The sequence below is a fragment of the Pseudoxanthomonas wuyuanensis genome, assembly GCF_900215535.1.
GTDB classification, from domain to species: domain Bacteria; phylum Pseudomonadota; class Gammaproteobacteria; order Xanthomonadales; family Xanthomonadaceae; genus Pseudoxanthomonas_A; species Pseudoxanthomonas_A wuyuanensis.
Map to the genome: position 1 here is coordinate 1 of NZ_OCND01000012.1, position 56957 is coordinate 56957.

At 67.4% G+C, this 56957-nt stretch carries 49 protein-coding genes; 26 read left to right on the forward strand and 23 right to left on the reverse strand.

What is annotated here, in order from left to right:
- Window positions 1-279: hypothetical protein (locus CRO39_RS21020; protein WP_342351737.1), on the forward strand; the 279-nt coding region annotated here is incomplete at its 5' end.
- 124 nt (window positions 280-403) lie between these two features.
- Entirely contained in the window at window positions 404-1351 is a 948-nt protein-coding gene (locus CRO39_RS18255; RefSeq protein WP_097123408.1) for a Na/Pi cotransporter family protein, read from the forward strand.
- A gap of 30 nt (window positions 1352-1381) precedes the next feature.
- Here the strand turns inward: CRO39_RS18255 and CRO39_RS18260 are convergent, their stop codons facing one another.
- On the reverse strand, window positions 1382-1615 hold the full coding sequence (locus CRO39_RS18260; RefSeq protein ID WP_097123409.1) for a hypothetical protein: 234 nt from the start codon (window positions 1613-1615) through the stop codon (window positions 1382-1384).
- Between the two features lie 184 nt (window positions 1616-1799).
- Window positions 1800-2558, reverse strand: a complete 759-nt coding sequence (locus CRO39_RS18265) for an MHYT domain-containing protein (protein ID WP_097123410.1) — start codon at window positions 2556-2558, stop codon at window positions 1800-1802.
- Window positions 2559-3110: 552 nt separating this feature from the next.
- Between CRO39_RS18265 and CRO39_RS18270 the strand changes: the two genes are divergently transcribed.
- The 3 genes from CRO39_RS18270 to CRO39_RS18280 all read left to right on the forward strand — a co-directional run bounded on the left by CRO39_RS18270 (window position 3111) and on the right by CRO39_RS18280 (window position 8931).
- Complete coding sequence (locus CRO39_RS18270) at window positions 3111-3986, forward strand: LysR substrate-binding domain-containing protein (protein ID WP_097123411.1); 876 nt, start codon at window positions 3111-3113, stop codon at window positions 3984-3986.
- 172 nt (window positions 3987-4158) lie between these two features.
- On the forward strand, window positions 4159-5868 hold the full coding sequence (gene aceK, locus CRO39_RS18275; RefSeq protein ID WP_097123412.1) for a bifunctional isocitrate dehydrogenase kinase/phosphatase: 1710 nt from the start codon (window positions 4159-4161) through the stop codon (window positions 5866-5868).
- A 345-nt stretch (window positions 5869-6213) separates the two neighbouring features.
- On the forward strand, window positions 6214-8931 hold the full coding sequence (locus CRO39_RS18280) for a bifunctional acetate--CoA ligase family protein/GNAT family N-acetyltransferase (RefSeq protein ID WP_097123413.1): 2718 nt from the start codon (window positions 6214-6216) through the stop codon (window positions 8929-8931).
- 46 nt (window positions 8932-8977) lie between these two features.
- Here CRO39_RS18280 and CRO39_RS18285 read toward each other — a convergent pair whose 3' ends face one another.
- Window positions 8978-9994, reverse strand: coding sequence for an NADP-dependent oxidoreductase (locus CRO39_RS18285; RefSeq protein ID WP_097123414.1), 1017 nt, complete (start codon window positions 9992-9994; stop codon window positions 8978-8980).
- Window positions 9995-10115: 121 nt separating this feature from the next.
- Here CRO39_RS18285 and CRO39_RS18290 point away from each other — a divergent pair, with 121 nt between their 5' ends.
- Together CRO39_RS18290 and CRO39_RS18295 are read left to right on the forward strand one after the other, a co-directional pair.
- Window positions 10116-10970, forward strand: a complete 855-nt coding sequence (locus tag CRO39_RS18290) for a class I SAM-dependent methyltransferase (RefSeq protein ID WP_097123415.1) — start codon at window positions 10116-10118, stop codon at window positions 10968-10970.
- A gap of 339 nt (window positions 10971-11309) precedes the next feature.
- Window positions 11310-11858: a pseudouridine synthase gene (locus CRO39_RS18295; protein WP_097123416.1), complete on the forward strand. Its 549-nt coding sequence runs from the start codon at window positions 11310-11312 to the stop codon at window positions 11856-11858.
- Between the two features lie 130 nt (window positions 11859-11988).
- Here CRO39_RS18295 and CRO39_RS18300 read toward each other — a convergent pair whose 3' ends face one another.
- Both CRO39_RS18300 and hrpB read right to left on the reverse strand, forming a co-directional pair.
- Entirely contained in the window at window positions 11989-12372 is a 384-nt protein-coding gene (locus tag CRO39_RS18300) for a hypothetical protein (RefSeq protein ID WP_097123417.1), read from the reverse strand.
- Window positions 12373-12488: 116 nt separating this feature from the next.
- Window positions 12489-14999 carry an ATP-dependent helicase HrpB gene (hrpB, locus tag CRO39_RS18305; RefSeq protein WP_162125851.1) on the reverse strand — a complete coding sequence of 837 codons (2511 nt, stop codon included), beginning with the start codon at window positions 14997-14999 and terminating at the stop codon, window positions 12489-12491.
- A 117-nt stretch (window positions 15000-15116) separates the two neighbouring features.
- On the opposite strand from hrpB, the gene CRO39_RS18310 reads away from it, so the two are divergent.
- Both CRO39_RS18310 and CRO39_RS18315 read left to right on the forward strand, forming a co-directional pair.
- The gene (locus tag CRO39_RS18310) at window positions 15117-16871 is read left to right on the forward strand and encodes an endonuclease (protein ID WP_097123419.1); all 1755 of its coding nucleotides are present in this window, start codon (window positions 15117-15119) and stop codon (window positions 16869-16871) included.
- A 73-nt stretch (window positions 16872-16944) separates the two neighbouring features.
- Complete coding sequence (locus CRO39_RS18315; RefSeq protein ID WP_097123420.1) at window positions 16945-17754, forward strand: TatD family hydrolase; 810 nt, start codon at window positions 16945-16947, stop codon at window positions 17752-17754.
- Between the two features lie 210 nt (window positions 17755-17964).
- Here the strand turns inward: CRO39_RS18315 and CRO39_RS18320 are convergent, their stop codons facing one another.
- From CRO39_RS18320 to CRO39_RS18355, 8 genes are all read right to left on the reverse strand, one after another.
- Window positions 17965-19167, reverse strand: coding sequence for a hypothetical protein (locus tag CRO39_RS18320; RefSeq protein ID WP_097123421.1), 1203 nt, complete (start codon window positions 19165-19167; stop codon window positions 17965-17967).
- A 436-nt stretch (window positions 19168-19603) separates the two neighbouring features.
- A complete protein-coding gene (locus CRO39_RS18325; protein WP_097123422.1) occupies window positions 19604-22411 on the reverse strand; it encodes a serine/threonine-protein kinase in 2808 nt (935 codons plus the stop codon).
- Window positions 22412-22579: 168 nt separating this feature from the next.
- Window positions 22580-23128 (reverse strand): ECF-type sigma factor, encoded by a 549-nt coding sequence (locus CRO39_RS18330; protein ID WP_238394650.1) that lies wholly within the window; start codon window positions 23126-23128, stop codon window positions 22580-22582.
- Window positions 23129-23257: 129 nt separating this feature from the next.
- Window positions 23258-23728, reverse strand: coding sequence for a hypothetical protein (locus CRO39_RS18335; RefSeq protein WP_141400860.1), 471 nt, complete (start codon window positions 23726-23728; stop codon window positions 23258-23260).
- A 190-nt stretch (window positions 23729-23918) separates the two neighbouring features.
- On the reverse strand, window positions 23919-25025 hold the full coding sequence (locus CRO39_RS18340) for an OmpA family protein (RefSeq protein ID WP_097123425.1): 1107 nt from the start codon (window positions 25023-25025) through the stop codon (window positions 23919-23921).
- Window positions 25026-25142: 117 nt separating this feature from the next.
- On the reverse strand, window positions 25143-25805 hold the full coding sequence (locus tag CRO39_RS18345; protein ID WP_097123426.1) for a hypothetical protein: 663 nt from the start codon (window positions 25803-25805) through the stop codon (window positions 25143-25145).
- Window positions 25806-26083: 278 nt separating this feature from the next.
- A complete protein-coding gene (locus CRO39_RS18350; RefSeq protein WP_097123427.1) occupies window positions 26084-26878 on the reverse strand; it encodes an ABC transporter permease in 795 nt (264 codons plus the stop codon).
- A gap of 85 nt (window positions 26879-26963) precedes the next feature.
- Entirely contained in the window at window positions 26964-27929 is a 966-nt protein-coding gene (locus CRO39_RS18355; RefSeq protein ID WP_097123428.1) for an ABC transporter ATP-binding protein, read from the reverse strand.
- Between the two features lie 85 nt (window positions 27930-28014).
- On the opposite strand from CRO39_RS18355, the gene CRO39_RS18360 reads away from it, so the two are divergent.
- The 4 genes from CRO39_RS18360 to CRO39_RS18375 all read left to right on the forward strand — a co-directional run bounded on the left by CRO39_RS18360 (window position 28015) and on the right by CRO39_RS18375 (window position 32364).
- Complete coding sequence (locus tag CRO39_RS18360) at window positions 28015-28785, forward strand: ferredoxin--NADP reductase (RefSeq protein ID WP_097123429.1); 771 nt, start codon at window positions 28015-28017, stop codon at window positions 28783-28785.
- A gap of 129 nt (window positions 28786-28914) precedes the next feature.
- Window positions 28915-30411 carry an alpha/beta hydrolase gene (locus CRO39_RS18365; protein ID WP_097123430.1) on the forward strand — a complete coding sequence of 499 codons (1497 nt, stop codon included), beginning with the start codon at window positions 28915-28917 and terminating at the stop codon, window positions 30409-30411.
- A gap of 28 nt (window positions 30412-30439) precedes the next feature.
- On the forward strand, window positions 30440-31186 hold the full coding sequence (locus CRO39_RS18370; protein WP_097123431.1) for an ABC transporter ATP-binding protein: 747 nt from the start codon (window positions 30440-30442) through the stop codon (window positions 31184-31186).
- Window positions 31183-32364, forward strand: coding sequence for an ABC transporter permease (locus tag CRO39_RS18375; protein WP_097123432.1), 1182 nt, complete (start codon window positions 31183-31185; stop codon window positions 32362-32364). Before CRO39_RS18370 ends, CRO39_RS18375 begins: the two co-directional genes overlap by 4 nt.
- 482 nt (window positions 32365-32846) lie before the next feature.
- Here CRO39_RS18375 and CRO39_RS18380 read toward each other — a convergent pair whose 3' ends face one another.
- From CRO39_RS18380 to rpmH, 5 genes are all read right to left on the reverse strand, one after another.
- Window positions 32847-33848 (reverse strand): energy transducer TonB, encoded by a 1002-nt coding sequence (locus tag CRO39_RS18380; protein WP_097123433.1) that lies wholly within the window; start codon window positions 33846-33848, stop codon window positions 32847-32849.
- Window positions 33849-33934: 86 nt separating this feature from the next.
- Complete coding sequence (mnmE, locus tag CRO39_RS18385; RefSeq protein ID WP_097123434.1) at window positions 33935-35281, reverse strand: tRNA uridine-5-carboxymethylaminomethyl(34) synthesis GTPase MnmE; 1347 nt, start codon at window positions 35279-35281, stop codon at window positions 33935-33937.
- Window positions 35282-35448: 167 nt separating this feature from the next.
- Entirely contained in the window at window positions 35449-37182 is a 1734-nt protein-coding gene (gene yidC / locus CRO39_RS18390; protein ID WP_097123435.1) for a membrane protein insertase YidC, read from the reverse strand.
- A 13-nt stretch (window positions 37183-37195) separates the two neighbouring features.
- A complete protein-coding gene (rnpA, locus tag CRO39_RS18395) occupies window positions 37196-37624 on the reverse strand; it encodes a ribonuclease P protein component (protein WP_097123436.1) in 429 nt (142 codons plus the stop codon).
- A gap of 84 nt (window positions 37625-37708) precedes the next feature.
- Window positions 37709-37849: a 50S ribosomal protein L34 gene (rpmH, locus tag CRO39_RS18400; protein WP_097123437.1), complete on the reverse strand. Its 141-nt coding sequence runs from the start codon at window positions 37847-37849 to the stop codon at window positions 37709-37711.
- A 271-nt stretch (window positions 37850-38120) separates the two neighbouring features.
- On the opposite strand from rpmH, the gene dnaA reads away from it, so the two are divergent.
- The 12 genes from dnaA (at window position 38121) to CRO39_RS18460 (ending at window position 51112) form a co-directional block, all read left to right on the forward strand.
- Window positions 38121-39440, forward strand: a complete 1320-nt coding sequence (gene dnaA / locus CRO39_RS18405; RefSeq protein ID WP_097123438.1) for a chromosomal replication initiator protein DnaA — start codon at window positions 38121-38123, stop codon at window positions 39438-39440.
- Window positions 39441-39671: 231 nt separating this feature from the next.
- Entirely contained in the window at window positions 39672-40772 is a 1101-nt protein-coding gene (gene dnaN / locus CRO39_RS18410) for a DNA polymerase III subunit beta (protein WP_097123439.1), read from the forward strand.
- Window positions 40773-41091: 319 nt separating this feature from the next.
- Window positions 41092-42180: a DNA replication/repair protein RecF gene (gene recF, locus CRO39_RS18415; RefSeq protein ID WP_097123440.1), complete on the forward strand. Its 1089-nt coding sequence runs from the start codon at window positions 41092-41094 to the stop codon at window positions 42178-42180.
- Between the two features lie 279 nt (window positions 42181-42459).
- A complete protein-coding gene (gyrB, locus tag CRO39_RS18420) occupies window positions 42460-44913 on the forward strand; it encodes a DNA topoisomerase (ATP-hydrolyzing) subunit B (RefSeq protein ID WP_097123441.1) in 2454 nt (817 codons plus the stop codon).
- A gap of 22 nt (window positions 44914-44935) precedes the next feature.
- Window positions 44936-45745 (forward strand): CPBP family intramembrane glutamic endopeptidase, encoded by an 810-nt coding sequence (locus CRO39_RS18425; RefSeq protein ID WP_238394652.1) that lies wholly within the window; start codon window positions 44936-44938, stop codon window positions 45743-45745.
- Window positions 45746-45852: 107 nt separating this feature from the next.
- Window positions 45853-46662: a M48 family metallopeptidase gene (locus tag CRO39_RS18430; RefSeq protein WP_097123442.1), complete on the forward strand. Its 810-nt coding sequence runs from the start codon at window positions 45853-45855 to the stop codon at window positions 46660-46662.
- Between the two features lie 136 nt (window positions 46663-46798).
- The gene (locus CRO39_RS18435) at window positions 46799-47992 is read left to right on the forward strand and encodes a heme biosynthesis protein HemY (RefSeq protein ID WP_097123443.1); all 1194 of its coding nucleotides are present in this window, start codon (window positions 46799-46801) and stop codon (window positions 47990-47992) included.
- A gap of 160 nt (window positions 47993-48152) precedes the next feature.
- Window positions 48153-48827: an energy transducer TonB gene (locus tag CRO39_RS18440; protein WP_097123444.1), complete on the forward strand. Its 675-nt coding sequence runs from the start codon at window positions 48153-48155 to the stop codon at window positions 48825-48827.
- Between the two features lie 93 nt (window positions 48828-48920).
- Window positions 48921-49676, forward strand: coding sequence for a TonB-system energizer ExbB (exbB, locus tag CRO39_RS18445; RefSeq protein ID WP_097123445.1), 756 nt, complete (start codon window positions 48921-48923; stop codon window positions 49674-49676).
- Between the two features lie 48 nt (window positions 49677-49724).
- Entirely contained in the window at window positions 49725-50156 is a 432-nt protein-coding gene (locus tag CRO39_RS18450) for an ExbD/TolR family protein (RefSeq protein WP_097123446.1), read from the forward strand.
- Between the two features lie 3 nt (window positions 50157-50159).
- Window positions 50160-50570, forward strand: coding sequence for an ExbD/TolR family protein (locus CRO39_RS18455; protein ID WP_097123447.1), 411 nt, complete (start codon window positions 50160-50162; stop codon window positions 50568-50570).
- 131 nt (window positions 50571-50701) lie between these two features.
- Window positions 50702-51112 (forward strand): ExbD/TolR family protein, encoded by a 411-nt coding sequence (locus CRO39_RS18460; RefSeq protein WP_097123448.1) that lies wholly within the window; start codon window positions 50702-50704, stop codon window positions 51110-51112.
- A gap of 233 nt (window positions 51113-51345) precedes the next feature.
- Here CRO39_RS18460 and CRO39_RS18465 read toward each other — a convergent pair whose 3' ends face one another.
- From CRO39_RS18465 to cls, 3 genes are all read right to left on the reverse strand, one after another.
- Window positions 51346-52101: a pyridoxine 5'-phosphate synthase gene (locus CRO39_RS18465; protein WP_097123449.1), complete on the reverse strand. Its 756-nt coding sequence runs from the start codon at window positions 52099-52101 to the stop codon at window positions 51346-51348.
- Window positions 52102-52153: 52 nt separating this feature from the next.
- The gene (locus CRO39_RS18470) at window positions 52154-52429 is read right to left on the reverse strand and encodes a hypothetical protein (protein ID WP_097123450.1); all 276 of its coding nucleotides are present in this window, start codon (window positions 52427-52429) and stop codon (window positions 52154-52156) included.
- A 120-nt stretch (window positions 52430-52549) separates the two neighbouring features.
- Window positions 52550-54004, reverse strand: a complete 1455-nt coding sequence (cls, locus tag CRO39_RS18475) for a cardiolipin synthase (protein WP_097123451.1) — start codon at window positions 54002-54004, stop codon at window positions 52550-52552.
- 60 nt (window positions 54005-54064) lie between these two features.
- Between cls and CRO39_RS18480 the strand changes: the two genes are divergently transcribed.
- On the forward strand, window positions 54065-55141 hold the full coding sequence (locus CRO39_RS18480) for a PA0069 family radical SAM protein (protein ID WP_097123452.1): 1077 nt from the start codon (window positions 54065-54067) through the stop codon (window positions 55139-55141).
- Window positions 55142-55216: 75 nt separating this feature from the next.
- Here CRO39_RS18480 and CRO39_RS18485 read toward each other — a convergent pair whose 3' ends face one another.
- Window positions 55217-55927 carry a 2OG-Fe(II) oxygenase gene (locus CRO39_RS18485; RefSeq protein ID WP_097123453.1) on the reverse strand — a complete coding sequence of 237 codons (711 nt, stop codon included), beginning with the start codon at window positions 55925-55927 and terminating at the stop codon, window positions 55217-55219.
- Window positions 55924-56946: a class 1 fructose-bisphosphatase gene (locus tag CRO39_RS18490; protein WP_097123454.1), complete on the reverse strand. Its 1023-nt coding sequence runs from the start codon at window positions 56944-56946 to the stop codon at window positions 55924-55926. The genes CRO39_RS18485 and CRO39_RS18490 overlap by 4 nt, the downstream gene beginning before the upstream one ends.
- Window positions 56947-56957: the final 11 nt, after the last annotated feature.

Below are 56957 nucleotides of genomic sequence, written 5' to 3' on the forward strand. Positions count from 1 at the left end.
AACCGGCAAAAGGGATTGCCGCAGGCCGACCTGCTGGTGCTGTTGCCTGACCGCGTCAGCGGCACCTACGGTCCGGACAGCACGCTGGTGGCCCAGTACGGCGGCAACGCGGCGGTGCCGCTGCGCAGCGAAACCACCGCCCAGCAGATGCAGCGGCCGGCGGAGGAAACCTACCAGCAGCTGCAGCAAGTGGAGCAGCAACTGGCGCTGGAGCACCGGCAGCGCGAACAGCAGCGCGAACACGCCCAGGTGCACGGTTCGGGTATGACCATGGCGTAGGCGGTCTGGGCTGCCCTGCAGCGCTGACGTGACCGCGCATCCATGTGAGAGCGGCGACTGGCTCCTGATTGGCTCAGTATTCGACTCCCTTCCAGAACGACAGTCGCGCCCCTACCATCGCCCGATGCCCGCCTTCCAGATTGCCATTGCCGCGCTTGCCGCCATCGTGCTGTTCCTGCACGCGCTGCAGGGATTCAACGACGAGCTGCGCCGTGCCGGGGGTGCGTGGCTGCAGGACAGGCTGGGACGCACGGCCGAATACCGGCTGTTCGGCTTCATGCTGGGGGCCGGGGCGACCGCGCTGCTGCAATCGTCCAGCGCCACCAGTTCGCTGACGGTCGCGCTGGTGGATGCCGGCGTGCTCAGCTTCCGCTCCAGCCTGGGCGTGCTGCTGGGCGCGAACGTGGGCACCACCGTCACCGCCTGGCTGGTCAGCTTCAAACTGACCGGCATCGGCCCGCTGTTCATTGTGCTGGGCACGTTGCTGAGCCTGTCGCCGGTAAGGTTGCGCGTGGTCGGCAAGGCGGTGTTCTATTTCGGGCTGATCTTCTTTGCGCTGGATCTGATCTCGCACGCGCTGCAGCCGCTGCAGGCGCAACCGGGCTGGCAGGCGGTGATGCAGTGGGCCGACACGCCCTGGACCGCGGTGCTGATCGGATTGCTGGCCACCGCGCTGATCCAGAGTTCCAGCGTGGTGGTCGGGCTGGCCGTGCTGCTGGCGCAGCAGCAGCAACTGCCGGCCGAATCGGCTATCGCCATGGCGTTGGGCAGCAACCTGGGCACCACCAGCACGGCCTTGATCGCCAGCCTGGGCATGCGCGGCGCCGCACGCTCGTCGGCGTTGGCCAACTTCGCTTTCAACGGCGCCACGCTGGTGATGCTGTTGCCGGCGCTGCCCTGGCTGGCGCGCTATATGGCGCAGTTGATTCCGCGCCCGGACATGGCGGTGGCCGTCACCCATCTGGGCTTCAACCTGTTGATGGCCGCCATATTCCTGCCGTTGCTGGGGCCGCTGGAGCCGTGGCTGCGCTGGCTGGAACGGCGGGCGCATGCGCAAGTCAGGCCTGGCTGACGCCTGCGACGGCGCGCGCCGGCATTGGCGTCAACGGAACAGCGACAACGCGGTCATCTCGCGCACGCGCTTGGCGTAACCGTCCTGCGCCGGCTGGGGGCTGCGCCGCCGCCCACCCGAGCCATCCGCGATGGCGGACGACTCTTGCTGCGGGCGAATCTCCGCTGCCGCCTGCGCGGTGGCGATATGCCCGTCGAGAAACAGCATGCCCTGGCTGATTGCGCCCAGTTGGCGCCACCATGCTTTTTTGCTTTCGCTACCCATCGCACCGCTCCTGCCGCCGGACCTTCCGGCTTGAACGGGAATTAAGGTAGCCGCCGGATGCCCCGGCAAAAAGCGAAAGGTCCGCAAGCCAGGCTTGAGGAATTTCGAAGCCTTGGCGGGTTACGCCGGGTCCGCCCGGCGCTACCGCGGCCACGGCCGGCGCAAGCGGCCGGGGGCGCGCGAGTCAGATCGCGGCCGCGGCGCGGCGGTGGCGGCGCAACGTGGCCATGACCAGGGCCGCGGCGAGCAGCAGGGTGGTGATGCCGAAGATTCCCGCGCCCAGATGCGCGCCACCGATGCCGCCGGCGGTGGCCTGCAGCACGTCCTGGCCGTTGCGCACGAAACTGGCGGCGTACATGCCGGTGTAGTGCATGCCGCACACCGCCACGCCCATCACCAATGCGCTGCCCAGCATCTGCGCCCAGCCGCGCAGGTTGAACGCCAGCCACAGCGCCGCTATCGAGGCCACGATGGCGATCCCTATCGAGGCAGCGACGATACCGGTGTGGTAATGGATCTCCGCCGGCATGCGCATGGCCGCCATACCGGTGTAGTGCATGCCGGCAACGCCCAGCCCCATGAACAGCCCTGCCGCCAGCAACTTGCTCCAGCCGAACCGGCCGGTGCCCGCCACCCCCAGGCCCAATGCGCACGAAGCGATCGCAATGAATGCCGACAGCACGGTCAAGGTGAGGTCATAGGTCACCGCGATGCCCATCTGGCAGGCCAGCATGGCGATGAAATGCATTGCCCAGATGCCGCCCCCGCCCATTGCCGTACCGGCCATCAGCACCGCCCGCAGACGCTGCGCGGCGGTGCGCGCGGCGGGAATGGCGATGGCCAGTTGCAATGCGGTGAACGCGCCCAGCACCGAAACCAGGTAGGACAGGACCAGCAGAAGCGGGTCGTGCAGGCATTGGACGTCATGATGGGCGTGCAGCATGGTTCAAGTCCTCGCGGATGGTTCGATGGTAGCTGCCGCAATCGGGCCCAGACGTGTAGCACGTTGGCGGATCCGGTCGCTGCTGGCGAAGCGCACGCTCCGGCCGGGCCGGACGATCGGAACCGGGCGACCACCCGGCCCAGCGCAGCCCGCAAGCCGTCCGCCGACGGGAAACGATCTTCCATTCCGGCTCGACCAGCAATGCCCCAGCGCCGAATCTGCCTGTTCGCTGGCGCCGGCGCGTGGTTGCCGCAGGCGCCGGACAGCGACAGGCGCGAAGGAATAGCATTACCGGCTGGTGCAGGCTGCGACGTTACGCACACATCCCGCCGCCGGCCGGGCCGATGAAGATCGGCACATGCCGCCAACGGCGCATGGCGATGGACCGCACTGCCTGTCCGGCTGCGCCGCCTGCGTTATTGCGCTTTCGCTTTGGCAGGCGGCGCAGCTTGGCCGCCTGCGGGGCTTTCCGGCTTGAATGGATATGAAGTTGGATTCATGCTGGACACCGGTGAATCGGCAGCTCCACCAGCCGGACTTGAGGAAATTCGAATGGGGCGGTTGCCGCTGGATCAGATTGACGCTTTCGTGACTGCCGCGCGGTTGCGCAATCTGACCCGCGCCGCCGAGGCCATGCATCTGACCGTCAGCGCGCTCAGCCATCGCATGCGCCTGCTCGAAGAACGCGTCGGCCACCGGCTGCTGGCGCGCGGGCCGCGCGGGGTGGAGCTGACGCCGCAGGGCCAGCGCCTGTTCGATGCGGTGGCCACGCCGCTGGATGCGATCGAGCACGCGCTGCAGCGGCTCAGCGTGCGCAACGAGCATGTGGTGACGCTGAGCCTGATTCCGTCGATGGCTACCGCCTGGCTGGTGCCGCGGCTGCCCGAATTCCTGGCCCGGCATCCGGAGCTGGGATTGAACCTGCAATCCAGCACGCATGTGGTGGACTTCGAACGCGAAGCGGTCGATGTGGCGCTGCGGCTGGGCGGCGGCCACTGGCCCGGCGTGCAGTCCGAATTCCTGTTCGAGGAATGGCTGGCGCCGGTGGCCTCGCCGGATTTCGTCAAGCACCATGGCAAGCCGGCGCTGGCGAAACTGGGGAACCTGCCGCTGCTGGGGGATCCGTCCAACCGCTGGAAGGACTGGTTTGCCCGCTTCGGCGGCCAGGCACCGGTGCGCTACGTCACCCAGTTCGACGATACCGAAACGCTGCACCAGGCCGCCGCGCAGGGCGTGGGCGTGGCGCTGGCGCGCGGCACCCTGGCCGAACCGCTGATCCGCGCCGGGCGGCTGGTCGCACTGACCGGCAAGCGCCTCAACGCCGGCTTTGCCCATTACCTGGTCTACCCGGAACGCAGCCTGGACCACCGCGGTTTCCAGCAGGTCCGCAGCTGGTTGCTGGAGCAGGCCAAGGCGACCGGCAAATAGCCGGGCGCATCATGGCGAGGAAATTGTTCACGATCTCCTGGGGCTGTAGGAGCGACGTGAGTCGCGATGGGCTTTCCCATGAAAGCTTCATCGCGACTCACCGGCGCGGGCATGCCCGCGCCACTCCTACAGGATTCTGTTCGTGCGCGGATTCAGGTCCTAAGATGCCGGCATGATCGATCCCCAGTCCCTGGCGCTGCTGATCCAAGATGCGTTTGCCGACTACCACGCGCGTTTTGCCGACATCACCCGGCGCGCGCGGCGGCGCTTCGAGACGATGGACTGGACCGGCGCGCGTGCCGATGCGGTCGAGCGCATCGAGCTGTACGACCAGTGCGTGGCCGAATGCGCGCTGCGGCTGCAGGCCGCGCTGCAGGAACACGCGCACGACCACGCGCTGTGGTCGGCGGTGCGCGACGGCTATGACCGGCGGATCGCCTCGCTGATCGATCGCGAACTCTACAAGACCTTCTTCAACACGCTGACCCGGCGTTTCTTCAAGACCCGCGGCGTGGACCCGGCCATCGAGTTCGTGGCGCTGGACATCGAGCCCACCGACGCCATCACCCATCCGGTGGCACGGCACAGCTACGCTGTATCCGAGCAGCGGCCCACCGACACGTTTGCGCGGGTGCTGGCCGACTACGGTTTCGAGATTCCGTACGCGCACCGCACCCGCTGCGCGGCCGCCATCGCCATCCGCCTGCAGGACGATCTGGCGCACTGGGGCGAACACCCGGTGCGCGCGATCGAACTGCTGGACACGGTGTTCTACCGCGAGCGCCGCGCCTACCTGATCGGACGCGTGCTGGGCGAGCACCGCTTCTCGCCCTGCGTGATCGCGCTGGTCAACGATGCGCGCGGGCTGCGCGCCGAAGCCGTGCTGACCCGGCGCGCGGATGTGGCGCATCTGTTCGGCACCTCGCGCAGCTATTTCCATGCCGATCTGCCCACGGTGGGCGATGCGGTGGTGTTTTTGCGCACGCTGCTGCCGCACAAGCCCATCGACGAGATCTACACGGTGCTGGGCCGCGCCAAGCAGGGCAAGACCGAACGCTTCCGCACCTTCTTCCATCATTTCGCCAGCCACCCGGGCGAACAGCTGGTGCAGGCCGAAGGCACGCCCGGCATGGTGATGGCGGTGTTCACGCTGCCCAGCTACCCGCTGGTGTTCAAGGTCATCCGCGACCGCTTCGCCTATCCCAAGGAGATGACCCGCAAGCAGGTCGAGGACAAGTACGCGCTGGTGTTCCACCTGGACCGCGTGGGCCGGCTGCTGGACACCCAGCCGTACCGGTTCCTGCGCTTTCCGCGCGCGCGCTTTTCGCCGGCGTTGCTGCAGGAACTGCTGGACGGCTGTTCGCGCAGCGTCAGCGAGGACGGCGACGATGTGATCATCGGCCTGTGCTATGTGCAGCGGCGGATGCGCCCGCTCAACCTGTACCTGCGCGAACAGAAGTTCGAGGCCGCGCGCGAGGCCGCGCTGGACTACGGCCAGTCGATCAAGGACATGGCGCGCAACAACATCTTCCCGGGCGACATGCTGCTGAAGAACTTCGGCGTCTCCCGCCACGGCCGCGCGGTGTTCTACGACTACGACGAGCTGTGCCTGGTCACCGACTGCCATTTCCGCAATTACCCCACGCCGACCTGCTACGAGGAAGAGATGTCCGACGGGCCGTGGTTCTATGTGGGGCCCAAGGATGTGTTTCCCGAACGCTTCCCGCAGTTCCTCGGCCTGCCGCCGCCGCTGGCCAGGGCGTTGAAAGCGGTGCACGGGGATCTGTTCGACCCGCAGTGGTGGCGGGATCTGCAGGCGCGGCTGAACGCCGGCGATTACCCGGACACGCCGCCGTATCCGGAAGCGCTGAAGCTGGCCTGACGGCTGGAGCATTTTGTTCGGGGACGGCGGGCACCGGGACTGGAGCATCGCTGTCGTGCGACTTGCCCCCTCTCCCCCGCTCGCGGGGGAGAGGGTTGGGGCGAGGGGGCCGGATTCCATGACCTACCCGTGCCGTCGCACCGCGAACGCGATTCCCGCGCATCCCCGCAACGCTGCCGTCTCCGTTCGCCCCCTCACCTGCCTTCGGCATCCTCTCCCCCACACGTGGGGGAGAGGAGATGGAAGCACCGCAGATTGGACGGGTTGCGGCGACCGGCCGCATGCGCGCATCGCCGCCAACCGGTAACGTAGCGGGGTGAACCCACGCTGCCTGCCCGCATCCCCATGAGTACCTACCGGCTCAAATCGGTGTTCGAACCGGCCTCGGTGGCGGTAGTCGGCAGCCGCTCGCGGCCGCGATCGGTCGGCCGCGCGGTGATCGGCAATCTGCTCGAGGCCGGATTCGCCGGCCCCATCGCCCTGGTCAACCTGCATCCGGCGCAGATGGAAGGCGTGGTCTGCGTGCGCCGCCTGCGCGATCTGCCGTGGACGCCGGATCTGGTGGTGATTGCGACCCCGGCCGAAACCGTTCCGGGCATCGCCGCCGAAGCCGCCGACAAGGGCGCCGCCGCAGTGGCGGTGCTGACCGCGGCCATGGGCCAGGGCCCCGGTTCGCCGGCCGCGCGGCTGCAGACGCTGGCGCGGGAAAAAGGCCTGCGCGTGCTGGGACCGAACTGCCTGGGCGTGATCGCCCCGCATGCGCGCCTCAACGCCAGCCTGGCCGGCCGTTTTCCCAAGGCCGGCGACCTGGCGTTGATTTCCCAGTCCGGCGCCATTTCCGGCGGCCTGGTCGAATGGAGCATGGGCCGTTCGGTCGGCTTTTCGGCGGTGGTGTCGCTGGGCGATGCGCTGGATGTGGACTTTGCCGACCTGCTGGACTACTTCGCCACCGATCACCGCACCCGCGCCATCCTGCTGTACGTGGAAGCCATCCGCGACGCGCGCAAGTTCATGTCGGCCGCGCGCGCGGCCGCACGCACCAAGCCGGTGGTGGTGGTGCGCTCGCGGCATCCGGCCAGCGCCGTTCCGGCAACCGCCGCCGCCATCGGCACCCATACCCAGCAGCTGGCCCGGCCCGATGCGGTCTACGACGCCGCGTTCCGCCGCGCCGGCCTGCTGCGGGTGCGCTCGCTGGACGAGTTGTTCGCCGCCGCCGAAACCCTGGGCCGGCTGCGCGCGTTTCCCGGCCGCCGGCTGGCCATCCTGACCAATGGCGGCGGCGTCGGCGCGTTGTCGGTGGATCGCCTGGAAGCGCTGGGCGGCACGCTGGCCGCGCTGTCCGATGCCACCCGCCAGCAGTTGGACGCGATGCTGCCGGTCGGCTGGTCGCGCACCAATCCGGTGGATCTGCTGACCGATATCGACGCCGACCGCTACGCCGCCACCATCGCCGCGTTGCTGGACGATCCTGAGAACGACGCGCTACTGGCCGTCAACGTGCCCACCGTGCTGTCCTCGTCGCTGGAAACCGCGCAGGCGATGACCGGCATGCTGAAGCAGCGGCCAGCGCACGCCCCGCGCAAGCCGGTCTTCGCGGTCTGGCTGGGCAACGATGCGCAGGCCACCGGGGTGCTCAACGCCGCGCATATTCCCAACTACCCGTCCGAATCCGACGCGGTAGCCGGTTTCATGCACCTGGTCCACCACCGCGAGGCGCAGGCGGCGCTGATGGAAACCCCGCCCAGCCTGCCGGAGGATTTCGTCGTCGACACCGCCGCCGCGCGCGCGATCGTCGATGCCGCACTGAATGCCGGCCAGCGCCGGCTGGATCCGATTGCGGTCGACCGCCTGCTGGCCGCCTATGGCATCCCGACCGCGCCGGTGGCCGCGGCCGCCGATCCGGATGAAGCCGCGCGCCTGGCCGCGCCGCTGCTGGCGGCCGGGCAACCGGTGGCGGTGAAGGTGCTGTCGGCCGATATCGAACACAAGTCCGATGTCGATGGCGTGCGTCTGAACCTGGTCAGCGAGCAGGCGGTGCGCGAGGCCGCCGGCGACATCCTGCAGCGCGCGCGCAGCGCGCGGCCGGATGCGCGCATCGACGGCGTGGTGGTGCAGCCGACGCTGCTGCGGCCGAAGGCGCGCGAACTGATTGCCGGCATCGCCGACGATCCGGTGTTCGGCCCGGTCATCGTATTCGGGCGCGGCGGCACCGCGGTGGAGGTCATCGACGACACCGCGCTGGCGCTGCCGCCGCTGGATCTGCGCCTGGCGCACGAACTGATCGCGCGCACCCGCGTTTCGCGCATCCTCAAGGCCTATCGCGACGTCCCCGCCGCCGACGAGCGCGCGGTCGCGCTGGTGCTGGTCAAGCTGGCGCAGCTGGCCGCCGACATTCCCGAAATCCAGGAGCTGGACATCAATCCGCTGCTGGCCGATCGCGATGGCGTGGTGGCGGTGGACGCGCGCATCGTGGTCGGCGCCGGGCGCCGCCTGCACAAGGGCCGCGGCCATCCGCGCTTTGCGATCTTCCCGTATCCGAAGCAATGGGAACGCAGCATCGAGCTGAGCGATGGCAATACCGCCTTCGTGCGTCCGGTACGGCCGGAAGACGATGCGCTGTTCCGCGAGTTCTTCACCCATGTCACCGACGAGGATCTGCGCCTGCGCTTCTTCCAGTCGGTCAAGCATTTCAGCCACGAGTTCATCGCCCGGCTGACCCAGCTGGATTACGCCCGTTCCATCGCGCTGGTGGCCATCGACCCAGGCAGCGGCGACATGCTGGGCGCGGTGCGCCTGCATGCCGACGCCAACTACGACCGCGGCGAGTACGGCATCCTGGTGCGCTCGGATCTGAAGGGCCACGGCCTGGGCTGGCAGCTGATGCGCATCATGATCGAGTACGCGCAGTGGCTGGGGCTGAACCTGATCGAAGGCCAGGTGCTGCGCGAGAACCGCACGATGCTGGCGATGTGCGAGCAGTTGGGTTTCAGGATTCAACTCGATGCCGACGATGCGATGCTGATGGACGTGTCGCTGCCGGTTGGCCCGCGGCCCGCGGCCTGAAGCCGGCCGCCGTGCGAGCGGCACGCTGCTGCCGGGCCGGGAACGGCTACAACCGCACGATCAGCTTGCCGAAGTTCTTGCCCTGCAGCAGGCCGATCAGCGCGGACGGGGCGTTTTCCAGGCCATCGACGATGTCTTCGCGCCAGCGGATTTTCTTCTCCCGCAGCCAGGCGCCCATTTCGCGCAGGAACTGCGGATACAGGCTGATGAAGTCGTGCTGGATGAAGCCGCGCACGCTCAGGTGGCGGGACAGGATCTGGCCCATCAGCAGCGGCAGCCGGTCCGGGCCGGCCGGCAACTGACGATCGTTGTAGTGGGCGACCAGCCCGCATACCGGGATGCGCGCGAAATCGTTGAGCAGCGGCAGCACCGCATCGAAGACCTTGCCGCCGACATTCTCGAAATAGATGTCGATGCCGTCCGGGCAGGCCGCACGCAACTGCTCGGCAAAATCCGGCGCCCGGTGGTCCAGCGCCGCATCGAAGCCCAGTTCCTCCAGGTAGGCGCGCTTGGCTTGGCCGCCGGCAATGCCGACTGCGCGGGCGCCCTGCAGTCTGGCGATCTGGCCGACCGTGGCGCCGACCGGCCCGCTGGCGGCGGCGACCACCAGCGTCTCGCCAGGCTGCGGCTTGCCGATTTCATGCAGGCCGGCGTAGGCGGTGAATCCGGGCATGCCGTAGACGCCCAGCGCGGTGGTCAGCGGCAGTTGCGCCGGGTCCAGTTTGCGCTTGAGCGTCCGGCCATCGACCAGCGCATGGGTCTGCCAGCCGGCATGCGCCAGCACCAGATCGCCGGGCCTGAAATCCGGATGCCGCGACTGCAGCACCTCCGACACGGTGCCGCCATCCATGACCGCGCCGATTTCCACCGGCGCCGCATAGGAACGGCCGGCATTCATGCGCCCGCGCATGTACGGGTCCAGCGACAGATAGCGATTGCGCAGCAGCACCTGGCCTTCGCCGGGGAGTCCGATGAAATGCTGCTCCAGGCGGAAGTTGTCCGGCACCGGCTCGCCCTGCGGGCGCGAGGCAAGCACGATGCGGGTGTTCATGGTCTCGCTCATAACGGTCCTGGAATGAGGCGAAGGCGCCGGCCGGCATCATCGGCCCGCCGCCGCTAAGCGCCGGTGAATGCCTTCGCGGCCCGCATGCTAGGCTCTGCGCACTTTTCCCGGGAGTGCAACGATGAAACGTCTATCGCTTGGTCTGGCCCTGGTTGCGGCCCTGTCCGCGACGGCCGCAATGGCGGCCACGCCGGCGCAATCCTCTTCCGCGGCGGCAGCCGACAGCGCCGCGACGGCGGCGCTGGACGCCGTGCTGCAAGGCCAATGGCGCGAGCCGGACAACGTCGCCCGCGATGGCTTCCGCCACCCGAAGGAAACCCTGACCTTCTTCGGCATCGCACCTGATAGGACCGTCATCGAAATCACTCCCGGCGGCGGCTGGTATGCCGAGATCCTGGCGCCCTACCTGCGCGACCACGGCCAGTACATCGCCGCTGTCGTCGATCCCGGCGCGGTGGCCGAAGGGCGCGGGCGCGACTACCAGCAGCGTGCCCGCAGCGGCCTGGAGAGCAAGTTCGCCGGCGCTCCCGCGCAGTACGGCAAGGCGGAAATCGTCGCCTACGATCCCGCCGCGCCGGTCTTCGGTCCGGACGGTTCGGCCGACGCGGTGCTGACGTTCCGCAACGTGCACAACTGGCGGATGTCCGGCCAGGCCGAGGGGATGTTCAAGGGCTTCTTTGCGGTGCTCAAGCCAGGCGGCGTGCTGGGCGTGGTGGAACACCGCGCCGCGGCCGATGTGCCCGCGGACGACAAGTCCGGCTACGTCGGCGAGCAGCAGGTCATCGCGATGGCCGAAGCGGCCGGCTTCCGGCTCGATGCCAAGAGCGAGGTCAACGCCAATCCGCGCGACAGCAAGGATCATCCCAACGGCGTCTGGATGCTGCCGCCCAGCAACCGCCACGAAGAAGCCGACCGCGCCAAATACCAGGCCATCGGCGAAAGCGACCGGATGACGCTGCGGTTTGTGAAGGACTGAGGGGCGGGCGGGGACTCGGGACTCGGGACTCGGGACTCGGGACCGGGGACCGGGGACCGGGGACCGGGGACCGGGGACCGGGGACCGGGGACCGGGGACCGGGGACCGGGGACCGGGGAAATGCTCCGGCGCCACTTCGTCCTTGTAAAGCCCGATTGACGTCGAATCCCAGCCAAGGCCCAACTTCCAGGGATAGCTGGAAGTTGGGCCATAGAAGTGCTCAGCCCTGGTCCCTAGTTTCTAGCTTCTAGTTTCTGGCCTCCGAGCCCTGGTCCCCGATCCCCCGCCCCCCGAGTCCCGAGTCCCGAGTCCCCATCCCCGAGTCCCGGCTCCAGCCCCATGCTGATCGCCCTCAACAAACCCTTCCACGTGCTGACCCAGTTCACCGATCGCAGCGAACCGGCGCGGCGTACGCTGGCCGAGTTCGGTCTGCCGGCGCAGGTCTATCCGGCTGGGCGTCTGGACTACGACAGCGAAGGTCTGTTGCTGCTGACCGATGACGGTGCGCTGGCGCACCGGCTGACCGATCCGCGCCACAAGCAGTCCAAGACCTATTGGGTGCAGGTGGAGGGCCAGCCGACGCAATCGCAGCTGGCGGCGCTGCGCGAAGGCGTGGTGCTGAACGATGGCCCGACCCGTCCGGCGCAGGCGCGCCTGCTCGATGCGCCGCCCGCGCTGTGGCCGCGCGTGCCGCCGGTGCGCTACCGCAAGACGGTGGCCGACGCGTGGCTGGAACTGATCATCAGCGAAGGCCGCAACCGCCAGGTCAGGCGCATGACCGCGGCCGTGGGATTGCCGACCTTGCGCCTGGTGCGGGTGGCCATTGGCGAGGTCGGGCTGGACGATCTGAAACCCGGGCAATGGAAGCAAATCGCCACGCCGATCTGAATGCACTGCCAGCGCGCTGCGCAGCCATCAACGCCGTTGCCGGATCGTCAATCGCGCCGATGCGGGCTGCCAGCCTGCGGGGGCGGCAAAGCGCCCGGCCATCGCCCGGGCGAACGCAAACTCCGGATCTTCAGTGGTTGGCGGGGGCGGAAGGCGCGCTCTTGCGCGGTTTGCGTGCGGCCGCGCGCTTGCTGGCAGCGGTCTTGCCGCTACCGTTGACCTTGCGCGCTTCGATGCGCTTGGATTTTCCTTCGATCGGCGCGTTGGCCGCTTCCTGCCTGCGCTTGTGGTAAGCGGCAAAGGCCAGCAAACCGACCCCCGCCGCCGCCGCGATGGCGACCACTGGATTGCGCCGGACGAAGCCCCGCGCCACTTTGGCCCCGGTCTTGACCGCGCCCAATGCCGCCCCGGTCTGCAACAGCTTGTCGGCGCTTGGCACCGCCTGCTTCAGGCTGCTGCCCGCTTGGCTGGCCAGCTCCAGCGCACGCTCGGTGATGATGGTGAGTCTGCTCATGGCTTGCCCCGATTCCTGTGGACCGTCAGTGTCCGACGGGTGATGTTTACAGCATGTTAGTGCGCCGGGCCTTGACCGGCTCCCGGCTGAACCGCGCCGGTGCGCGAGCGCCTGGTTTATGTGCCGCGCGGCTTGGCGCGATGGGTGGCCTGCGCGGTCCAGGGATCGTCGGGCCACGGATGTTTCGGATAGCGCCCCTTCATCTCCTTCTTCACTTCCGGATAGGTGCGTTCCCAGAAGCCGCGCAGATCCTGGGTGACCTGCAACGGGCGCCCGCCAGGCGACAGCAGGTGCAGGGTAAGCGGCACGCGCCCGTCGGCGATCCTCGGCGTATCGGCCAGACCGAACAATTCCTGCAGCTTGACCGCCAGCACCGGCGACTGGCCGTGCGCGTATTCGATGCGCCGTTCCATGCCCGAGGGCACGGTGATGCGCGTCGGCGCCAGCTGGTCGATCCGCTGGCGCAGCGACCACTCCAGCGAAGATTTCACCGCATGCGACAGCGTGTCCTCGTCCAGGGCATCCAGGCGCGTCTTGCCTGAAAAGGCCGGCAGCAACCAGTCGTCCAGGGTGGCCAGCAAGGCGTCCTCGGACAGGTCAGGCAGTTCCAGCTCCGGCATCCATTCGCGCAGGCTGCGCACGCGTTCCAGCCATTGCTGCAACGGCTCGCTCCATGACAGCGCGGACAAGCCCAGCTCGCGCACGGCATCAGTCAGCGCGACGGCGGCGCGCTCCGGATCCACCCGGCCGGCCGGTTTGGATTCCAGCACGATCTGGTCGAAACGCGATTCGCGTTGCGCCACCAGCGCGCGCTTGCCGGCATCCCAGCGCACCGCATCCTCGCTGACGAAGCGGTCGCCGAACTGGCGGCGCAACGCGGCTTCATCCACCGGCGCCGCGCGCTGGATCAGCGCATCCTTGGCCTCATGGCGCAGCTCGCTGGCGACCAGCCAGGGCTCGCCGAACACCGCGCTGTCGTCGAACAGCCGCGCCATGCGGCCGTTGGCCAGCTGGTAGCGGCGCGGATCGGCAGGATGCTGGTGGGCGATGCGGTCGGGAAATGCGTGCATCAGCAGATCGCCGAGCCGGTGCGCTTCGATGTCGGCCGGCGGCGTGGCATCGGTGCGCAGGCGGCGGCGCCATTGCCTGGCCGCGGTATCGATGGCCGCCAGTCCGGAGCGGTTGGCATCGCCCGGCGCGCGGCCGCTGCGGAACGCGGCCAGTGCGCGCCAGCGCGCGGTCAACGCATCGCCGCCAGAGCGCAGCGGGTCGCGCGCTTCGATCAGGGCGGCCAGATCGCAGGCCAGGGCGCGATCCTCACCGTTCGGCGCCGACAGCAGCATCGCCGCCAAGCGCGGATGCGTGCCCAGCGCCAGCATGCGCTTGCCCAATGGGGTGATGGCGCCGGACAGGCCCAGGCCGCCCAGCCGTTGCAGGAGATCGCGCGCCGCGGCCAGCGCGCCTGCCGGCGGCGGATCGACAAAGCGCAATGCGTCGCTGCCCCAGGCGGCCAGTTCCAGCGCCAGCGACGCGAGTTCGACCTGCGCCATCTCCGGACGGCGCTGCGGCTCCAGACGCTGCGACTGCGGCCACAGGCGGTACGCCCAGCCTTCCGCAACCCGGCCGGCGCGGCCGGCGCGCTGATCGGCCGAAGCGCGGGAGATGCTGACAACCTCCAGGCGGGAAAAGCCGCTGTTGGGGTCGTAGCGCGGCTCGCGCGCCAGGCCGGCGTCGATCACCACGCGCACTCCCGGCAACGTCACCGAGGATTCGGCAACGTTGGTGGCCAGCACCACGCGGCGGTGGCCGTGCGGATCCGGCTGCAGGACTTCGGCCTGTTTTTCGACCGGCAGTTCGCCGTGCAGGGGAAGCACGACGATCTGCCCCTCCCAAACTCTCCCCTGCCTTGGCGGGGGAGGGGGCTGCAGCGCTGCCTGCACGCGTGCGATTTCGCGTTGGCCAGGCAGGAATACCAGCACGTCGCCGGGGTGCTGCTGCAAGGCGTGCTCGATGGCGCGGCGCGTCTGCAGTTCCAGCGGCTCGTCGCGGCGCGCGGGAAAGTGCGCTATCTCCACCGGATAGCTGCGGCCTTCGCTGCTCAGCCGCGGCGCATCGAGGAAGCGCGCCAGCTTTTCGCCGTCCAGCGTGGCCGACATCGCCACGATGCGCAGGTCCTCGCGCAGCTGGCTTTGCACATCCAGCGCCAACGCCAGGCCCAGATCCGCGGAAAGATGACGCTCGTGGAATTCGTCGAACAGGATCGCGCCAACGCCTTCCAGCATCGGATCGTCCTGGATCATCCGGGTCAGGATGCCTTCGGTCACCACTTCGATGCGGGTGCGCGCCGTGACCTTGTTGTCGAAACGGATGCGGTAGCCGACGGTTTCGCCCACCGCCTGGTTCAACTGCCCGGCCATGAAACCCGCCGCCGCGCGCGCGGCCACCCGGCGCGGTTCCAGCATGACGATCCTGCGCCCATCCAGCCAGGCTTCGTCCAGCAACGCCAACGGCACCTGGGTGGTCTTGCCGGCGCCGGGCGGGGCTTCCAGCACCAGGCGCGGGTGCGCGGCGAGCGAGGAGCGAATCTGCGGGAGCAGGACTTGAATGGGGAAGGACGGCAGGATCATCGGCAAAGGCTAACGGGAACGCGCGCATATTGCAGTGCGGAACTGCGACGGCATGCGGTGGCGGCTGTCATCGGCATGGGCTAGATTCGGCCGGACCCCTTTCGAAAGGATTCGCCGATGTCGTGCGCGCGCGCTGTGTCCCGCCTGCTCGCCCTGGTCCTGCTGCCGCTGTGCGGCCATGCCCAGGCCGAAGTCTTCATCAACGAACTGCACTACGACGATGCCACCTCCAGCGGCGATGTCGGCGAACGCATCGAAGTGGTCGCCACCGCCGGCGAAAGCCTGGGCACCTATCGCATCTATCTGTACAACGGCGCCTCGCCGAATGCGGCCACCACCTACGACAACGATCCGCTGCCGGCCGGCAGCGTGGTCAGCTGCGGCGGCAGCGTGCGCATCGCCACGCTCGGCTATCCCACCAACGGCATCCAGAACGGCCCCAACGACGGCATGGCGCTGGTGGATGGCAGCGGCAACGTGGTCCAGTTCCTGAGCTACGAAGGCACCATCACCGCCAGCAACGGCCCGGCCGCCGGCCTCACCAGCACCAACTTGCCGGTGTCGGAAACCGGCAGCACGCCCGCCGGCACCTCGCTGCAACTGGGCGGCAGCGGCAGCCTGGCCAACTTCAGCTGGCGCAGTTCGGCCGCGCAGACCTTCGGCGGCTGCAACCACAACCAGAGTTTCTCCGCGCCCAATCCGCCGCCTGCGGTGACCGCCACCACGCCGCTCCACGGCGCGAGCGATTTCCCCGCCGCCGGCGATCTTTCGGTCGGCTTCAGCGAATCGGTGAACCTGGCCAGCGGCGCCTTCACCCTGGTCTGCGCCACCTCGGGCAACGTGCCGCTGACCCATGCCAGCGCCGGCAGCGGTTTCCTGATTTCCACCAACACCGCGCTGCATGCCGGCGAAAGCTGCACCTTCCGCGTCGTGGCCAGCCAGGTCGCCGATGCCGGCGGCGCGCATCCGGCGCAGGACACGGCGATCGATTTCAGCGTCGCCAGCGGCAGCAGCTCCGACTACTATTCGCGCGTCAACGCCAGCAGCGCGTCGCAATTGCGCTGCTCGCTGCACGCCACCATCAAAGGCCACACCGCCTATCCGTACAGCGGCGGCACCACCAACACCTGGACCATCCTGGAGATTGCCGACGAAGACCCCAACAACGCCGGCCGCGTCCTGGACGTCTACCGCAACCGCAGCTACGCCAAGGGCAGCGAGCGCGCGGGCACCGGCAGCGGCATCACCTACAACCGCGAGCACAGTTGGCCCAATTCGCTCGGCTTCGGCAGCGCCACCGGCAACCTGGGCCTGCCGTACGCGCCATATACCGACACCCACATGCTGTACCTGAGCGACACCGGCTACAACGCCGACCGCGGCAACAAGCCCTATGCGGCGTGCCCGCAGTCCTCCGGCTGCAGCGAACGCGCCAGCGAAGCCAACAACGGCTTCGGCGGCGGCAGCGGAAGCTATCCGGGCAACGGCAACTGGTTCAGGGGCCCGGACGGCAACAGCGGCTCGTTCGAGGTCTGGGGCCATCGCCGCGGCGACATCGCCCGCGCGGTGCTGTACATGGCCATCCGCTACGAAGGCGGCACCCATCCGGGCACCGGCCAGTCCGAACCGGACCTGGAACTCACCGACAACCGCAGCCTGATCGTCGCCACCTCCGCCTCGCCGGCGTACATGGGCCTGCTTTCCACGTTGCTGGCCTGGCACCAGGCCGACCCGCCGGATGCGGCCGAGCGCGAGCGCAACGAAGTGATCTACAGCTTCCAGGGCAACCGCAATCCCTTCATCGATCACCCCGAGTGGGCGACCAACGCGCTGTTCACCTCGTCCAAACCGGCGAGCTGCCAGTTGAACTGAGCGGCCGCATTGCGCGGCGCCGGCAATGACCGGCGTCGCGGGTCCTGGGTAGCTGCATTGCTACAATTGCGCCATGCAACTGATCGACATCGGCGCCAACCTCACCCACGACTCCTTCGATCACGACCGCGACGCGGTGCTGCAACGCGCGCGCGATGCCGGCGTGGTGCAGATGGTGATCACCGGCGCCAGCCGCGAGCATTCGCCGCAGGCGCTGGCCCTGGCGCAGGCGCACCCGGGCGAGCTGTTCGCCACCGCCGGCGTGCACCCGCACCATGCCAGCGAATACACCGACGAGTGCGACGCGGAAATGCGCGCGCTGCATGCGCATCCGCAAGTGGTGGCGGTGGGCGAATGCGGGCTGGACTACTTCCGCGATTTCTCGCCGCGCCCGGCCCAGCGCAAGGCGTTCGAGCGGCAGCTGCAAATCGCGGCGGACATGTCGGTCGAAGGCATCGGCAAGCCGCTGTTCCTGCACCAGCGCGATGCGCATGCCGATTTCATGGCGATGATGAAGAACTTCGCCGGCCGGCTGGGCCCGGCGGTGGTGCACTGCTTCACCGGCAGCCGCGAGGAACTGTTCGACTACCTGGACCAGGACTGGCACATCGGCATCACCGGCTGGCTGTGCGACGAGCGCCGCGGCCTGCACCTGCGCGAGCTGGTGAAGAACATCCCGGCCAACCGGCTGATGATCGAAACCGACGCGCCCTACCTGCTGCCGCGCACGGTCAGGCCGCAACCCTCGCACCGCCGCAACGAACCGATGTACCTGGCGCATATCGTCGAGGAACTGGCGCGGGATCGCGGCGAGGACGCGGAAGCGACCGCCCGGATCACGACCGGGACGGCGCGCGAATTCTTCCGCTTGCCCGGGCTTTAGTGCCATTCCTGCCCGCAGGGGCGCACTGCGTCCCCGGGCGGCGTTTCCTTGCACGTTGTCTCCACGCCGCCTGTCGGTTGCCGTCTGCGCGTGCGCAGCAGGCGATCCGGATGACCGGGGTGCCGGTCCGGGTTTGCGCCGCCATCCGCCGCGCAAACCCGGCCGTGTCCCCATCCGTCGGCGCGCCCTGCCTGCGCCGCCCGTGGACTTTCAGCGCGGCGGCGGCAAGCTGATCTTGCTGGCGTCCAGTTTGAGCGGCGCTTTCAACCGCAGGAACCTGCCCGGCACATCGAACGACGCCGTGTAGCTATGCACCTGGCCGGTGAAGCGCACGAGCGGCGCGCCTCGCTGTTCGTAGATCTTGTAGGTGTTGTCGCCGGTGACGGCGTAGACGATCACGCAGTCCACGTTCCAGTTGTCGCCGCCAATGCCGCCGCCGAAGTGCGTCAACAAGTCCAGGCTGCGCAGATCCGACAGCCGCGTATTGCGAACCGGTAGCGACAGCGTCTGCGAGTAGTTGCCCAGCCAGCGCCGGCCGCCGTTGGCATTGCGCCACGATTGCCGGCCGCTGCGCGTGTTGAGCACCAGATCGACGTTGTCGTTGCCGCCGCGCAGGTCGTCGCCGCCGGTCTCGATGGTGACCAGCAGTTCGCGCACCAGGCTCGCATCGGCGGGAGCGACCACGACGGTGGCCGGAATGCTCGGCCGCTGCGCGCGGTACTTGGCATCGACGAAGTAGGTCAGCCACAGCTTGTCTTCTTCGAGGTAGCGGTAGCCGCCGCGGCTCAGGTCCGGCACCAGGGTCAAGGTCCGGCCCGGGTAGTTGGGATCGTAGACGAAGATCCGCAGATCCTCCTGGTGCGCGCCGAGGTCGCCGCGGTACCGTCCCAGGTCGTAGCCGATGGCCAGGACCTGGTGGTCGCCGCCGCGCGCACCGTCGTAGTGCCAGAGGCCAAGCGGCGCCGGCTGGCCGCGATCGATCCGCGCGCGCAGCTCCTGCAGGCGTCCGCCACTGAAGCCCTGCAGACCCCAGCGGAAGAACTCGCCGTTGCGCGCGCCCAGCGGGTTGAAACCAAGCTCGGCCCATTTGTCCATGTTCTCCGTGAGCGAGGCGACCTGGCGCTTGTAGATGTAATCGTGCAGCGGCGTGTTCACCGCGGGTCTGTAGGCCTGCTGTGGAATCGGCATCGATGCATTGAAGTAGTCCATCGCGCTGTACACCATGCCGCCGCACAGGCCGCTGGTGCGGAAATCGACCTCACGGATGACGTCGTTGTTGAAGGTGTTGACGAACCTGAAGCCGTGCGTGGCCGGATCGAACCGCGTCATGCGCGGTGTTGCCCAGGCGGTTTGCAGGCTGGCGACCGTCAGTGCAATCAGGCTGACCAGGCGAAGCAGATAGCGACTTTCCATGGTGATGTCTCCGGACGGTGGCTGCCGTCGTCAGTGCGGACCGGGGATGGGGCGCGAGACCGCCGGAAATCCTTGCCGTTGCGGCTGGCCGCAACGTGCACGCGGACATCGCCGGCCTACGCTTCCCATCGCTGATCCGAAACCCGTGATGGCCGATGGCAGCCGGCCAATCGCTGGAGGTGCCGCGATGGGCAACAATCCCTCGCCTGTACCTCCGGATTTGAAGGGAGCGGACTGCCACCTGGTGCAAGCTCGGTTCCGCTTGCGCTGGCATGTCCATCTTCCGTTCCGCGTCAGGACAGCGGAATCCCCAAAAACGGGATGAACAGGCTCTGTTCTACGTCTTCGTCTGCATCCTGCAGGAGCGTCGGCCCGGCGCGAGCTCATGGGCAATCGCGCAACCGGATGCGAACCGTCCTTTGCGGCGGTCAGGCGCTTACAGAACCGCTTCTTCCAGCTTCCTGCGTGCGCCGCCTGGGAGGTCCTGCCGCTGTAGCGCGGTGGCGACGCGCTCGCGCAATGCGGGGCACTGCACGTCCGCTGGCGCAGCGCAGGCGGCGACGGTCTGCAGCGACAAGCCTTCCCAGTAGTAGCGGTTGTCGCTGCCGAACCCGGCTTCAATTTCCCGCAATGAGGCGGCGGCCTCGGCACGCGCTTCGGCGGTGCGTTCCAGCGCCAACAGGGCATGACTGCGGTAAGCGGCCACGACCGCGGCGTTTTTTGCATTGGCGTTGCTGGCGCGATAGATGCCGATGGCACGGTCGTAGTGGGCCAGCGCGCTGGCGGCATCGCCCAGCGCCACTTCCGTGCGCGCCAGATTGCTCAGCCGCGCAGCCGCGCGTGTCGAGTCCTTGCCGAATATCCGCTCCATGGCGGTCAGCGCGCTGCGTTGCAGCGGCAGCGCTTCGGCGGCACGGCCCATTTCGCGCAGGGCATCGGCATAGTTGCCGTCGCAGATCATGACGCCGGCATGATCCGGACCGTAGAGCGCGACATACAGACTGCGGCTGTGGAGATAGGCGGCTGCCGCCTGCGCGTACTCGCCCATCGCGAAATGCAGGCTGCCGAGATTGCCATAGCTGGTCGCCAGCTCATCGTGCGCTTCGCCGAACAGTTCGCGAACCTGCTCGATATGCCGCGAACGAAGTTCCAGCGCGCGCGCATAGTCGCCTGCGCTGGCGGCGGCCTCGGCCAGATTCTGCAAGGTCCGCAGCATTTCCAGGGTCGGTGTGGCGAAAATGCGCTGCTGCTGCGCGTACACCTGCTCCAGGATGCTGACGGCCCGCTGCGGATTGCCGTCCCGGCCGTAGCTTTGGCCGAGCATGCTGGCGACGGTCAAGGTCTTCGCATCCGCGTCGCCATAGCGCTGGCGCCGGAGATCCCAGAGCGCCTGCCACGGGATGTGCGCTTCACGATAGCGGCCCAGGCGATGGAGAAGCTCGCCTTCGTGCAACAGGACCTGTTCGCAGCTGGGGGGGTTCTTCGGTAAGGCCTGGCAAACGCTTTGCGCTTCCTTCAACGTGGCCAGCGCCTCGTCGTGGCGATCAACGCTGCCCAACTGCGCCGCCCACCCGGTCAGCGCTTCGACCAGCGAAATGGAGGCTGGCGCTTGCCGGCGCAGTATCGCCACCGCGTCCTGCAACAACGCCAGTGCTTGTGCGTTATCGGGTGGATCGACCATCACGGCGACCCGCCCGCTGGCGACCATGGCGTCCGCCACCTCGATGCTGTCCGCACCGAACAGTGTCCTTCTACGCGCCAGCGCCGAGGCGAACAGCTGCGCGGCCTGCGGGTAGTCGCCGGTGCGCTCGGCCACCTGGCCCAGTGTCAGTTCCACCGAGCTGAGCAAGGCCTCGCGGCCGGCCAGGTCCTGGCGCGCACGCTGCACGGCGTCGGCGATGATCTGGTGCCGGTCGCGCTCGCGCGCTTCCGCGGTACTGGGCGCCAGTACCTCCAGCACGCTGTTCAAGTAGGCCAGCTGCGCCTGCGACTCCTCCGCCGCAATCCGCGCACGCTGCGCTTCGCGTTGAGCACGCTCGGCCTGCCACAACGTGCCGGCGATCCCGGCAACCACCACCGCGGCCAGCATCATGGCGGCCGCGACGCCCCAACGGTTGCGCACAACGAAGCGACGAAAACGATAGCCGATGCTGGGCGCGCGCGCGCGGATTGGGCGCCGCGCTTGCCAGCGGCGCAGGTCGTCGGCCAGGGCATCGATGCTGGCATAGCGCTGTTCCGGCGACGGCGCCAGCGCTTTCATGACGATGGTGTCCAGATCGCCGCGCAGGCGGCCCGAGAACTGGCGGTGCCCATCCGTACGATCCGCGCCCCCCTGCGGCGAGCGCGAAGGCGGAGGAATTTCGGCGGTGGCGTCGACGCAACCAGCCGGGCGCGGAGGACGGCCACTGAGCACGCGGTACAGCAGCGCGCCAAAGCCGTAGACGTCCATCGCCGTGCTGGGCGGAGCACCCAGGAACTGTTCCGGCGCAGCGTATTCGGGCGTCAGCGCGCGCAGCGCGGTCGCGGTCTGATCGGGCTCCAGTTCGTCGGTCAGGCGGGCGATGCCGAAATCCAGCAGGCGCACATGGCCATCTTCGTCCACCAGCACGTTGGACGGCTTGATGTCGCGATGGATCACCAGGTTGCGGTGCGCATAGGCGAGAGCTTCGGCAACCTGCAGCAGCAGCGCGATGCGCGCTTCCAGCGGCATGGCCTGGCGAATGCACCAGGTGTCGATGCGCTCGCCTTCCACCAGCGCCAATGCCAGCCAGGGCGTGCCGTCTTCGGCGACGCCGGCGTCGTACAGCGGGGCGATATACGGGTGGCGCAACCGCGACAGCAATTGCTGTTCGCGCAGGAAACGCTCGCGTCCGCCTTGCGCCAGCGCACCCAGCGTCAACACCTTGACCGCCGCAACCTGATCCAGCGGCGGTTCTGCCGAGGTGGCGCGGTATACCGCCGCCATGCCGCCGCGGCCGATTTCCCGCTGCAAGCACCAGCGGCCCAGGCGGCGGCCGCTCAGACCCGGGTCCGGGACTTGCGCCTGGAATCCGTCGTTCAGGGCTTCATCCAACGGTCCGCCATTGAGGGTGTGCGCCGCCAACAGCCGCTCCACCCGCTCGCGTACTTCCGACGGCAGGCCAAGTGCCTGCAGACGGGCAGCGCGCTGGTCGACGGGCAAGTCGAGCAGCTCATCGAGAATGCGGTCGGCCTCGCGCCAGGCGGCCTTCTCACCGGCATCCATGGGTCGCGATCCGGTGCGCACGAGGCAGCGTCATCACTTGGGCGTGTACCGACATGGATTCCTCATTGTTCCTGCCCTGCGTTGGTTGCGGCATCAACCATCCCCAGATCCGTTGCACGCTGAAGCCTGTTATGTACTTTGAGGCGGGTGCGATGCGCATGACACGCTCTAGTCCTTCAGCTGCGCATGCAGGAAAGCGCGCGCGCGTTCCCACTCGCGATAGACGGTGCGTTGCGAACAACCGAGCAGTTCGGCGATTTCTGCGAACTCGAGCCCGGCGAAGTAGTGCAGTTCGACCACCTCGCGCTGCTGCGGGTTGATTTCGCCCAGCGCCTCCAGGCCTTCATGCAGCGCCAGCACCTGCGGTTCCGCCGCGCTGCTGGCTGCCAACGCGCCGGTCAGGGTCACCGCAATCTGGCCGCCGCCGCGCTTCTCGCTGCTTCTGCGCCGCGCATGGTCGACGACGATCCAGCGCATGGCTTTGGCCGCGGTGGCGAAGAAATGCCGGCGGTCGGTGGCCGACAGCGGTTCGCCGGTGGTGGCGCGCAGGTACAGCTCGTGCACCAGTATGGTCGGGCTGAGGGTCTGCTCATGGCCGTTCAGGCGCGAGGCCGCCAGCCGGCGCAATTCCGGATACAGCGACTCGAACACCGCCGACAGCTGTTCCGGCTCCCCGCTGCGCGCCTGTACCAGTAACCGGGTGATTTCATTCCCCACCGCATCCACCCCTCGCCCCTTCCTGAGGCGAGAGCTTACTGCGCCCGGGGTTCCCGCGTCAGAATGGCGGAAAGGCGGCCTGCGGCGGTGACGGCTGACCGGAAGGCGGATGACCGGCATTGGCTGCGCTCATCGCTTGTCGGTCAGCTGAACCTGGATGACCCGCTCGTCCGCGGTGCCGCGGGTGCTGAATGTCATTGCAGCCCGGCGCCGATCCTTCTCGAAGATCAGCAGGCCAGCCCCGTTGGCGTTGCCGGACGACGCTGCCTGCTTCCAGCCCCGCTCCCGCATCGCGGCACCCGCGTCGGCCATCAGGCTGGCAGTCCCATCCGCCACGCTCACCGTCACCACGGTGGCGCTGGCCATGCTGATCACCTGGCGCACGCGATAGCCCTCCGGCAGGTAGATGTCCTCCGGAAACGCCTCCGGCAATGCCATATCGTTGCCGCCGCTGAGCGTCATCCGGCCCTGCCCGGTCCTGACCGTAAGCTTGTGGACATCTCCGTCCGCTGCCGCCTTGCTTCCCGCGGTGCGCTCCATCGCCGCCTGGGTCGCCGCCTCGGACGGCGCTTGCCGGCAAGCGGCCAGCGGCAGCAGCACGCAGCACATCAGCATCCATCCACGCATGGGAATTCTCCGAACTGTCATCGCCGTCCTCCGTTCTGCGATACGCCTGCTGCAATGCCCGGCGGCCTGGCGGTTGCCGCGAACGCCCGCCGTCGGCGCGCAACCCCGGCCGTGCGGGCTTGAACGCTCCGGCACGCAAACCGATGGCTTCATGGCTGCCGCCTCATCGGCCACCCCAGCGCCTGATTTCGACGCGACGGTTCAGCGCGCGGCCTTCCTCGCTGTCGTTGCTCGCCACCGGCATGCTCTCGCCCAGACCCCGCGCATGCAGGCGCGCGTGGTCGATGCCCAGCGCTTCCAGCCGGTCGACCACGCGCTGGGCGCGGCGCTCGGACAGCGCCACGTTGCTGCTCTCCGATCCTTGCGCGTCGGTGTGGCCAATCACCTGGATCGACAGTCTGCGGTCCTGTTCCAGCAGCCTGGCGATCTGCACGATCTGTTCGTCCGCTTCCGGCCGCAGCCGGTCGGTGCCGGTGTCGAACTGGATGCCGTACAAGGTGGCGCTGCCATCGGCGAGGTCGCGGCGCAGCGCGTCGGCATCGATCGCCGCCATCCGGTCGTCCATCGCCTTGGTTTCCACCACATCCAGCTGGACCATCGCGCGGCCGCGCGCCGGCCCGCCGCTGGCGTTTTTCGTCACCCACACCGACACGAAGACCTCGTCGCCGCCGCGCGCCAGCCGCGCGGCCAGGTAGCGGTGGTCGCCGCTGCCCCACAACAGCATGTAGCGCTTGTCGCTTTCGATGTCCTTGCGGATGTCGCCGCAGGCCGCGCCGGCGCAGGTGAACAGCGTCTGCGCGCCGGCTTCGCGCAGGGTCGTTTCGTAATTGCGGAACACTTCCAGCACCGAGCGGTCCTGCGGGCTCTGGTAGGTGATCCGGGTCAGCTTGCCCTCGACCATGCGGGTGCCGCTGCTTTTCGCCTTGCCGGTGCGCAGGCCGTAGTCGGTGAATTCCTCGGATTCGTAATGGACGATCTGCGAGTCTTCATAGCGCGGGATCAGCGGATGGTCGCTACCGCCGCGGGTCGCGTCAGCGGCGCCGGCCGGTGCCTTGCTTCCCGTTGCCTGCGCGCTTGCGCAGCGCTTGTCGCCCAGCGCGCAGCGGGTGGCGCGGCGGGTTTCCTGATCGGCCTTGCGCTGCACTTCGCTGGTGGCCGCGCGCCTGACCGTATCCTTGAGCGCGCCACCGAGGTTCTGCGCAGTGGCCGGCGCGGCGGCCACGGCCAATGCCAGCAGGCCGGCGAGGCGAATCGACAGTTTCGTCTTCATGACATTCTCCTGAGATCAAAAGTCCTTACCGAAGGCCGCGAACGCGATGGTCCCGGCAGCAACCGGCCCGGCGATACAGCCATCGGCCCGCGCCGGACGGGCGCGGGCCGGCCACGATCAGGGCTGGCCCTGCACCGGTCCTTTTGCCGCCTGTTGCGCCGCGTCGGCGGCACGGACCTGCGTGGCCCGTTGGACGGCGGCAGGGTTGGCGCGGGTGGCCGCGTCCAGGGTCTGGGACCTCAACGCGGCATGGCCCAGCTTGTCCGGACCTTTCGGATCCTTGGGCTCGGGTTCCTTGGGCGGTTGCTTGTCCTCGCTCTTCCCCGCCCAGCCGGCGCCGCCGGCCAGCCTGCCCAGGTTCTCGTTCGGCGGATCGTTCGGCGGTCCCTTGCCGCCATCGTTCTGATTGCTGCTGCGGCTGCCGATCGGGTTGCTGCCGACCGGGCCAACCACCGACGGCCGCGGGATCAGGCCTTGATTCGGCGCGATCGCCGCGCTTTCGCGCTGCTGCGCCTTGCCGGCTGTTTCGACCCGCGGCGCCGTCGCTGCGGGGCCGACCACGCCGTGCGTGCCGGCGGCGGCGCGTTGGCTCACCTCCGCTGGCGAGGAACGCACCAAGGTCTTGGTTTCACCGGCAGGCCGCTCCTCATCAACGGCGCCTTTCTCGCCGATGATCCCCTTCTCACCGATGATTCCGGCATTCTCCTGTGCCGCAACGGCAGCGGCCGCGCAAAGGCCAAGGCCTAGCGCCGTGGCGCAGACAATCGCATGGAGTTTCATCTGATCTCTCCCGTAGCGTGAAGAGCGATCCCGCCAGACGCGGATCGTGCGGCGGACGCTCCCATGTCTGCATACGCATCCGGGGGCGCGAAACTGACAGGGGCAGCGCTACGGCGTCAGCAAGCCAAGAGGGACGTGCCGGCAGGTTGCCGTGGGCGCCTGGCGCAGCGGCGCCGGCAACCAGGCAGCCGCCGTGCCCGGGCAGCCTGCAGGTCGGGCTGACTCACGCTTCGGTAGATGCCGCTTGGGCGGCACCGGCGGCAACGACGCGGCGCGCTTCAGCTGCGCAGCCCCACGCCTCGCTTCAGCAGCCACAGGCCCAGCGCGCCCAGCCCCGCCACAAAGCCCAGCATCAGCGCATAGGCGATCCACAGCGGCACGTCGCTGGTGCCCAGCAGGCCGTAGCGGAACGCGTTGACCATGTAGAAGATCGGGTTGGCGTGGGTGGCGGCCTCGGCCCAGGGCGGCAGCAGCGTGACCGAATAGAACACGCCGCCCAGGTAGGTCAGCGGAGTCAGGATGAAGGTCGGCACGATGGCCACGTCATCGAACTTCTTGGCGTAGACCGCATTGATGAAGCCAGCCAGCGAGAAGATGGTCGCGCCCAGCAGTACCGTGGTGAAGGTGACGAAGGGGTGCGGCACGCTGACCCGGGTGAAGAACAGCGCGATCACCAGCACGATGGCGCCGACCATCAGCCCGCGCAGCACCGCACCGGCCACGTAGCCGCCCAGGATCACCCAGTTGGGCATCGGGCTGACCAGCAGCTCCTCGATGTGGCGGCCGAACTTGGCGCCGAAGAAGCTGGAGGAGATGTTGCCGTAGCTGTTCTGGATCACGCTCATCATCACCAGGCCCGGCACGATGAACTCCATGTAGCTGTAGCCGCCCATGGGACCGATGCGCGAGCCGATCAGGCCGCCGAAGATCAGGAAATACAGCGTCATCGTGATCGCCGGCGGCACCAGGGTCTGGCCCCAGATGCGCAGGATGCGCATGATTTCGCGGCGCACGATGGTGCCCAGCGCGACGAAATTCTTCTGCAACGGCGTTGATGCGGTAGCTTGGGTCATTCTGGTTTCTCGATCTCTGGATTCCGGCCTGGCGGTGGCGCGAACGGCGTTGGCGTCACCCCTGCTTCGCAAGGGCGGGTACCGGTCACGCCGCCTGCTCCCGCTTGGCCGCGGCTTCATCGCCGGTCAGGCGCACGAACAGCTCTTCCAGCCGGTTGCTCTTGGTGCGCATCGAACGCACGCGGATGCCGGCAGCGCCCAGCGCGGCGAATACGCGGTTCAGATCCATCGCCCGCGGCATGTCCAGCTCCAGCGTGTGGTTGTCGGCGGCCGTCAGCGTGGTGCCCTCGATGGCCGGCAGCCGCGCCGGCAGTTCGCCGTCGATGTCGAACAGGAAACCTTCCACGTCGAGTTTGGCCAGCAGTTCGCGCATCGGCCCCTGCTCGACGATGGTGCCGTGGTCGATGATGGCCAGGTTGCGGCACAGGCTTTCGGCTTCTTCCAGGTAGTGGGTGGTCAGGATGATGGTGGTGCCGGCGGCGTTGATCTCCTTCAGCGTCTTCCACATGCCGCGGCGGATTTCGATATCCACGCCGGCGGTCGGTTCGTCCAGGATCAGCAGCCGCGGCCGGGTCATCATGGCGCGTGCGATCATCAACCGCCGCTTCATGCCGCCGGACAGCGTGCGACTCATCAGCGTGGCCTTGTCCCACAACTGCGCGCGCCTGAGTTCCTCTTCCGCGCGCACCAGCGCCTCGGCGCGCGGCACTCCGTAGAAGCCGGCATAGTTGACCAGGATGTCCAGCGGCTTCTCGAACATGTTGAAGTTGATTTCCTGCGGCACCAGGCCCAGCAACCGCATCGCGCCGTCGCGGTCGCCGGACAGGTTGACGCCGAACACCTCGACTTCGCCCGAACTCTTGTTGACCAGCGAACTGACGATGCCGATCAGGGTGGACTTGCCGGCGCCGTTGGGGCCCAGCAGGGCGAAGAAGTCGCCCGGGTCCACCTGCAGCGAGACGCCCTTGAGCGCCTGCACGCCGTTGTCGTAGACCTTGCGCAGGTCGGTGATGGCCAGGGCGGGAGCCGATGCGGAAGCGTGCTGAACCATGGAGGCCTTGTGGCGCGGTCTGGGGCGCCCGGAAGAGTGCAAACGCTTATTATAGGCCTCCCGCGGGGCTGGACCCGGCACCACACTGTTCCATTCCGACCTATTGGCCATCATCCATTTCCCTTTGAAGCTCGTCGAGCGGCGCATGCTGGCCCCCAGCGTCGGCCATTACGTCTTTGTCCGCGATGACGGAATGCCGCTGGACTTCATCCCCGGCCAGTTCATCCAGGTGCATTTCGAATACGCCGACGGCACCGCGACCAAGCGCAGCTACTCCTTGGCGACCATCCACGATCACGCGCTGGGTCCGGGCGAAGCGGTGGAGATAGCGGTCAGCTACGTACCTGGCGGGGCCGCAACGGCGTTGTTCGAAGGCCTGCCGCCGGGCGGGCATGTCGACGCCAGCGGCCCCTACGGCCGCTTCTGCCTGATGCCGGGCGACAGGAACCGGCGCTATCTGCTGATCGGCACCGGCACCGGGGTGACGCCATACCGGGCCATGCTGCCGCAGCTGGAAACCTGGATCGCCCAGCGCGGTATCGAAGTGGTGCTGCTGTTCGGTGCGCGCACGCCGGCCGAGCTGCTGTACGGCGACGACTTCCGCGCCTTCGCCGACAGGCATCCGCAGTTCCGCTTCGTACCGTGTTTTTCGCGCGAGCTTCCCGACCACCCGCACCCGGACGTGCGGCAGGGCTATGTGCAGCAGCATCTGGCCGAATTCGCGCCCAATCCCGAGACCGACATCGCCTACCTGTGCGGCAACCCCAACATGGTCGATGCCTGCTTCGAGGCGCTGAAACAGGCCGGACTGCCGGTGCCGCAGATCCGCCGCGAGAAGTACGTCAGCAGCAAGTAGGCAAGCGCGGGCGCGGGCCTGGAGTGGCGGTTGGCCGCATCAGCGGCAAGCGGTGCACCCACTTTGGTCACATCCGGCGCGCTGCGTCGTCATGGCATGCTGTTGCGGTATTCGCAAAGGAACCCTGCCATGCACACCTCCCGCCATCTCCTGGCCGGATCCGCCGCGTTGCTGCTGGCGGCCTGCCACGGAGCGCCCCCGCCGGCCGACACGCTGCGCCACTATGGCGAGATCGCCTTCGAGCCCTGCACGCTGACCACGCCGTATGCGGGCAACAACGTCCAGGCCCAATGCGCCCGCTTCGAGGTGGCCGAGAATCCGGACGCGCCGGGCGGCCGCAGGATTGCGTTGAATCTGGCCTGGCTGCCGGCCACCAGCGAAGGCGCGGCGACCGCCGACCCGGTGTTCTTCCTGGCCGGCGGCCCCGGCCAGGCCGCAGTGGAAGTCTGGCCATCGATCGATGCGGCCTTTGCCGAGGTGCGCAAGCAGCGCCATATCATCCTGGTCGATCAGCGCGGCACCGGCCAATCGCATCCGCTGGCTTGCCTGGATGCCGAAGGCAACAACGCCTATGGCGATATCGCCGATGCCAGCGAAGAAGCCAACCGGCGTTTTGCGCTGCGCTGCGCGGAGCGGCTGGATGCCGATACCCGCTTCTACACCACCACCGATGCGGTGCGCGATCTGGACACGGTGCGGCAGGCGCTGGGCGCGGAGACGATCAACCTGGTCGGCGGCTCCTACGGCACCCGGGTCGCCCAGCAGTACGCGATGCGCTACCCGCAGCACACCCGCACGATCGCGCTCGACGGCGTGGTGCCCAACACGCTGGCGCTGGGCAGCGAACATGCGCGCAATCTGGATGCGGCGCTGGCGCTGCAGTTCCAGCGCTGCCAGCAGCTGCCGGCCTGCGCGGATCGTTTCGGCAGCGATCTGCGCGAACAACTGCGCAGCCTGATGCAGCGGCTGGCGCAGCAACCGCAGCCGGTGGAGTACCGCGAACCGTCCAGCGGCGAGCTCAGGCAGGGCACGCTGGATGCCGGCAGCGTAGCCGGACTGACGCGGATGTTCTCGTACGCGCCGCAGGCCGCGGCGTTGCTGCCGCTGGTGTTGAACGAAGCCGATCAGGGCCGCTATGCGCCGTTGATGTCGCTGGCGCAGCTGCTGCAGAACCAGCTGGGCGATCAGTTCATGCACGGCATGCAGTTGTCGGTGATCTGCGCCGAGGACGCGGATCTGCTGCAAACCAATCCGGCCGACAGCGATACCGTGCTCGGCGATGCCATGAACGTCCTGTTGAAGGCGCAATGCTCGGCCTGGCCCAGCGGCAAGCGCCCGGACGATTTCCATGCGCCGTTGACGTCCGAGGTGCCGGCGCTGCTGCTGTCCGGCGAGCTGGATCCGGTCACCCCGCCGCGCTATGGCGATCACGTGCTCGAATCCCTGCCCAATGGCCGCCACCTGACGCTGCGCGGCCAGGGCCATGGCACGTTCGCGGTCGGCTGCGTGCCCAAGCTGATGGGCCGCTTCCTGGAAAGCGCCGATGCCAAGGCGCTCGACGCCGCCTGCCTGGACACACTGGACTACGTGCCGCCGTTCACCAGCTTCAACGGGTGGGAACCATGAGCCGCACCCTTCTGCAAGGAGAAACCGCATGATTGTCGCCAAGGATCTGCACAAGTCGTTCAAGACCAAGGCCGGCAAGGTCACCGCGGTGGACGCGGTCAGCTTCGAAGCGCGCGATGGCCAGATCACCGGCCTGCTCGGCCCCAACGGCGCCGGCAAGACCACCACCATGCGCATGCTGTACACGCTGATGAAACCGGACCAGGGCCAGGTGATGGTCGACGGCGTCGATGCCGCCCGCGACCCGGTCACCGTGCGGCGCGCGCTGGGCGTGCTGCCGGATGCGCGCGGCGTCTACAAGCGCCTGACCGCGCGCGAGAACATCGCCTACTTCGGCGAGCTGCACGGGATGTCGCGTGCGCAGATCGAACAGCGCACGCGCCTGCTGTCGGCCGCGCTGGACATGGACGACATCCTGGATAGGCAGACCGAAGGCTTCAGCCAGGGCCAACGCACCAAGACCGCCATCGCGCGCGCGCTGGTGCACGACCCGCGCAACGTGATCCTCGACGAACCGACCAACGGACTGGACGTGATGACCACCCGCGCGATGCGCGGCTTCTTGCGCCAGCTGCGCGAGGAAGGGCGCTGCGTGATCTTCTCCAGCCACATCATGCAGGAGGTCGCCGCGCTGTGCGACCGCATCGTCGTGATCGCCAAGGGCCGCGTGGTGGCCGCAGGCAGCGCCGACGAACTGCGCGCGCAGGCCGGCGAGGACAACCTGGAGGAAGCGTTCGTCAAGGTCATCGGTTCGGAAGAGGGATTGCAGGCATGAGTATTTTCAGCACCGTGTTGACCGTGATGCGCAAGGAACTGCGCGATCTTTCCCGCGACCGCCGCACGCTGGCGCTGGCGCTGCTGCTCGGACCGCTGCTGTACCCGGCGTTGATGCTGGGCATGGGCGCGCTGGGCGAACAGCGGGTCAAGACCCAGGTCGGCAAGGCGCTGGAGGTGCCGGTGCTCGGTGCCGAGCGGGCGCCCAACCTGCTGGCGTTCCTGGCCACCCACGGCATCAAGGCGGTGGCGGCGCCGCCGGATCTGGATGCGGCGATCCGCAACCAGGACGTCGATGTGGCGTTGAGCATCAGCGACAGCTACGACAGCGACTGGCGCCAAGGCCGCCCGGCGCTGGTGGAGATCGTCATGGACAGCACCCGCCGCGACGCCGACATCCCCAGCGCGCGCCTGCGCACGGCCCTGTCCGGCTACAGCCAGCAGGTCGGTTCGCTGCGGCTGCTGGCGCGCGGCATCGACGCATCGGTGGCGCGGCCGGTCAACATAGGCGCCCGCGACCTGGCCACGCCGGAAGCCAAGCGCGGCGTGCTGCTGTCGGTGTTGCTGCCGTACCTGCTGATCCTGACCTCGTTCATCGGCGGCGCCTATCTGATCATCGACGCCACCGCCGGCGAACGCGAACGGCAGTCGCTGGAACCGCTGCTGGCCACGCCGGCGCAGCGCGGCGCGATCGTCAGCGGCAAGATTGCCGCCGCCTGCGTGGTCGGCATGGCAACGCTGCTGCTGACGCTGCTGGCGTTCAAGTTCAGCGCGCAGGTGGCCTCGGGCATCGGCCGCCAGCTCAACGTCTCGTTCGCGGCGATGGCGCAGATGCTGCTGGTGCTGTTGCCGATGCTGTTCATCGGCACCTCGCTGCTGACCTATCTGGCGGCGTCGGCCAAGAGCATGAAGGAGGCGCAAAGCCATATGACCTGGCTGCTGCTGCTGCCGATGATTCCGACCTTCGCGCTGATGGTCAATCCGCTGAAGAGCCAGCTGTGGCAGTTCGCGGTGCCATTCCTGGCGCAGAACCAGCTGCTGCTCAAGGTGATCCGCAACGAATACATCGCACCGCAGATCTGGGCCGTCTACCTGGCCGCCAGCCTGGCCCTGGCCGTGTTGCTTTGGTTCGCCGCGGTGCATCGCTACCGGCAGGAAAAGCTGGCCATCTCGGGCTAGGTAATATCCCGGGTCAATCGGTTCTTCCCGCAAGTGAGAGTCTGTAGGAAAAAAGGTTCTTCTCCCAAGTGCAGGGGAACGTCTATGTGGAATCCGGTGACCAAGGCAGTGCGGGACACGCCGTAAACACGTCCCTGTGGGCTCTTCCGCGGCATCCATGCCGCGGACGGTCCCGCACTGCCCTGGCCACCGGCTTCTGGACACATGGTCGGCGCTCGAAGAAGGACCTTCCGAAGTCGCGACCTGCCATCTGCCCAAAGGCGACGACCGACGGGCTGGGGGGTGCGGAGAGCAGGCCATGGATGGCTTGCGGCCCGACGTAAAGACACGACGTCGTCAGGAGGGCGGAGCACCCCCCAGCCTGACGGGCGGCGGCTCCTACCGAAGCCGAGCCCGCCGAAGCCGACATCCCCGGAAGCGGGAGAAGAACAAAAAAAGGGGCGGAGAAATCCGCCCCTTCTTCGTTGTCGCGATAGCAGCGATCAGCCCGGGTTGAAGCCGATCGTGCGGCGGGTGGTGACCGGCGCGTCGACCGGTTCGAACTTCCAGCGGCGCACGGCATTGAGTGCTTCGCGGTCGAATACGCGGGCAGGATTGGCGCGGACGACGCGGGCGGCGGTCACCGAGCCGTCGGTACCGACGGTGATTTCCACCAGCACCTCGCCGCTGGTGCCCGAGCGCAGCGCCTCCGGCGGATAGCGCGGTGCCGGCGTGCTGACCGCGCGCAGCGTCGCGGCCGATGGCGCCGCCGCCGTGGTTGCCGCGGTGGCGGTGTTGCGTGCGGCGGCCTCGCGCTCGGCGCGTTGCTGGGCTTCGCGCTGGGCCGCGGCCTGGCGTTCGCTCTCGGCGCGGGCAGCGGCTTCCTGCTGGGCGGCCAGCTGCTGCGCGGCCTGGGCCTCGGCGGCGCGCTGCTGCTCGGCCTGCTGCGCCAGCCGTTGCTGTTCCTGCTGGCGGGCCTGTTGCTCGGCAAGGGCTTCGCTGGCCACCGCCCGCTGGGCCACGGCCTGTTGCGCGGTGGCGATGCTCTGCTTCAACCGCGGCAGCGCCGGCGCCGCCGGGTCGGTCTTTTCGATCAACGCCGACAGCCGTTGCGCCTCATCGAATTCCTCGCGGGCAATGCTCTGCTCGGCGGCAATCAGCGTATACGGCATCAGATCGGTCAGTGCGCTGGTCACCCCCGGATCGGTAGGCGCCTTGTCGCGCAGCGCCAGGTAATACTCCATGGCGTTGTCGCCGCCCGGCGCGTAGATGCGGTTCTCGCGCAGCGCGTTGGTGGCCAGCTGGCGCAGCTCATCGGCGCTCATCGCCTGCACCTGCGCGGAAACGGCCGGCGGCGGTTCGGCCGCGGGCGCTGCGGCCGGCTGGCCGGCCACCGGCGCGGGCGCTTCGGCGGCCGGTTCGTCCTTGGAGCAGGCCGCCAACGCGGCTATCAGCAACAGCGGCGCGGCACGCCGCGACTTCCCGGAAATCGTGGAAAACAGCATTGGTTCAACTCCCCCAAAAACGCGAATGATCAAACTCCCCAGACCGTAGCACGCGGCATCCGGCCGTTTTTGTCAACCTCGGCAAACTATTTGCCGATGCAGAAGGTGGAAAAAATCCGCCCCAGCATCTGGTCCGGCGAAATCCTCCCCGTGATTTCGCCCAAGGCGTCCTGCGACAGCCTCAATTCTTCGGCGGCCAGCTCCAGCCGTTCGTGACCGAGCTCACGGTTCGCGTTTTCGGCATGCACCGATGCCCGTTGCAGCGCTTCGACATGGCGAGCCCGGGCCGAGAATTCCCCGCTGGCGCCAGCCTCATCGGCATCGCCCACCGCCAGCGTCCGCAGGCGCCGGTGCAAGGCGTCGATGCCGTAGCCGCTGGCCGCCGAAACGTACACCTGCGCGTGGCCATCGTCCGGAACCTGCGCCAGCAGATCGGCCTTGTTGTGGATCCACAGGATTCTCGGCACCTGCGCAACGACATCGGCGACGGCGCTGCGGCCAGCTTCAGGGTCGCGCGCGTCCAGTACCGCCAGCGCCAGATCGGCGCGCTCCAGTTCCAGGCGCGCCCGGCGCATGCCCTCGCGTTCGATGGCATCGCCGCCTTCGCGCAAGCCGGCGGTATCCACCAGATGGAGTTCCAGACCATCCATCCGGATCGTTTCGCGCAAGGTGTCGCGGGTGGTGCCGGCGATGTCGGTGACGATGGCCCGCTCGCTGCCGGCCAGCACGTTCAGCAGCGAACTCTTGCCGGCGTTGGGCGGCCCGACGATCACCGCATGCACGCCATCGCGCAGCTTGCGCCCGCGCTCGGCCTCGGCTAGCAAGGCCGCCAACTGCGCCTGGGCCTGCCGCAGACCGGTGCCGACCTCGCGCCCGCCCAGCGTATCCAGCGACTCGTCGGCGAAATCGATCGCCGCTTCCACATGCACCCGCAACCGCAGCAACGCCTCGGCGATCGCCTCGACCCGCTGCGAGAACACGCCGTCCAGCGCGCGCCGCGCCGCGCGCGCGGCGCGGCTGTCGGCAGCGGCAATCAGATCGGCGATGGCCTCGGCCTGGGCCAGGTCGATACGGCCGTTGAGGAAGGCGCGCTCGCTGAACTCGCCCGGACGGGCATGCCGCGCCCCCAGCGCGCAGGCGCGCGCGACCAGTTGCTGCAGCACGACCGGACTGCCGTGGGCCTGCAGTTCGACCACGTCCTCGCCGGTGAAGCTGTGCGGTGCGGGAAACGACAGCGCTATGCCATCGTCGATCGCCGTCTCGTCCTGATCGTGAAAGCGCACGTAATGGGCGTGGCGCGGCGTCAGCTCGCGTTTGCACAGATCGGCGGCGATGGATCTTGCGTGCGGGCCGGACAGCCGCACGATGCCGACTCCGCCCGCGCCGGCGGCGGTGGCGATGGCGGCGATGGTGTCGGTGGGAATTTCAGCCATCACATCGGGAATCGGGAATCGGGAATCGGGAATCGGGAATCGGGAATCGGGAATCGGGAAGAGCATCCGGCTTTTGGCCCGCTTGTAAAGGCTTCGTCGCCCTGGCGGCGATACAGCAAACCCGCCTCGCGGCGGGTTTGCTGAGGGTGCGGAAGCGGCGAAGCGCCCTATTTGGCCGTGCTGGCCTTGGCCGGCGCGGACTCGCCATGGCGCTTGGTCATCCACCATTGCTGCAGCAGGCCCAGCGCGCCGTTGGTGACCCAGTACAGCACCAGGCCGGACGGGAAGAACGCCATCATCACGCCGAACACCAGCGGCATGAACTGCATCATCTTCTGCTGCATCGGGTCCATGCCCGGCGATGGCGTCAGCTTCTGGGTCAGCCACATCACCACCGCATTGATCACCGGCAGGATGAAGAACGGGTCGCGCGCGGTCAGATCCTGGATCCAGGCGAACCACGGCGCCTGCCGCAGTTCCACCGACTCCACCAGCACCCAGTACAGCGCCAGGAACACCGGCATCTGCACCAGGATCGGCAGGCAGCCGCCCATCGGGTTGATCTTCTCTTTCTTGTACAGCTCCATCATCGCCTGCTGGAACTTCTGCCGATCCTCGCCATAGCGTTCCTTCAGCTGGGCGATGCGCGGCTGGAACTTGCGCATCTTGGCGAAGCTCTTGTACTGCGCCGCCGACAGCGGATACAGCGCCAGCTTGACCAGGATCACCAGGCCGATGATCGACCAGCCCCAGTTGCCGATGAAGCCGTGCAGGAAGCTCAACACCCAGAACAGGCCCTGCCCCAGCAGCGCCAGGATCGAGAAGCGGCTGTAATCGACCGCGCGGTCCAGGCCGGGTACCTTGGCGGCGGTGATCTTGTCGACCAGCTTGGGACCGACCCACAGCCGTGCCGAAGTGCTGGCCTGCTGCCCCGGCGCCACGTTCACGCCAGGACCTATTTCGCGGATCAGCGCACGCGCGCTGCCGGCGACCACCGGGGCGTCCAGCGAAATGGTGGTGGCGTCATCCGGCTGCGGAATCCACGCGCTGAAGAAGTGATGCTGCAGAATGCCGATCCAACCGCCGGTGGTCTGCTTTTCGACGCGGCCGTCTTCCAGGTAGTCCTCGTCGAACTTGCGCCGCTGATAGGCGCCGTCCCACCAGGTCGCGCCATTGAAGCTGAAGGATTCCGGGTTGGTCATGCCGGTCTTGATCTGCGGCGGATTGCGCAGCAGCTGGCGATAGACATGGCCCTGCCATGCGGCCGAGCCGGCATTGGCTACCTCGTCGCGGACTTCGATGGCGTAGTCGCCGCGCCTGAGCGTATAGGTGCGGCGGATGCTGACGCCGTCCGGGCCCTGCCACACGAACGGCACCGACACCTCGCTGGCATCCGCCGCCAGCGTCACGTCGGCAACACCGGCCTCCGGCACGAAGCCCCGTTCATGGCTGGGCGCAGCCCCGCTGCCGCTGACCCAACCGCTTTCGGCCACGTAATACTGCTTGGGGTCTTCGCTGAACAGTCGCACCGGACCGCTGCCCGGCGCCTTGCTTTGCGGGTATTGCAACAGATCCGCCGTCAGCACGCTGCCGCCATCCAGGACCAGCCGCAACACATCGGTGGTCACCGTGACCCGCGGCGCGCTGGCATTGGCGCGGGCGCTGGTTTCCACGGCCGGCGCGGCCGGCGTCGTGGTGCCGGCCGGCACTGCCGGGACCGTCAGTCCGGCGGCGCTGGGCACGGTGCTGGCGCCATCGACCCGCGCCGCTGCGGCATCGGCCTGCTCGGAGCTGGCCTGCCCGGAACCGGCCGGCGCGGCCTTTTCCTTGCTCCACTCCATCCACAGCAGGGTCGCCACCATCAGCCAGGCGAAAATCAGGAATACACGGGTCTGGTTCATCGGACAGGCAATCTCAACCGGCGTGGTTATCCGGTTTTTTCTTATCGGTGGAGGGAGGCAACGCTGCGACCGGCGGCATTGTGCCGCTCGCGGCCGCTGCCGGCAACGCGCCGGCGCGGATCAGCGTACGCACGAAGGTTTCCCGCAACTGTGCGGGCAGCGCCTGCGCGGCGGCGGCGCGCGCCACCACCACGTAATCGCCCTGCGCCAGCTGCGGACGCAATTGGCGGAACTGCTCGCGCAGCGCGCGTTTGATCCGGTTGCGTACCACCGCACGGGTATCGACCTTGCGCGATACCGCCAACCCAAGGCGGGCGGGCGTTTCGGTCCGCAACCAGTGCAGGCTGAACAACGGATCCGAAGTCCGGCGCGCCTGTTCGAATACGCCGGCATACTCGGCGCGGGTGCGCACCCGGGCGGCACGCGGAAATCCGGCGCTCATAACGCAAGATAGCCCGCGCTGGCGGGCGCGGGCTCTTGTTGGCAAACGGACATGATGTCTTGGCCGCGAAACGCGGCAAAGCCATCAGGCGGTCAGGCGCTTGCGACCCTTGGCGCGGCGACGCGACAGGATCTTGCGGCCATCGGCGGTCTTCATGCGGGCACGAAAGCCATGGTCGCGCTTGCGCTTGAGGTTGCTGGGTTGATAAGTGCGCTTGGTGGCCATGGGGCCCTCGGGCGGTTGGCGGTTGGAAAGAACCGGAAATTCTATAGGAACCGGCCACTTGGGATCAACTCCTTGCCCGGCCGGCATGCGCGGCTGCGGCCAGGCCGGCCGAATTCCCGACCGTTGGTCCATTCATCCACATGTTATGCACAACATCGTTGGCGCGACCCGGGCGCGGTGGTAGTCTGGCCGACTCCGTTTTCCTGCCGGCCCGCGTCGCGTTCTGCGTCGTGCGGCCCACTATTCGACGAGATTCAAGTTGCTTCACGCGATGGATGCCTGGCCCCGCTGTCTCGAACGCCTGGAAGCCGAATTGCCGGCCGAGGATGTGCACACCTGGTTGAAACCGCTGCAGGCCGAACAGCGCAGCGACGCGATGGTGCTGTATGCGCCCAACGCCTTCATCGTCGAGCAGGTGCGCGAGCGTTACCTGGGCCGGATCCGCGAATTGCTGGACTACTTCGTCGGCCACGACGAGGTGTCGGTGGAAATCGGCTCGCGCGTGCGCAGCGCCGAGACTGCCCGCCCGGGCCATCCGGCAGCGGCCAATCCGGTGCTGGAGCCGTACGCGGGCAATCTGGACAGCCACTACACCTTCGACAACTTCGTCGAGGGCCGCAGCAACCAGCTTGGCCGCGCCGCCGCCTGGCAGGCCGCGCAGAAGCCGGGCGACCGTTCGCACAACCCGCTGCTGCTGTACGGCGGCACCGGCCTGGGCAAGACCCACCTGATGTTCGCCGCCGGCAATGAGATGCGCCGGCAGAATCCCGCGGCGCGGGTGCTGTACCTGCGTTCGGAGCAGTTCTTCAGCGCGATGACCAAGGCGCTGATCGAAAAGTCGATGGATCAGTTCAAGCGCCGCTTCCAGCAGGTCGACGCGCTGCTGATCGACGACATCCAGTTCTTCGCCGGCAAGGACCGCACCCAGGAGGAGTTCTTCCACACCTTCAATGCGCTGTTCGACGGCCGCCAGCAGATCATCCTGACCTGCGACCGCTACCCGCGCGAAGTCGAGGGCCTGGAACCGCGGCTCAAATCGCGGCTGGCCTGGGGCCTGTCGGTGGCGATCGAACCGCCGGATTTCGAAACCCGCGCCGCCATCGTGCTGGCCAAGGCGCACGAACGCGGCACGCAGATTCCCGACGACGTCGCCTTCCTGCTGGCCAAGAAGATGCGCAGCAACGTGCGCGACCTGGAAGGTGCGCTCAACACGCTGGCCGCGCGCGCCAACTTCACCGGCCGCGCCATCACCACCGAGTTCGCCCAGGAAACCCTGCGCGACCTGCTGCGCGCGCAACAGCAGGCCATCAGCATTCCCAACATCCAGAAGACCGTGGCCGACTACTACGGGCTGCAGATCAAGGATCTGTTGTCCAAGCGCCGCACCCGCTCGCTGGCGCGGCCGCGCCAGGTCGCGATGGCGCTGGCCAAGGAACTGACCGAACACAGCCTGCCGGAAATCGGCGACGCCTTCGCCGGCCGCGACCACACCACCGTGCTGCATGCCTGCCGGCAGATCCGCAACCTGATGGAGACCGATGGCAAGCTGCGCGAGGATTGGGATAAGTTGATCCGTAAACTCAGTGAATAAAATGGCGGGCGGGTGTGGATAAACTGTGGCCATAAAACAGGCCAAAATTTATCCACAGCTTTCCCGCCCCTCCCACCGGAGGTTGTCCACGGGCTTGGGATAGGCTAAAAACTGTTTTAATTCAAATGGTTGTATAGGTTCTCCACGCTTTTCCGCGAAACCATCACCACCAGCTTTAGATCTTTTCCTCTTCTTTTAGAAGCATCAGGCACCAAAGGGGCGACCATCCACATGCGTTTCAGTCTGCAGCGCGAAGCATTCCTCAAGCCGTTGACCCAGGTGGTCAATGTGGTCGAACGCCGGCAGACGTTGCCGGTACTGGCGAACTTCCTGGTTCAGGTCCAGGGCGGACAGCTCTCGCTGACCGGCACCGACCTGGAAGTGGAAATGATTGCGCGCAGCGCGGTCGACGACGTGCAGGACGGAGAAACCACCATTCCGGCGCGGAAGCTGTTCGACATCGTCCGTGCCCTGCCCGATGGCAGCAAAGTCACCGTCAGCCAGAGTGGCGACAAGGTGACCGTGCAGGCCGGACGCAGCCGCTTCACGCTGGCCACGCTGCCGGCCAACGATTTCCCGTCGGTCGACGAGATGGAAGCCACCGAACGCGTCGATGTGCCCGAAGCGACGCTGAAGGAGCTGATCGAGCGCACCGCGTTTGCGATGGCCCAGCAGGATGTCCGCTACTACCTCAACGGCCTGCTGTTCGATCTCAGCGATCACCAGTTGCGCTGCGTGGCCACCGACGGCCACCGGCTGGCGCTGTGCGAAGCACCGTTGGACGGCGCGCAGGTCTCCAAGCGCCAGATCATCGTGCCGCGCAAAGGCGTGACCGAGTTGCAGCGGTTGCTGGAAGGCGGCGATCGGATCGTGGAACTGGAGGTCGGCCGCAGCCATATCCGGGTCAAACGCGACGATGTGACCTTCACCTCCAAGCTGATCGATGGCCGCTTCCCGGACTACGCCGCGGTGATTCCGATTGGCGCCGACCGCGAAGTGAAGGTGGACCGCGAAGTGCTGCGCGCGGCATTGCAGCGTGCCGCCATCCTGTCCAACGAGAAATACCGCGGCGTCCGCGTGGAAGTTTCGCCGGGGCAGCTGAAGATCAGTGCGCACAACCCGGAACAGGAAGAAGCGCAGGAAGAAATCGAGGCCGATACCAAGGTCGATGGCGTGGCCATCGGTTTCAACGTCAATTACCTGCTCGACGCGCTGTCGGCGCTACGCGACGAGAACATCGTCATCCAGCTGCGCGACGCCAACTCCTCGGCGCTGGTACGCGAGGCCAGCAGCGAGAAGTCGCGCCATGTGGTGATGCCGCTGCGGCTGTGACGCGCTGTTTCACGTGAAACATCCCGACTTCGCCCGGCCCTGCGCCGGGCGAAGCCGTTTCGTACGCAACGACGCCGGTTACGGACGCTTGGCTTGTTTTTCGGCACAGATGGAATGGATGAAGCGATTGAAGCGGGTTTGAATCGTTGTTTTCGGATTTGAGCCGCGCCAAAAGGCTTCTGTTGGCCTTGCCGGCTACCGGCCGGTCCGGCAACGGAGAATCCGCACCGGCAAACCCGGCTAAGATCGGCCCCATGCCCCCCGCCTCCTTCTGTACACCGATTTCTCCGCTGCCATTGCCTTCGCCGGAACCGCTTCCGTGCGGGTAACCCGGCTGACCGTCAGTGGCCTGCGGCGCTTCGACAACGTATCGGTGTCGCCCACAGCCGGCCTGAACCTGATCACCGGCGACAACGGCGCCGGCAAGACCAGTCTGCTGGAAGCGTTGCACCTGATGGCCTATGGCCGCAGTTTCCGCGGGCGGGTCCGCGACGGGCTGGTGCGCACCGGTGTCGAGGCGGTCGAGGTGTTCGTGGAATGGGAGGAGCAGGCGCTTTCCCGGCTACGCAAGGCGGGTTTGCGCCACAGCGGCCAGGCCTGGACCGGGCGGCTGGACGGGGAATCGGTGGCGCAGCTGGGTGAACTGTGCGCGGCATTGGCGGTAGTCAGCTTCGAGCCCGGCAGCCATGCGTTGGTGACGGGCGGCGGCGAACCGCGCCGCCGCTTCGTCGATTGGGGTCTGTTCCACGTGGAACAGGACTTCCTGCCGCTGTGGCGCCGCTATGCCCGCGCCCTGAAGCAACGCAACGCACTGTTGAAGTCCGGCGCGGGCGGCAGCCAGCTCGATGCCTGGGACCACGAGCTCGCCGAGGCGGGTGAGCCGCTGACGCGGCGACGCCTGCAGTACCTGGAGCAGCTGCAACCGGGCCTGTCGCAGACGGCGGCGGAACTGGTGCCCTCGCTGGGCCGCGCGTCGTTGGACTTCCAGCCCGGGTGGCGGCGCCATGAGCTGTCGCTGGCCGACGCACTGCTGCTGGCGCGGGATCGGGACCGGTCGGCCGGCTATACCTCGGTGGGCCCGCACCGGGCGGACTGGCGGGTGGACTACGCTGCGGCACCGCACCGCGAAACGCTGTCGCGTGGCCAAGCCAAACTGACGGCGCTGTCCTGCCTGCTGGCGCAGGCGCAGGACTATGCCGGGCGCCGCGGCGAGTGGCCGGTGATTGCGCTGGATGACCTGGCCTCGGAGCTGGATCGCAACCACCAGCGCCGCGTGCTGGAGCGCCTGCTGGGCAGCGGCGCGCAGATCTTCGTGACCGGCACCGAAACGCCGGCCGCCTTGCAGGAAATGGACGTCCAGCCGACCTGGTTCCACGTGGAACACGGGGCCGTCCGGCTGCAGAACTAGACGTCGGCGATGCCGGCCCGCCGGCGCAGCGTCATCGGGCCCGCAGGAGGGGAATCGGAACGTGGTCTTGGGCCCTGCCGGCGCGTGGCCGCAGGCAACGGCGCAAGCTCCGGCCCCCAACCGTAGCCGGGACGGGCGGTGGATGTACCCGGCCTGCACCACGCCGCCGCCGCCGCCGGGCCGCGAGACGCCGCAATGCTATAATTCGCCTCTTGAACCCTATAGCTATGGTGTCCTGCGCAGCGCTGGGCGCCCTGGCTATGCAGCCGACTGAAGCGAATGACCGACGAAACGATTCCTGCACCGAACGGCAACTACGATTCCAGCAAAATCACCGTCCTGCGCGGCCTTGAAGCGGTACGCAAGCGCCCGGGCATGTACATCGGCGATGTCCACGACGGCACCGGCCTGCACCATATGGTGTTCGAAGTGGTCGACAACGCCATCGACGAAGCCCTGGCCGGCCATGCCGACGATGTGATCGTGAAAATCCTCGAAGACGGTTCGGTCGCGGTTTCCGACAACGGTCGCGGCATTCCGGTCGATACCCACAAGGAAGAAGGCGTTTCCGCGGCCGAAGTCATCATGACCGTGCTGCATGCCGGCGGTAAGTTCGACGACAACAGCTACAAGGTTTCCGGCGGTCTGCACGGCGTCGGCGTGTCGGTGGTCAACGCACTGTCCGAGCGCCTGTGGCTGGACATCTGGCGCGACGGCCACCATCACCAGCAGGAATACGCGCTGGGCGAGCCGCTGTATCCGCTCAAGCAGGTCGAGCCCTCGAGCAAGCGCGGCACCACGCTGCGCTTCAAGCCGGCGGCGGAAATCTTCACCGATGTCGAGTTCCACTACGACATCCTGGCCAAGCGGTTGCGCGAACTGTCCTTCCTCAACTCCGGCGTCAGGATCACCCTGATCGACGAGCGCGGCGGCCAGGCCGGCGAAGGCGTGCGCCAGGACGTGTTCCAGTACGAGGGCGGCATCCGTTCCTTCGTCGAGCACCTGGCGCAGCTGAAGACCCCGCTGCATCCGAACGTCATTTCGGTGTCCGGGGAAATGAACGGCATCACCGTCGACGTCGCTCTGCAGTGGACCGACGCCTACCAGGAAACGATGTTCTGCTTCACCAACAACATCCCGCAGAAGGATGGCGGCACCCACCTGATCGGTTTCCGTGCCGCGCTGACGCGCACGCTGAGCAACTACATCGAGCAGAGCGGCATCGCCAAGCAGGCCAAGGTGGCGCTGTCGGGCGACGACATGCGCGAGGGCATGATTGCGGTCCTGTCGGTCAAGGTGCCGGACCCGAGCTTTTCTTCGCAGACCAAGGAAAAGCTGGTCAGTTCCGAGGTCAGGCCGGTCGTTGAGAGCACGTTCGGTGCTCGTTTGGAGGAGTTCCTGCAGGAACACCCCAATGAAGCCCGTGCCATCGCCGGCAAGATCGTCGATGCCGCGCGTGCGCGCGAAGCGGCCCGCAAGGCCCGCGACCTGACCCGCCGCAAGGGCGCGCTGGACATCGCCGGCCTGCCGGGCAAGCTGGCCGACTGCCAGGAAAAGGATCCGGCGCTGTCGGAACTGTTCATCGTCGAGGGCGACTCGGCCGGCGGCTCGGCCAAGCAGGGCCGCAACCGCAAGAACCAGGCGGTGCTGCCGTTGCGCGGCAAGATCCTCAATGTCGAACGCGCGCGCTTCGACCGCATGCTGGCCTCGGCCGAAGTCGGCACGCTGATCACCGCGCTGGGCACCGGCATCGGCCGCGACGAATACAACCCGGACAAGCTGCGCTACCACCGCATCATCATCATGACCGACGCCGACGTCGACGGTTCGCACATCCGCACGCTGCTGCTGACGTTCTTCTACCGGCAGATGCCGGAACTGATCGAGCGCGGCCATGTCTACATCGGCCTGCCGCCGCTGTACAAGCTCAAGCAGGGCAAGCAGGAGCTGTACATGAAGGACGACGCGGCGTTGAACGTCTACCTGGCCAACAGCGCGGTCGAGAACGCCGGCCTGATTCCGGCCGAAGGCGAACCGCCGATCACCGGCGAAGCGCTGGAACGGCTGCTGCTGTCCTACTCCGGCGCGCGCGAAGCGATCGCGCGCAACGCGCACCGCTACGATCCGGTTCTGCTGGAAGCGCTGATCGACTTCACTCCGCTGGACGTGGCGCATCTGGCCGAAAACATCGACGAACGCCACGAGCTCGATGCGCTGGAAGCGCGCCTGAACCGCGGCGGCATCGGCAGCGTCCGCTACAAGCTGACCTTGCAGGCCGCCACTGATCAGCGCCCGGCCGCGCTGCTGGCCACGCGCAGGCACATGGGCGAGGAACTGATCCAGGTGCTGCCGCTGTCGGTATTCGAGTCCGGCGAATTGCGCCCGCTGCGCGAAGCCGCCGCATCGCTGCACGGCCTGATTCGCGAAGGCGCGCAGATCGTGCGTGGCAACAAGAGCCAGGCCGTCGCCAGCTTCGCCCAGGCGCAGGCCTGGTTGCTGGAAGAGGCCAAGAAGGGCCGCAGCATCCAGCGCTTCAAGGGCCTTGGCGAAATGAATCCCGAGCAGCTGTGGGATACCACGGTCAACCCGGATACGCGGCGCCTGTTGCAGGTGCGCATCGAAGACGCCGTGGCCGCCGATCAGATCTTCAGCACGCTGATGGGCGATGTGGTGGAACCGCGCCGCGACTTCATCGAAGCCAATGCGCTGAAGGTCGCCAATCTCGACGTCTGATTCGTCGGCGCCGGTGCGACGCATGCAGGACACGGCCGGCGCTGCCGCTTTGCCCGCGCCGTTGATGCGGGCGCTGGCCGGTTTTTTCGCCGACCTGCTGTTGGCGGTGCTGCTGATGCTGGCGGTGATGCTTGTCTGCGGTGCCGGCTGGGCGTTGTTTGAAGGCATCCGCGCCGGTCTGCAGGCCGGCGGCGGCACCGATGCGCAGGCGCTGGCCAAAGCCATCGGCAAGCCGGGCATCCTGGCGCAGCTGTGGTTCACCGTGCTGGGCACCGGCGGTGCGGCGGTGGCGCTGTATTTCTGGCGGCGCCGGGCAAGCCTGGAAGAGCGCAGCATCTCCTGGACCGCAGCGCGGCATGCCAGCACCTGGTGGCTGGCGGCGGCGGCGGGTATGGCCAGCTTCGCGTTCACCGTCGTGGCCACCCGGCTGGGCCAGCGCTTGGGCGTGGCGCCCGATCCCAGCAATCTGGCGCTGATCAAGCAGGCCTTGGCCAGCCACCCGCTGTTTCTCACCGTCTTCGTGGTGCTGCTGGCGCCGGCTTATGAGGAACTGCTGTTCCGCCGCGTGCTGTTCGGGCGGCTGTGGGCGGCCGGCCGGCCGCTGCTGGGCATGCTGCTCAGCGCGTTGGCGTTCGCGTTGGCCCACGAATTGCCGGGCGCCACCGGCAAGGGCGCGTTGGCGACCGGCTTTCTGCTGCTGGTCTACATGCTGATGGGCATGTTGTTCGCGTGGCTGTACCGCCGCACCGGCACGCTATGGGCGCCGGTAGCGGCGCACGCGCTGAACAATGCGCTGGCCCTGGCCGCGTTGGGAATCTGGGGCGCCGGCTGATGCTGGCCGGCATTGCCTGAATGCCCCGATTGGCCGCGATTCAGCCTGTTTGACGAAAAGTTAAGCACGACTTCCACACACTGGACATCCGTAGGAGAGACGCCGCCATGAAATCGTGGGTTTTATGTGTAGCCGTTGCGGCCTGCCTGACCGCTTGCGCGACGACCACCTCCTCCACCGGTCGCAAGCAGTACGTCGGCGGCATGTCGCAGCAGCAACTGGATCAACTGGGCGCGCAGGCATTCACCGAGGCCAAGAGCAAAGGCCCGATCAGCAACGACGCCAAGCAGAATGCCTATGTCCGCTGCGTGGTCAACGCGCTGGTGCGGCAGCTGCCCGCCGCCCAGCAGCAGGTCGCCTGGGAAACTGCGGTATTCGCCGACAAGGAACCCAATGCGTTCGCGTTGCCTGGCGGCAAGGTCGGCGTCAATACCGGCATTTTCACGGTCGCCAGAAATCAGGATCAGCTGGCTGCGGTGATTGCGCACGAAATCGGCCACGTGGTCGAGCATCATCACGATGAACGCATCACCCGGCAGATGGGCGCGCAGACCGGGGTCAGCCTGCTTGGTGCCCTGGTCGGCAGCCGCTATGGCGACGCCGGTTCGAGCCTGGCCACCCAGGGCGGCAGCCTGCTGGCGCAGACCGGGTTCCTGTTGCCGGGTACGCGCGAGCAGGAAAGCGAGGCCGATGTCGTCGGCCAGCGGCTGATGGCACGGGCGGGCTTCGATCCGCGGCAGGCGGTGGATCTGTGGCAGAACATGATGCAGGCCAGCAGCGGCAGCCGGCCGCCGCAATGGCTGTCGACCCACCCGGATCCGAGCAGCCGGATCCGCGAATTGCAGCGCGACGTTCCGGCCTTGTTGCCGGTCTACGAGTCGGCCAGGAAGGCCGGCAACACGCCGCGCTGCGGCTGACATACGGGGGCGATCTGTTGCATAGCAGCATGCAAACTGGTATTCGATCCGGCTCGGTTTCTGTTAGCTTTGCGGCCCCCCGGAAACAACCCGGATCGGTCCGTCGGTGTCTGGCGGTGGTCCCAAGAGGTAAATCATGACGTTCTACAGCTCCAAGAAGACCGTACTCAGTCTGGCCCTGCTGGCTGCCTTCGGCGCCGGCATCGTCGCTGACGCCGCCGCCTACCAGAGCCGTTCTTCCGATCGCAGCTCCCGCAGCAGCAGCAAGAAGCCGGAAATCCGCTACCCGGACGCCACCCGCGAAGAGCCCAAGACCAAGGCCTCGTCGAAGATGCAGAGCAAGCTCGGCAAGCTCTACAAGGCCTACGAAAAAGAAGACAACGAAGCCGAGACGCTGGCGCTGGCCAACGATCTGCTGGCCGACGGCAACGCCAACGACTACGACAAGGCCGTGGCCGCCCAGCTCGGCAGCCAGGCCGCTTACGGCATGGACGACATCGCCACAGCCAAGCAGCTGTTGCAGCAGGTGGTCGCGCTCAACGCGCTGGACAACAACAACCACTACCAGTCGATGCTGATGCTGGCGCAGCTGCAGTTGCAGGACGACGAACTGCAGGAAGGCCTCGCCACGCTGGACCGCTATCTTGCCGAAACCAAATCCAGCAAGCCCGAGGATCTGATCCAGAAGGGCCAGGCGCTGTACCAGAGCGAGCGCTACGCCGAGGCGATTCCGGTGCTCAAGCAGGCCATCGACTCATCGACCGAACCCAAGGACAGCTGGTACAGCCTGTTGCTGGCTTCCTATGTCGAGGCCGGCCAGACCGCCGATGCGGTGCAGATCGCCGAACAGCAGGCGGCCAAGAACCCGACCGACAAGAAGGCGCAGTTGAACCTGGTTTCGGTCTACCAGCAGGCCGACCAGTTCGACAAGGCCGCCGCCACGCTGGAAAAATTGCGTGCCGCCGGCCAGCTGACCGAAGAAAAGGAATACCGCCAGCTGTACATCACCTACGCCAATATGGATGGCAAGGAAAAAGAGGTGATCGCGGTGGTCAACGACGGCCTGCAGAAAGGAGTGCTGAAGTCCGACGACTACCAGACCCAGCTGGCCCTGGCCCAGGCCTACTACTACTCGGAGCAGGTCGGCCCGGCCATCGATGCCTGGAAAAAGGCCGCACCGCTGGCGCCCAACGGCGAGACCTACCTGAATCTGGCGCGCGTGCTGTGGCAGGAAGATCGGATTCCCGAGGCCAAGCAGGCCGCCAAGGCCGCGCTGGACAAGGGTTTGAAGAAGCCTGACGACGCCAAGAAAATCCTCGCCCTCCCCTGAGGGCGTGGTTGACACCGCAGGCCAAAAAAGCCGTTGAAATGATGGTGCTGGGGTGTCGGATTGGTATAAGCTGGGGGTTCCGCTGACGAAAACGTCAACGGAATCCAAAACGACGCGGCGCCGTTCCGGTGTCCTGTCCCAACATTGAGTTAATTGGCGCATGGCTGAACAACTGGTCATCAATAGATATCGGGAAGAGGAAGAGGACACCGGCCTCAACTGGCCCCGTATCATCGGTATCGCTTTCGTAATCGCGTTGCACGCGGCCGCGTTGCTGATGCTGTTGATTCCGGCGGTGGCCCCGCCGGCAGAAAAAGAACAGGAAATCCGCACGTCGGTGGTGATCGTCGACGCGCCGCCGCCACCACCGCCGCCGCCGCCGCCGCCGCCGAAGCAGGACACGCCGCCGCCGCCGGTCAAGAACCTGGCGCCGCCGAAGCAGACTCCGCTGCCGCCGCCGCCGGAAGCGCCGCCGATCGAAGTGGCCGAGCCGCGTCCGACCGACGTCTACCAGCCGCCGGCGCCGCCGGCGCCGCCAGCACCGGTGGCCGATATCGGCGCCAGTGTCGATATCTCGTCGAAGAACATGAACCCGCCCCGCTACCCGCCGGCTGCGGCCCGCGCCGGTATCGAAGGCACGGTCATCCTGATCATCGACGTCGATGCCAACGGCAACGTCACCAACGTTTCCGTTGAGAAGTCCAGCCGCAACCGCGACCTGGATCGTGCTGCGATGGATGCTGCGCGCAAATGGCGTTTCAACCCATCCATCGTCAATGGCCAGAAAGCCGCAGGCCGCGTCCGCGTGCCGGTGGACTTCAACATGGGTGGCTGATACACCGGCGGCGGGCACCCTCCGTCGCCAGCAAGCACCATCCTTTCCGCAACCCGTACCACCCTCAATCAACACTTAATAAAGGTAAGCGTCATGCTGCAGGAAACCATCATCGCCGCCGCAGCGGGGGGCAACAACGCCGCGAATGCCCTCTCGCAGATGGGCTTTGAACATATGATCACCGAGATGATCAGCAAGCCAGGAGAGTTCGCAGTCTCCTGGGTCGTGCTGCTCACCCTGGTCATCATGTCGGCCATGTCCTGGTACTGGACGGTCATCAACGCTCTGAAGAACACCCGCCTCAAGAGCCAGGGCGACCGCGTCACCAGCACCTTCTGGGAAACGCCGAATGCGCAGGACGCCATCCGCATGATGGAAGAGCAGCCGAAGAACGAGCCGTTCTCGAAGATCGCGCTGGACGCCGCCATGGCCGCCGCCCACCACCAGCGTCAGGAAGGCACCACCCTGGCCGAGTCGCTGAGCCGTTCGGAGTTCGTCGACCGCGCGCTGCGCCAGGCCGTCACCCGCGAAAGCGCCAGGCTGCAGTCGGGCATGACCCTGCTGGCCACCGTCGGCGCGACCGCTCCGTTCGTGGGTCTGCTGGGTACGGTGTGGGGCATCTACGGCGCCCTGATCCGCATCGGCGCCACCGGCCAGGCATCCATCGACGCGGTTGCAGGCCCGGTGGGCGAGGCGCTGATCATGACCGCAATCGGTCTGTTCGTCGCCATCCCGGCCGTGTTCGCCTACAACTTCTTCAGCAAGATCAACAGCTCGACGATCGCCAAGTACGATACGTTCGCCCACGATCTGCACGACTTCTTCGCCACCGGCTCGCGCGTGCGCTGAGCCGCTGGTCCAAGCAAGTCCTCAACACGCAATTGACGGAGCCCGTTCATGGCTTTCAGTACAGATAGCGGCAGCGGCGGCCCCATGGCCGACATCAATGTCACGCCCCTGGTGGACGTGATGCTGGTGCTGCTCATCATCTTCATCATCACCGCGCCGCTGATGTCGCATAAGGTCAAGATCGAACTGCCCGAGGCCAATCTCGCGCTGGACCCTGACGAAGCCAAGGCTCCGCCGGTGCCGCCGATCACCGTTTCGGTCAAGGAAGATGGTTCCCTGTACTGGAACGATGAGCCGATCAGCAAGGAAATCATGGAGTCGCGGCTGTCCAGCGCGGCGCAGCTGCAGCCGCAGCCCAAGCTGAATCTGCGCGGCGACCGGACCACCAAGATGCGCACGATCAACGAAGTCACCAAGATCGCGCAGGGTCAGGGCATGCTGGATATCGGTTTCGTCGCCACCAAAGAGAAGGGTCAGTAAGCCATGGCGTTCAGTACTGGTGGAAGCAAGGGCCCGATGGCCGACATCAACGTCACCCCGCTGGTGGACGTGATGCTGGTGCTGCTGATTATCTTCATCGTCACCGCGCCGATCATGACCTACCCGATCGAGGTAGCGTTGCCGCAACGCGTGATCAACCCGCCACCCCAGCTGCGCGAACCGCCGCCGCCGATCGACCTGCGGATCGACGCGTCGGGCCAGGTGTACTGGAACAACGGGCCGGTCAGCGTGACGGCGTTGCAGAACATGATGGAGAACGAGGTCCAGCGCGATCCGACCAACCAGCCGGAGCTGCGCATCGAAGCCAATCAGGACGCGCAGTACGAGGTGATGGCCAAGGTGCTGGCCGCCGCCAAGAACGCGCATATGCAGAAGATCGGTTTCGTGCAGTAACGCGTCGCCTGACAACCGGAAGTACCGCAACGCCGCCCACCGGGCGGCGTTGCCTTTTGTGCGGAGGGTCTTGCCAGCGCCCCGCGGCCGGCGTAGCTTCGGCCGTGGCACCCTACCGAAAGGAGTTGGCGATGGCTTTCTCGGCAGCTGCATCCACAGGTTCTGGTTCCGGTCCGGCGCTGGCCGAAATCAACATCACACCGCTGGTCGACGTCATGCTGGTACTGCTGGTGATCTTCATGGTCACGGCGCCGATGCTGTCCCGCCCGCTCCAGCTGAGCCTGCCCCAGTCAAGCGATCAGGTCTCGCCGCTCAAGCCCAGGCAACTGGATCTGGCGGTTGCCGCCGATGGTTCGTTGCGACTGGATGATCGGCCGATTGCGGCAGCGGAACTGCAGCGGCAGCTGGAAGAGGCCGCCAGCGCGGATCCGGATACCCTGCTGCGCATCCGCGCCGCCGGCGATGCCGACTATCAGCAACTGGTGGCTGCACTGGCGCTGGCGCGCAACAGCGGCCTGATGCAGATCGGCCTGGCGCGCTAGGGCAACGGGTTCCCGCCGGGAACAGGTTGTTTTCGTCGTCGTGACCAGCCATTCGGCGCTTGAACGGCGCCTGCCGCGCAGAGCCCGCCTTCGAATACCGTAGTCGGGGGCAGGCTGCGCGGGAGCGAGAAACAAGTGCGCACGACAAGCGCCCGACTCGGAATTACCCTGGCGCCGGTACGCATCATGCTTGCCGTTGCCGGTCGCGGCACGGGCCGACGCGATGGCTGTCGTCAGCCGCTGGTTTCCAGTATTCCCAGGTACTGGTGCAAGGTGCGTTGCAGGCCGGCATAGATTGCCTCGCTGAACAGCGCATGGCCAATGGAAACCTCGAGCACGCCGGGAACGGCTTCAAGAAACTCCTGCAGATTGCCCTGGCTGAGATCGTGGCCGGCGTTGACCCCCAGGCCCAGCGCCTGGGCCTCCCGCGCCGTCTGCGCGCAGCGTTGCAGCTCATTGTCGGCCTGGCCGGCCGCCAGCGCCGCGGCCACCGGCCCGGTGTAGATCTCGATGCGATCCACGCCGATAGCGGCGGCGCGCGCCAGCGATGGACAGCCGGCGTCGACGAACACGCTGACCCGGCAACCCAGCGCCTTCAGCTCGGCGACCAACGGCCGCAGCCGCTCGGCATCGCGTTCGAAATCGAAGCCATGATCGGAAGTAATCTGGCCGTCGTCGTCGGGCACCAGCGTGACCTGGGCCGGCCGCGCCTGCGCGCATAACGCGACGAGTCCGGGATAGCCGGGGCGCGGCGGCGCAAACGGGTTGCCCTCGATGTTGAGCTCGACCCCGTTCTCGCGGGTCAGTTGCGCCAGCGCAAGCACGTCGTCGGCGCGGATATGGCGCTGGTCCGGACGCGGGTGCACGGTAATGCCATGTGCGCCGGCGTACAGGCAGGTCCGCGCGGCACGCACCACGTCGGGTTCGTCGCCACCGCGCGAGTTGCGCAGCACCGCAATCTTGTTGACGTTGACGCTGAGTACGGTCATGAACGCGCCCCGGCGCGGCCGGCCAAGGAAAGGAACGCTGCCGCCGCCAAACTCACTGCAGCGGAGGCTCGGCCGGCGTCTGCTGCGCCTGCGCCGCCGCGCGCTTGCGCGCCTCGGCCAGTTCGCGCAAACGCCGCAGCTCGGCCGGATCGATCATCTGCGATTCGTCGCGCCCGCTGTCGCCGACGCGGGCCGCGTACCAGCCCAGGACCCAGGCGACGAACAACCCCAGCGACGCCAACAGGCAGACCGCCATCAATGCCAGCGACGTGGTCCGCATGGCGATGACGAAAGCGCCGGTGGCCAACAGCAAATAGATCCAGTGCATCAGTCCGCTCCCCTCGGGAATGGCGGGAGTTTACCCTTTCCCTACCGTCCAGGGGTTGTCGCCGCTCCCCGATTCTGCCGCGCCCGGGAAGCGGCAACAGCCCCTGGACGGGGCCCGGGATCACAGCAGCGGCGACAGCAACCGGGCCATCGCCTCGGGCAGCCGCCGGCGCCAGAAGGCGCGCTGGCCGTTGCCCTGCACCTGCTGGGAAACCGCGAACTCGCCTTCCAGCCACTGCGCCAGGGTGGCGGTGACGGTGCGGTCGCGGAACAGCATCGAAATCTCGAAATTGAGCCGGAAGCTGCGATGATCGAAATTGGCGCTGCCGACGATGGCCAGATGGTCGTCGCACAGCAGCGCCTTGCTGTGCATCAGGCGCGGGCCGTACTCGTAGACCTTGACCCCGGCCGCCAGCAACTCGTCGAAATAGGAGCGCGCGGCGTAGGTGACCAGCCGCGAATCGCTGAGCTTGGGCACCAGCAGGCGCACATCCAGGCCGCCGAGGGCGGCCGAGGTCAGCGCCATCCGCGCCGCTTCGCCGGGTACGAAGTAAGGCGTCACCAGCCAGACCCGCTGGCGCGCCTCGTGGATGGCCGCCACATGCAGGCGATGGATGGCCTCCCAGGCCGAGTCCGGCCCGGAGATCAGGGCCTGCGCGGCGATGCCGCCTTCCACATTGGCCTCGGTGGCGCTCCACAGCCGGGTGCCGTGGAAATCCTTGCGCTGGTGGCCGGTGGCGTAGACCCAGTCCTCGACGAAGACCTGCTGGATGCTGCGGACCACCTCGCCTTCCATCCGCACATGCAGGTCCCGGTAGGCGTCGCTGCGCAGGCGCTCGTTCTCCTCGTCGGTGATGTTGATGCCGCCGGTAAAGGCGATGCGCCCGTCGACCACCACGATCTTGCGGTGGGTGCGCATATTGACCCAGGGACGCTTGAACGGGCGCAACCGGGTGGGGTGGAACCAGGCGAACTCGACGCCGGCGTCCAGCAGCGGCTGCAGAAAGCGCTTGCGCAGCGCCGACGAGCCGACCGCATCCAGCAGCAACCGGATCTTGACCCCGGCGCGGGCGCGCTCGATCAACGCGTCGCGCAACAGGGTGCCGGAGCGATCCGGGTTGAAGATGTAGTACTCGAGATGAACATGATTCTGCGCCTGCGCCACCGCATCGAGGATCGATTCGTAGGTGGCCCCGCCATCGACCAGCAGCTGCACCGAGGTGGCGCTGCTGGGCGGAAGCCCGGTGGTGCTCTGCGCCAGCAGCGCCAGCTCGGTGCAGTCCTCGTCGGTCGGGCAGAACACTTCATAACTGTCCAGCCCGGTCCGGGCCAGGTGGCGGCGCAGCTGCTGGCGCCGGATCCGCTGCGGTCCCAGCAGGAAGTAGATCAGATAGCCGACGTACGGCAGCATCGCCAGCGACAGCAGCCAGCTCAGGGTGGCCACCGGTTCGCGTTTCTGCAGCACGATCCAGACGCACAGCGGCACCAGGTAGAGCAACCACGCCGCGGTGACATAGCTGCTGAGGTGGGGAATGGACCAGAACGCGTCCCAGAGTTGCTGCACGGTGGTAAGCATGAACGGATTCTATGCGCTGTCGCCGCCGCTGAGACGGTCCAGGCGTAAGCTGGCGCCGATATGGGCGAGAGAATAAAAGGCCGCGGTTCCACCGGATATCTGCCCGGCCGCTTTGCGGTCACCGTGGCCGAGCCGCAGGACGACGGCTGGGACCGCGTGCCGGCCGAAGAAGACATCGTTTCCGACCCGCGCACCCGCGTGCATGAGGAAACCGCGCGCAGCGTCATCAGCCGCAACCAGTCGCCGGACATTCCGTTCTCGCAATCGCTGAACCCGTACCGCGGCTGCGAACACGGTTGCAGCTACTGCTTCGCCCGCCCGTCGCACGCCTACCTGGATCTGTCGCCGGGGCTGGATTTCGAAACCAGGATCTTCGCCAAGACCAACGCGCCGGAGGTGTTGCGGCGCGAGCTGTCGCGGCCTGGCTACCAGGTCAGTCCGATCTCGCTGGGCATCAACACCGACGCCTACCAGCCGACCGAGCGGCGTCTGCAGCTGACCCGCCGCATCATCGAAGTGCTGGCCGAAACCCGGCATCCGTTCTCGCTGATCACCAAGAATGCGCTGGTCGAACGGGATCTGGACCTGCTGGCGCCGCTGGCACGGCAGAACCTGGTGCAGGTGTACTTCTCGATCACCACGCTGGACAACGGCCTGTCGGCGCGGCTGGAACCGCGCGCCTCGGCGCCGCACTCGCGGCTGCGCGCGATGCAGCGGCTGCATGCAGCCGGCGTGCCGGTCGGGGCGATGTTCGCGCCGGTGATTCCGTGGGTCAACGACAGCGAACTGGAGGCGGTGCTGGAGGCCGCCCGCGACGCCGGCGCGCAATCGGCCGGCTATGTGATGTTGCGATTGCCGCACGAAGTCGCGCCGCTGTTCCGCGACTGGTTGCAGACCCATCTGCCCGACCGCGCAGACCATGTGATGAGCACCGTGCAGCAGCTGCGCGGCGGCAAGGACTACGACGCCACCTTCGGCAAACGCATGCGCGGCGAGGGCGTCTACGCGGACCTGCTGGCACGCCGGTTTGCGCTGGCGCGCAAGCGGCTGGGTTACGCGCAGCGGCGCCTGCCGGAACTGGACTGCAGCCGCTTCGTTGCGCCGCGCAAACCGTCGCCGCAGGGGGAACTGTTCTGAGGCTCATCCTGCCGGTAGGGCCGAGCTTGTTCAGCTGAACATGTTTCCGAAGCCAGGCAGCCGGCCAGCGCGTCTCTACGAATCGGCGCCGTACAGCTTGTCCGCCGACAGGAACAGGATCCAGCTGGTGGCGATGAACTTGTCGCCGCGCTGCGGGCGGTTGCCGCGATGGGTGTGGGTGAAGGCGGTCGGCGCGAACAGCAGGCTGCCGGTGCGTGGCGCGATCTTGCGGTGCTGGAACAGGAACTCGGTTTCGCCTTCGTCGAAGCCGTCATTGAGGTACAGCGTCCACAGCAGGTGGCGGTGCAGCGTTTCGGCGCTGGCATCGCGCGGATACAGTTCGCAATGCCAGTACGGATAGCCGCCTTCGCCGGCGGCGTACCACTGCAGGTTGATGGCGCCGGGACGCAGGCAGGTGCGGGCCAGGTCGGCCAGCGCGGCATCGTCCATGGTGGCCAGATCCTCGGCCTGCAACCGGCGCAGCCGGCCATCGGCGCCGGGCTGCTGCAGCATCAGCGGAGAAACCAGCACCTGCGGGTACTTGCGCAGATAGCTCAACAGGCCGGCGAACACCGCCTGCTGCAGGCGCAATTCGGTGTCGCGCCATTCCGCCACGCCGCTGATGCGCAAATCCTGGCTGTGCTTGAGTTCGGGAAACACGCCGCCGCCGATCCGGCCCGGTTGCAGCCCGGCGCTGCCGCGCAGGCGCGCGACGATCGCCGCGCAATCCTCGCGCCCGACCGCATCGGCAATGACTTCGATGAAGTCCGGCGCAGTCCCGCTCACGCGTCAGCGCTCTGGTGGTAGCGTTCGGCAGCGGCCACTTCCTGCTTCGATCCCAGGAACACCGGCACCCGCTGGTGCAACTGCGTCGGCGCAAGGTCCAGGATGCGTCCGCGGCCGGTGCTGGCGGCGCCGCCGGCCTGCTCGACCAGCAGGGCCATCGGGTTGGCCTCGTACATCAGCCGCAGCTTGCCGGGTTTGCCCGGCTCCTTGCGGTCCCACGGATAGATGAAGATGCCGCCGCGGGTCAGGATGCGGTGCACGTCGGCCACCATGCTGGCGATCCAGCGCATGTTGAAGTCCTTGCCGCGCGGGCCTTGGCTGCCGGCCAGCAGGTCCGCCACATAGGCCTGCATGGCAGGTTCCCAATGGCGCTGGTTGGAAACGTTGATGGCGAACTCGCGGGTCTGCTCGGGAATCCGCATGTCGCGCTGGGTCAGCACGAACGCGCCCTGCTCGCGGTCCAGCGTGAAGGCGTGGGTGCCGTGACCGGTCGTCAGCACCAGCATCGTGCTGGGTCCGTAGATGCAGTAGCCGGCAGCCACCTGCTCGCGGCCGGGTTGCAGGAAGTGCTCGTCGCCGGCGCATTCCACGCCTTCAGGGCAACGCAGCACGGAGAAAATGGTGCCGACCGAGACGTTGACGTCGATGTTGGAACTGCCGTCCAGCGGATCGAACAGCAGCAGGAAGCCGCCGCGCGGGTAGGCGTCGGGAATCGGCTGGCTGTGATCCATTTCCTCCGATGCGCAGGCGGCCAGATGGCCGCCCCAGGCGTTGGCCTCCAGCAGGATGTCGTTGCTCAGCACGTCCAGCTTCTTCTGCGCCTCGCCCTGCACATTGCCGGTGCCGGCATCGCCGAGCACGCCGCCCAGCGCGCCCTTGCTGACCGCAATGGAAATGCTGGTGCAGGCGCGGGCGACCACCGCAATCAGCTGGCGCAGCTCGGCATTGATGCGGCCGGCGCGTTGTTCCTCGATCAGGTAGCGGGTCAGCGAAACGGCGTGGCTGGCTTGGGACGGCATGGCGGGAACGG

Excerpts from the sequence above, each read along its gene's own strand:
- CRO39_RS18255 (WP_097123408.1), top strand. The coding sequence starts at position 404 with ATGCCCGCCTTCCAGATTGCCATTGCCGCGCTTGCCGCCATCGTGCTG.
- CRO39_RS18260 (WP_097123409.1), bottom strand. The coding sequence starts at position 1,615 with ATGGGTAGCGAAAGCAAAAAAGCATGGTGGCGCCAACTGGGCGCAATC.
- CRO39_RS18265 (WP_097123410.1), bottom strand. The coding sequence starts at position 2,558 with ATGCTGCACGCCCATCATGACGTCCAATGCCTGCACGACCCGCTTCTG.
- CRO39_RS18270 (WP_097123411.1), top strand. The coding sequence starts at position 3,111 with ATGGGGCGGTTGCCGCTGGATCAGATTGACGCTTTCGTGACTGCCGCG.
- aceK (WP_097123412.1), top strand. The coding sequence starts at position 4,159 with ATGATCGATCCCCAGTCCCTGGCGCTGCTGATCCAAGATGCGTTTGCC.
- CRO39_RS18280 (WP_097123413.1), top strand. The coding sequence starts at position 6,214 with ATGAGTACCTACCGGCTCAAATCGGTGTTCGAACCGGCCTCGGTGGCG.
- CRO39_RS18285 (WP_097123414.1), bottom strand. The coding sequence starts at position 9,994 with ATGAGCGAGACCATGAACACCCGCATCGTGCTTGCCTCGCGCCCGCAG.
- CRO39_RS18290 (WP_097123415.1), top strand. The coding sequence starts at position 10,116 with ATGAAACGTCTATCGCTTGGTCTGGCCCTGGTTGCGGCCCTGTCCGCG.
- CRO39_RS18295 (WP_097123416.1), top strand. The coding sequence starts at position 11,310 with ATGCTGATCGCCCTCAACAAACCCTTCCACGTGCTGACCCAGTTCACC.
- CRO39_RS18300 (WP_097123417.1), bottom strand. The coding sequence starts at position 12,372 with ATGAGCAGACTCACCATCATCACCGAGCGTGCGCTGGAGCTGGCCAGC.
- hrpB (WP_162125851.1), bottom strand. The coding sequence starts at position 14,999 with ATGATCCTGCCGTCCTTCCCCATTCAAGTCCTGCTCCCGCAGATTCGC.
- CRO39_RS18310 (WP_097123419.1), top strand. The coding sequence starts at position 15,117 with ATGTCGTGCGCGCGCGCTGTGTCCCGCCTGCTCGCCCTGGTCCTGCTG.
- CRO39_RS18315 (WP_097123420.1), top strand. The coding sequence starts at position 16,945 with ATGCAACTGATCGACATCGGCGCCAACCTCACCCACGACTCCTTCGAT.
- CRO39_RS18320 (WP_097123421.1), bottom strand. The coding sequence starts at position 19,167 with ATGGAAAGTCGCTATCTGCTTCGCCTGGTCAGCCTGATTGCACTGACG.
- CRO39_RS18325 (WP_097123422.1), bottom strand. The coding sequence starts at position 22,411 with ATGGATGCCGGTGAGAAGGCCGCCTGGCGCGAGGCCGACCGCATTCTC.
- CRO39_RS18340 (WP_097123425.1), bottom strand. The coding sequence starts at position 25,025 with ATGAAGACGAAACTGTCGATTCGCCTCGCCGGCCTGCTGGCATTGGCC.
- CRO39_RS18345 (WP_097123426.1), bottom strand. The coding sequence starts at position 25,805 with ATGAAACTCCATGCGATTGTCTGCGCCACGGCGCTAGGCCTTGGCCTT.
- CRO39_RS18350 (WP_097123427.1), bottom strand. The coding sequence starts at position 26,878 with ATGACCCAAGCTACCGCATCAACGCCGTTGCAGAAGAATTTCGTCGCG.
- CRO39_RS18355 (WP_097123428.1), bottom strand. The coding sequence starts at position 27,929 with ATGGTTCAGCACGCTTCCGCATCGGCTCCCGCCCTGGCCATCACCGAC.
- CRO39_RS18365 (WP_097123430.1), top strand. The coding sequence starts at position 28,915 with ATGCACACCTCCCGCCATCTCCTGGCCGGATCCGCCGCGTTGCTGCTG.
- CRO39_RS18370 (WP_097123431.1), top strand. The coding sequence starts at position 30,440 with ATGATTGTCGCCAAGGATCTGCACAAGTCGTTCAAGACCAAGGCCGGC.
- CRO39_RS18375 (WP_097123432.1), top strand. The coding sequence starts at position 31,183 with ATGAGTATTTTCAGCACCGTGTTGACCGTGATGCGCAAGGAACTGCGC.
- CRO39_RS18380 (WP_097123433.1), bottom strand. The coding sequence starts at position 33,848 with ATGCTGTTTTCCACGATTTCCGGGAAGTCGCGGCGTGCCGCGCCGCTG.
- mnmE (WP_097123434.1), bottom strand. The coding sequence starts at position 35,281 with ATGGCTGAAATTCCCACCGACACCATCGCCGCCATCGCCACCGCCGCC.
- yidC (WP_097123435.1), bottom strand. The coding sequence starts at position 37,182 with ATGAACCAGACCCGTGTATTCCTGATTTTCGCCTGGCTGATGGTGGCG.
- rnpA (WP_097123436.1), bottom strand. The coding sequence starts at position 37,624 with ATGAGCGCCGGATTTCCGCGTGCCGCCCGGGTGCGCACCCGCGCCGAG.
- rpmH (WP_097123437.1), bottom strand. The coding sequence starts at position 37,849 with ATGGCCACCAAGCGCACTTATCAACCCAGCAACCTCAAGCGCAAGCGC.
- dnaA (WP_097123438.1), top strand. The coding sequence starts at position 38,121 with ATGGATGCCTGGCCCCGCTGTCTCGAACGCCTGGAAGCCGAATTGCCG.
- dnaN (WP_097123439.1), top strand. The coding sequence starts at position 39,672 with ATGCGTTTCAGTCTGCAGCGCGAAGCATTCCTCAAGCCGTTGACCCAG.
- gyrB (WP_097123441.1), top strand. The coding sequence starts at position 42,460 with ATGACCGACGAAACGATTCCTGCACCGAACGGCAACTACGATTCCAGC.
- CRO39_RS18425 (WP_238394652.1), top strand. The coding sequence starts at position 44,936 with ATGCAGGACACGGCCGGCGCTGCCGCTTTGCCCGCGCCGTTGATGCGG.
- CRO39_RS18430 (WP_097123442.1), top strand. The coding sequence starts at position 45,853 with ATGAAATCGTGGGTTTTATGTGTAGCCGTTGCGGCCTGCCTGACCGCT.
- CRO39_RS18435 (WP_097123443.1), top strand. The coding sequence starts at position 46,799 with ATGACGTTCTACAGCTCCAAGAAGACCGTACTCAGTCTGGCCCTGCTG.
- CRO39_RS18440 (WP_097123444.1), top strand. The coding sequence starts at position 48,153 with ATGGCTGAACAACTGGTCATCAATAGATATCGGGAAGAGGAAGAGGAC.
- exbB (WP_097123445.1), top strand. The coding sequence starts at position 48,921 with ATGCTGCAGGAAACCATCATCGCCGCCGCAGCGGGGGGCAACAACGCC.
- CRO39_RS18450 (WP_097123446.1), top strand. The coding sequence starts at position 49,725 with ATGGCTTTCAGTACAGATAGCGGCAGCGGCGGCCCCATGGCCGACATC.
- CRO39_RS18455 (WP_097123447.1), top strand. The coding sequence starts at position 50,160 with ATGGCGTTCAGTACTGGTGGAAGCAAGGGCCCGATGGCCGACATCAAC.
- CRO39_RS18460 (WP_097123448.1), top strand. The coding sequence starts at position 50,702 with ATGGCTTTCTCGGCAGCTGCATCCACAGGTTCTGGTTCCGGTCCGGCG.
- CRO39_RS18465 (WP_097123449.1), bottom strand. The coding sequence starts at position 52,101 with ATGACCGTACTCAGCGTCAACGTCAACAAGATTGCGGTGCTGCGCAAC.
- CRO39_RS18470 (WP_097123450.1), bottom strand. The coding sequence starts at position 52,429 with ATGCACTGGATCTATTTGCTGTTGGCCACCGGCGCTTTCGTCATCGCC.
- cls (WP_097123451.1), bottom strand. The coding sequence starts at position 54,004 with ATGCTTACCACCGTGCAGCAACTCTGGGACGCGTTCTGGTCCATTCCC.
- CRO39_RS18480 (WP_097123452.1), top strand. The coding sequence starts at position 54,065 with ATGGGCGAGAGAATAAAAGGCCGCGGTTCCACCGGATATCTGCCCGGC.
- CRO39_RS18490 (WP_097123454.1), bottom strand. The coding sequence starts at position 56,946 with ATGCCGTCCCAAGCCAGCCACGCCGTTTCGCTGACCCGCTACCTGATC.